The 57671-nt window shown below is 40.4% G+C and carries 54 protein-coding genes (1 of these 54 running past the window's edge); 27 read left to right on the top strand and 27 right to left on the bottom strand.

Features of this window, described 5'->3' with window-relative positions:
• From PHY84_RS04240 to PHY84_RS04230, 3 genes are all read right to left on the bottom strand, one after another.
• Window positions 1-231, bottom strand: partial view of an efflux RND transporter periplasmic adaptor subunit gene (locus PHY84_RS04240; protein WP_299858089.1) — the 5' end (the start) only. 561 nt of this gene lie to the left of the window's left edge; 231 of the gene's 792 nt are visible here — the first part of the coding sequence; the start codon lies at window positions 229-231; its stop codon lies off the left edge, out of view.
• Entirely contained in the window at window positions 228-1598 is a 1371-nt protein-coding gene (locus PHY84_RS04235; RefSeq protein ID WP_299858087.1) for a TolC family protein, read from the bottom strand. The genes PHY84_RS04240 and PHY84_RS04235 overlap by 4 nt, the downstream gene beginning before the upstream one ends.
• 129 nt (window positions 1599-1727) lie before the next feature.
• The gene (locus tag PHY84_RS04230; RefSeq protein WP_299858085.1) at window positions 1728-2684 is read right to left on the bottom strand and encodes an HD domain-containing phosphohydrolase; all 957 of its coding nucleotides are present in this window, start codon (window positions 2682-2684) and stop codon (window positions 1728-1730) included.
• 73 nt (window positions 2685-2757) lie between these two features.
• On the opposite strand from PHY84_RS04230, the gene PHY84_RS04225 reads away from it, so the two are divergent.
• From PHY84_RS04225 to PHY84_RS04205, 5 genes are all read left to right on the top strand, one after another.
• Window positions 2758-3078, top strand: coding sequence for a hypothetical protein (locus tag PHY84_RS04225; protein ID WP_299858083.1), 321 nt, complete (start codon window positions 2758-2760; stop codon window positions 3076-3078).
• Window positions 3078-3695, top strand: a complete 618-nt coding sequence (locus tag PHY84_RS04220; RefSeq protein ID WP_299858081.1) for a type III pantothenate kinase — start codon at window positions 3078-3080, stop codon at window positions 3693-3695. Before PHY84_RS04225 ends, PHY84_RS04220 begins: the two co-directional genes overlap by 1 nt.
• Entirely contained in the window at window positions 3689-4315 is a 627-nt protein-coding gene (gene hisG, locus PHY84_RS04215; RefSeq protein ID WP_299858078.1) for an ATP phosphoribosyltransferase, read from the top strand. Before PHY84_RS04220 ends, hisG begins: the two co-directional genes overlap by 7 nt.
• Window positions 4284-5006: a class I SAM-dependent methyltransferase gene (locus PHY84_RS04210; RefSeq protein WP_299858076.1), complete on the top strand. Its 723-nt coding sequence runs from the start codon at window positions 4284-4286 to the stop codon at window positions 5004-5006. Before hisG ends, PHY84_RS04210 begins: the two co-directional genes overlap by 32 nt.
• Before the next feature lie 169 nt (window positions 5007-5175).
• Window positions 5176-5796 carry a YceI family protein gene (locus tag PHY84_RS04205; protein WP_299858074.1) on the top strand — a complete coding sequence of 207 codons (621 nt, stop codon included), beginning with the start codon at window positions 5176-5178 and terminating at the stop codon, window positions 5794-5796.
• On the opposite strand, the gene pdxA is transcribed toward PHY84_RS04205, so the two are convergent.
• From pdxA to PHY84_RS04180, 5 genes are all read right to left on the bottom strand, one after another.
• Window positions 5789-6721: a 4-hydroxythreonine-4-phosphate dehydrogenase gene (pdxA, locus tag PHY84_RS04200; RefSeq protein WP_299858072.1), complete on the bottom strand. Its 933-nt coding sequence runs from the start codon at window positions 6719-6721 to the stop codon at window positions 5789-5791. The genes PHY84_RS04205 and pdxA overlap by 8 nt on opposite strands.
• A complete protein-coding gene (locus PHY84_RS04195; RefSeq protein WP_299858070.1) occupies window positions 6705-6974 on the bottom strand; it encodes a type II toxin-antitoxin system YafQ family toxin in 270 nt (89 codons plus the stop codon). The genes pdxA and PHY84_RS04195 overlap by 17 nt, the downstream gene beginning before the upstream one ends.
• Window positions 6971-7222 (bottom strand): type II toxin-antitoxin system RelB/DinJ family antitoxin, encoded by a 252-nt coding sequence (locus tag PHY84_RS04190; protein WP_299858068.1) that lies wholly within the window; start codon window positions 7220-7222, stop codon window positions 6971-6973. The genes PHY84_RS04195 and PHY84_RS04190 overlap by 4 nt, the downstream gene beginning before the upstream one ends.
• Window positions 7223-7271: 49 nt before the next feature.
• Window positions 7272-8054 carry a pyridoxine 5'-phosphate synthase gene (locus PHY84_RS04185; protein WP_299858066.1) on the bottom strand — a complete coding sequence of 261 codons (783 nt, stop codon included), beginning with the start codon at window positions 8052-8054 and terminating at the stop codon, window positions 7272-7274.
• A gap of 131 nt (window positions 8055-8185) precedes the next feature.
• Window positions 8186-10093, bottom strand: a complete 1908-nt coding sequence (locus tag PHY84_RS04180; RefSeq protein WP_299858064.1) for a thioredoxin domain-containing protein — start codon at window positions 10091-10093, stop codon at window positions 8186-8188.
• A 137-nt stretch (window positions 10094-10230) separates the two neighbouring features.
• On the opposite strand from PHY84_RS04180, the gene PHY84_RS04175 reads away from it, so the two are divergent.
• Window positions 10231-12546, top strand: a complete 2316-nt coding sequence (locus PHY84_RS04175) for an EAL domain-containing protein (RefSeq protein WP_299858062.1) — start codon at window positions 10231-10233, stop codon at window positions 12544-12546.
• Here the strand turns inward: PHY84_RS04175 and PHY84_RS04170 are convergent.
• Genes PHY84_RS04170 through PHY84_RS04115 form a run of 12 tightly spaced genes read right to left on the bottom strand, consistent with a single transcriptional unit; the run spans window position 12535 to window position 24999 of the window.
• Window positions 12535-13557, bottom strand: a complete 1023-nt coding sequence (locus tag PHY84_RS04170; protein WP_299858060.1) for a chemotaxis response regulator protein-glutamate methylesterase — start codon at window positions 13555-13557, stop codon at window positions 12535-12537. The two genes, PHY84_RS04175 and PHY84_RS04170, sit on opposite strands and share 12 nt — an antisense overlap.
• 23 nt (window positions 13558-13580) lie before the next feature.
• Window positions 13581-14054, bottom strand: a complete 474-nt coding sequence (locus PHY84_RS04165) for a chemotaxis protein CheD (protein ID WP_299858058.1) — start codon at window positions 14052-14054, stop codon at window positions 13581-13583.
• Complete coding sequence (locus PHY84_RS04160; protein WP_299858056.1) at window positions 14054-14878, bottom strand: HAMP domain-containing sensor histidine kinase; 825 nt, start codon at window positions 14876-14878, stop codon at window positions 14054-14056. Before PHY84_RS04160 ends, PHY84_RS04165 begins: the two co-directional genes overlap by 1 nt.
• A 1-nt stretch (window position 14879) precedes the next feature.
• Window positions 14880-16262 (bottom strand): PAS domain-containing protein, encoded by a 1383-nt coding sequence (locus tag PHY84_RS04155; RefSeq protein ID WP_299858053.1) that lies wholly within the window; start codon window positions 16260-16262, stop codon window positions 14880-14882.
• Window positions 16263-16271: 9 nt separating this feature from the next.
• A complete protein-coding gene (locus PHY84_RS04150; protein WP_299858051.1) occupies window positions 16272-17096 on the bottom strand; it encodes a protein-glutamate O-methyltransferase CheR in 825 nt (274 codons plus the stop codon).
• Entirely contained in the window at window positions 17083-19176 is a 2094-nt protein-coding gene (locus PHY84_RS04145; RefSeq protein ID WP_299858048.1) for a chemotaxis protein CheA, read from the bottom strand. The genes PHY84_RS04150 and PHY84_RS04145 overlap by 14 nt, the downstream gene beginning before the upstream one ends.
• On the bottom strand, window positions 19169-19432 hold the full coding sequence (locus PHY84_RS04140) for a hypothetical protein (protein ID WP_299858046.1): 264 nt from the start codon (window positions 19430-19432) through the stop codon (window positions 19169-19171). Before PHY84_RS04140 ends, PHY84_RS04145 begins: the two co-directional genes overlap by 8 nt.
• On the bottom strand, window positions 19433-21091 hold the full coding sequence (locus PHY84_RS04135; RefSeq protein WP_299858044.1) for a methyl-accepting chemotaxis protein: 1659 nt from the start codon (window positions 21089-21091) through the stop codon (window positions 19433-19435).
• Window position 21092: 1 nt separating this feature from the next.
• Entirely contained in the window at window positions 21093-21596 is a 504-nt protein-coding gene (locus PHY84_RS04130) for a chemotaxis protein CheW (RefSeq protein ID WP_299858042.1), read from the bottom strand.
• 2 nt (window positions 21597-21598) lie between these two features.
• A complete protein-coding gene (locus PHY84_RS04125; RefSeq protein ID WP_299858040.1) occupies window positions 21599-21985 on the bottom strand; it encodes a response regulator in 387 nt (128 codons plus the stop codon).
• Window positions 21986-22008: 23 nt separating this feature from the next.
• Complete coding sequence (locus PHY84_RS04120) at window positions 22009-23415, bottom strand: response regulator (protein WP_299858038.1); 1407 nt, start codon at window positions 23413-23415, stop codon at window positions 22009-22011.
• Between the two features lie 9 nt (window positions 23416-23424).
• Window positions 23425-24999, bottom strand: coding sequence for an ATP-binding protein (locus tag PHY84_RS04115; RefSeq protein WP_299858035.1), 1575 nt, complete (start codon window positions 24997-24999; stop codon window positions 23425-23427).
• Window positions 25000-25165: 166 nt separating this feature from the next.
• Here PHY84_RS04115 and dsbD point away from each other — a divergent pair, with 166 nt between their 5' ends.
• From dsbD to metE, 3 genes are all read left to right on the top strand, one after another.
• On the top strand, window positions 25166-26938 hold the full coding sequence (gene dsbD, locus PHY84_RS04110) for a protein-disulfide reductase DsbD (RefSeq protein ID WP_299858033.1): 1773 nt from the start codon (window positions 25166-25168) through the stop codon (window positions 26936-26938).
• Between the two features lie 35 nt (window positions 26939-26973).
• A complete protein-coding gene (locus PHY84_RS04105) occupies window positions 26974-27174 on the top strand; it encodes a hypothetical protein (protein WP_299858031.1) in 201 nt (66 codons plus the stop codon).
• 63 nt (window positions 27175-27237) lie between these two features.
• On the top strand, window positions 27238-29517 hold the full coding sequence (metE, locus tag PHY84_RS04100) for a 5-methyltetrahydropteroyltriglutamate--homocysteine S-methyltransferase (RefSeq protein WP_299858029.1): 2280 nt from the start codon (window positions 27238-27240) through the stop codon (window positions 29515-29517).
• Window positions 29518-29551: 34 nt separating this feature from the next.
• Here metE and PHY84_RS04095 read toward each other — a convergent pair whose 3' ends face one another.
• Genes PHY84_RS04095 through PHY84_RS04075 form a run of 5 tightly spaced genes read right to left on the bottom strand, consistent with a single transcriptional unit; the run spans window position 29552 to window position 33693 of the window.
• Window positions 29552-30286 (bottom strand): acyl-ACP--UDP-N- acetylglucosamine O-acyltransferase, encoded by a 735-nt coding sequence (locus PHY84_RS04095; RefSeq protein ID WP_299858027.1) that lies wholly within the window; start codon window positions 30284-30286, stop codon window positions 29552-29554.
• Window positions 30286-31194, bottom strand: coding sequence for a Gfo/Idh/MocA family oxidoreductase (locus tag PHY84_RS04090; RefSeq protein WP_299858025.1), 909 nt, complete (start codon window positions 31192-31194; stop codon window positions 30286-30288). The genes PHY84_RS04095 and PHY84_RS04090 overlap by 1 nt, the downstream gene beginning before the upstream one ends.
• Before the next feature lie 3 nt (window positions 31195-31197).
• Entirely contained in the window at window positions 31198-32289 is a 1092-nt protein-coding gene (locus PHY84_RS04085) for a DegT/DnrJ/EryC1/StrS family aminotransferase (protein ID WP_299858023.1), read from the bottom strand.
• Window positions 32279-33334 (bottom strand): lipid-A-disaccharide synthase, encoded by a 1056-nt coding sequence (gene lpxB / locus PHY84_RS04080; RefSeq protein ID WP_299858021.1) that lies wholly within the window; start codon window positions 33332-33334, stop codon window positions 32279-32281. Before lpxB ends, PHY84_RS04085 begins: the two co-directional genes overlap by 11 nt.
• On the bottom strand, window positions 33331-33693 hold the full coding sequence (locus PHY84_RS04075; RefSeq protein ID WP_299858019.1) for a cytochrome c: 363 nt from the start codon (window positions 33691-33693) through the stop codon (window positions 33331-33333). The genes lpxB and PHY84_RS04075 overlap by 4 nt, the downstream gene beginning before the upstream one ends.
• A 53-nt stretch (window positions 33694-33746) precedes the next feature.
• Between PHY84_RS04075 and PHY84_RS04070 the strand changes: the two genes are divergently transcribed.
• Both PHY84_RS04070 and PHY84_RS04065 read left to right on the top strand, forming a co-directional pair.
• Entirely contained in the window at window positions 33747-34943 is a 1197-nt protein-coding gene (locus tag PHY84_RS04070; protein WP_299858017.1) for an amidohydrolase family protein, read from the top strand.
• A gap of 36 nt (window positions 34944-34979) precedes the next feature.
• Complete coding sequence (locus PHY84_RS04065) at window positions 34980-35216, top strand: YdcH family protein (RefSeq protein ID WP_299858015.1); 237 nt, start codon at window positions 34980-34982, stop codon at window positions 35214-35216.
• A gap of 37 nt (window positions 35217-35253) precedes the next feature.
• Here PHY84_RS04065 and tgt read toward each other — a convergent pair whose 3' ends face one another.
• The gene (tgt, locus tag PHY84_RS04060) at window positions 35254-36381 is read right to left on the bottom strand and encodes a tRNA guanosine(34) transglycosylase Tgt (protein ID WP_299858013.1); all 1128 of its coding nucleotides are present in this window, start codon (window positions 36379-36381) and stop codon (window positions 35254-35256) included.
• Window positions 36382-36480: 99 nt separating this feature from the next.
• On the opposite strand from tgt, the gene efp reads away from it, so the two are divergent.
• Window positions 36481-37047, top strand: a complete 567-nt coding sequence (gene efp / locus PHY84_RS04055; protein WP_299858011.1) for an elongation factor P — start codon at window positions 36481-36483, stop codon at window positions 37045-37047.
• 126 nt (window positions 37048-37173) lie between these two features.
• Complete coding sequence (locus tag PHY84_RS04050) at window positions 37174-39729, top strand: bifunctional diguanylate cyclase/phosphodiesterase (RefSeq protein WP_299858009.1); 2556 nt, start codon at window positions 37174-37176, stop codon at window positions 39727-39729.
• Between the two features lie 26 nt (window positions 39730-39755).
• Here the strand turns inward: PHY84_RS04050 and PHY84_RS04045 are convergent, their stop codons facing one another.
• Window positions 39756-40775, bottom strand: coding sequence for a cytochrome-c peroxidase (locus PHY84_RS04045; protein WP_299858007.1), 1020 nt, complete (start codon window positions 40773-40775; stop codon window positions 39756-39758).
• A 167-nt stretch (window positions 40776-40942) separates the two neighbouring features.
• Between PHY84_RS04045 and PHY84_RS04040 the strand changes: the two genes are divergently transcribed.
• The 14 genes from PHY84_RS04040 to PHY84_RS03975 all read left to right on the top strand — a co-directional run.
• Window positions 40943-41344 carry a Fur family transcriptional regulator gene (locus tag PHY84_RS04040; protein ID WP_299858005.1) on the top strand — a complete coding sequence of 134 codons (402 nt, stop codon included), beginning with the start codon at window positions 40943-40945 and terminating at the stop codon, window positions 41342-41344.
• 74 nt (window positions 41345-41418) lie between these two features.
• On the top strand, window positions 41419-45024 hold the full coding sequence (gene dnaE / locus PHY84_RS04035; protein ID WP_299858003.1) for a DNA polymerase III subunit alpha: 3606 nt from the start codon (window positions 41419-41421) through the stop codon (window positions 45022-45024).
• A gap of 9 nt (window positions 45025-45033) precedes the next feature.
• Window positions 45034-45345, top strand: a complete 312-nt coding sequence (locus PHY84_RS04030) for a hypothetical protein (RefSeq protein ID WP_299858001.1) — start codon at window positions 45034-45036, stop codon at window positions 45343-45345.
• Complete coding sequence (locus PHY84_RS04025) at window positions 45346-45672, top strand: DUF167 family protein (RefSeq protein WP_299857999.1); 327 nt, start codon at window positions 45346-45348, stop codon at window positions 45670-45672.
• Window positions 45669-46931 carry a M18 family aminopeptidase gene (locus tag PHY84_RS04020; protein WP_299857997.1) on the top strand — a complete coding sequence of 421 codons (1263 nt, stop codon included), beginning with the start codon at window positions 45669-45671 and terminating at the stop codon, window positions 46929-46931. Before PHY84_RS04025 ends, PHY84_RS04020 begins: the two co-directional genes overlap by 4 nt.
• Window positions 46928-47911 (top strand): HAMP domain-containing sensor histidine kinase, encoded by a 984-nt coding sequence (locus tag PHY84_RS04015; RefSeq protein ID WP_299857995.1) that lies wholly within the window; start codon window positions 46928-46930, stop codon window positions 47909-47911. The genes PHY84_RS04020 and PHY84_RS04015 overlap by 4 nt, the downstream gene beginning before the upstream one ends.
• A 55-nt stretch (window positions 47912-47966) precedes the next feature.
• Window positions 47967-48254 (top strand): hypothetical protein, encoded by a 288-nt coding sequence (locus tag PHY84_RS04010; RefSeq protein WP_299857993.1) that lies wholly within the window; start codon window positions 47967-47969, stop codon window positions 48252-48254.
• An 83-nt stretch (window positions 48255-48337) separates the two neighbouring features.
• A complete protein-coding gene (gene ccsA / locus PHY84_RS04005; RefSeq protein WP_299857991.1) occupies window positions 48338-51463 on the top strand; it encodes a cytochrome c biogenesis protein CcsA in 3126 nt (1041 codons plus the stop codon).
• A gap of 10 nt (window positions 51464-51473) precedes the next feature.
• On the top strand, window positions 51474-52181 hold the full coding sequence (locus PHY84_RS04000; RefSeq protein ID WP_299857989.1) for a DUF2461 domain-containing protein: 708 nt from the start codon (window positions 51474-51476) through the stop codon (window positions 52179-52181).
• Window positions 52178-53128, top strand: coding sequence for a ferrochelatase (gene hemH, locus PHY84_RS03995; RefSeq protein ID WP_299857987.1), 951 nt, complete (start codon window positions 52178-52180; stop codon window positions 53126-53128). Before PHY84_RS04000 ends, hemH begins: the two co-directional genes overlap by 4 nt.
• Window position 53129: 1 nt before the next feature.
• Window positions 53130-53759 (top strand): HAD family hydrolase, encoded by a 630-nt coding sequence (locus PHY84_RS03990; RefSeq protein WP_299857985.1) that lies wholly within the window; start codon window positions 53130-53132, stop codon window positions 53757-53759.
• Between the two features lie 44 nt (window positions 53760-53803).
• The gene (locus PHY84_RS03985; protein WP_299857983.1) at window positions 53804-55048 is read left to right on the top strand and encodes a hypothetical protein; all 1245 of its coding nucleotides are present in this window, start codon (window positions 53804-53806) and stop codon (window positions 55046-55048) included.
• A gap of 6 nt (window positions 55049-55054) precedes the next feature.
• A complete protein-coding gene (locus PHY84_RS03980; RefSeq protein ID WP_299857981.1) occupies window positions 55055-55972 on the top strand; it encodes a cation diffusion facilitator family transporter in 918 nt (305 codons plus the stop codon).
• Window positions 55973-56043: 71 nt separating this feature from the next.
• Window positions 56044-57671, top strand: a 1628-nt coding sequence (locus PHY84_RS03975; RefSeq protein ID WP_299857979.1) for a tandem-95 repeat protein, incomplete at its 3' end; no start/stop codon positions are given.

Here is a 57671-nt window from a genome sequence, read left to right as displayed (position 1 = left end):
ACCAAGCTGCACTTGTGCAAGGGCAGAATCAATCTCTTTTGAATCGATAGTGTAGAGCAGTTCGCCTTTTTTGACGCTGTCACCCTCTGCAACTTTTACATCTGTAACAAAGCCCATAAAACGGCTTGTTATCATCTTTCTGTTATCACTGATGACTGTCCCCGAGAGTGTTAAACCCTCAGCACTAAGTAGTGTGCTAAGAGCTACTAAAATTGTTGCGATTTTTCTCATTTTTCTTCTCCGTTTGCTAGTTTTTCAAGTGCGAAAATTCTCTCATTTCGTTTATTTATAGTTTGCTGTAGCTGCAAAATCTTTTGAATCTGCTCTGATTGTTTGATGATAACATCGCTCATAGAGGCTAATTTTTCTCTATATCTTGCTTCATAATTGCTGTAGATGGCATCGGCAAGAGTTAACTCTTTTTTGAGCGACTCTATGTCTTTGCCCAGGCTCTCTATCTCGGTGCGTATTTTTTGGATTTGAAGCTCAATCCCGCTGTTTGCAAGAGCAACCTGCGATTTTGTCTTCATATACTCAAGGCGTGATTTCTCAATATTTGCGCCATCAACCCCGCCGTTAAATATGTTAAAAGTAAGCCGTGCTCCAAGCGTGTAGGATTGGTGATCCTCTGCATGGTTTAAAAACTTGTCATCGGCTGTGGAAACTTCTGCAAATGCCCCAACCATCGGATAGTAAGAGGATTTTGCAACATCAATCATACTTTTTTTTACGGCTAGTCCGTTATTTGCCCTTTGGATGTCGAGGTTGCTTTGGAGTATTTCGCTGTTTGAAAGTGTTGGCATTGTAATCTCAAGTGAAGGCGTCTGGATAGAGGTCACTTTTTGGTTTAGCAAAAAGCTGATGTAGTGGTAAAGCAACTCTTTGTTAAACTCCATTTGAGAGAGAAGTCGCTCTACATTTCCCTTTTTTGCTTGGACTTCAAGCAAATCGACTTTTTTTGCATAACCGACATCTATCATCTCTCTTGTCATCGCTTCTAAAGTTTCTATATTTTTTAGTATGACATTTAAGTTTTTCATAGAGTCTTCAAGAAGTGCCATATCGTAGAAGCTTTTTCTGAGTTCGTAAATTTTTTCGTTTATGACTTGAGACTTTTCAAGTTTTCTGATTTTTATAACAGAATCCATAATATCTTCATAGCTTGATATCTTGAAACCTGTAAAAAGCGGAACTTCATATTTGAGTTTGCTTTGGAAGTAGTTTCTTGCGTCCGGGTAGTTTAGGTCTTTTGGCGGCGTGGTGTAGTCAGGTGTTCCTGCCATAAAGTTGTTCATAAACTCTTGCGCCCCAAAATCTCCAAAATTTGCTTCTCGTGAACTAAGTTTAAATCCAAAGACATTTCCCGCATCATCAGAGTTGGCAAAATCTTGGATAAAGTCAAGTTTTCCGTAGTGGTTGCCGGAAGCAATTTTTGCATCTTGCAATGCACTCTCTATGTCGATGCCGGCAGCTTCGACTTCTAAATTTTGCGCTTTGAGCAGTTCAATACCCTTTTTTAGGTCAATCGTCTCGGATGCACCAACTCCAGATACATCAAAAAAGAAGATTAAAATAAAAAAAACAGATAAATATTTCATAGATATCCCTTTCCTCCAGATTAATTTTAAATTATAACATATATTTTGTTTTATTATAAAATTTGAATTTTATGTATTCTATTATAAGTTGGATAAAAAAGTAATTATTTATCCGATTGGATAGATTTTTTAGAGTAGTTTAAGAGCTATAAGGAGATATTTTTGGTTGAATTGGTTTACCATCTCCGAATCTTTCATCATCATCTTGAGTGCTTCAAAAGATGAGTACTGCTTCCGGTGCGGTCTTACGCTTGTAAGTGCATCAAAAACATCGCATATAGCTAAGATGGAAGCAAAATCGCTTATCTTGGATTTTGTGAGATGGTTTGGATAGCCGCTGCCGTCATAGCGTTCATGATGATGCATGACGGCATCCAAGATATATGGGTCATGAATCTTATTTTGCTCAATAATCTCAACACTGTACTTAGGGTGCTGTTGTACGTTCTTACTCTCTGCTTCGCTTAGCCCGGTTGTTTTTTCAATCACTGAATGGTCTATCTTTTTAAGACCTACATCGTGTAGGATTGCGGCTGTACCAAGTTGTAAGAGTTGCTCATCACTGAAGCGGAGTTTATTGCCAAGAATTAGAGAGTAGATAGCAACATGAAGCGAGTGATTTACTAAGGCGTCATTATTGATAAAGTGAGGCATAGTGCTTCTCGCAAAGTTTGAATCATGTTTTATGAGATATATAATTGACTTGATGATAAGTGTAACGCAATTTGCATGTATTTTATTTTCCGGATGATTCATAAAGATTTCAAAAAGTTGTTCGGTAACGTCATAGAGTAGTTCAATTCGCTTTTTTGGGTTATCTCTGTTGTGGCGAATGTAGTATTTGAGGCTTTCACACGATAGTATCTGTTTTGTCTCGTCTGCCTTAGCTATATAGAGCGCTTCTTGCTTTTGCAGTTTTGCATGGAGCGCCTCAGAGATAAGCGTGCCGGCTTCAATGATGATAATATACTCTTCATTCTTTTTTATGCAGATGTCATACGGAATAATCTCGCCTACCACAATAGAGTTTATATCCAGAAGAGTATAGAGATGCGAATAATCTAATTTTGTTTTTACAATTTTCATGGGCGAAATTATAACAGCCAAATCTTATATGTTTCTTGCTAAAATTTTATTTTCAATCAAAGGCAAAAATGAAATGCAGGTAATAGTCGATTCTCTTCGTAAAAAAGGTAAACTTTATAAAAAAATGCAAGAGATTACTCCAAATGAACTCGGTATAAGAAATAAGATAAAAATATACAAGGCTACGGATGTCGGCGGCTATTTTTGGGCTATTTTTGCCGTGAGTCAAAAGAGCAAACTGCTTATGAAAGATGTACATAGGTTTGAAGAGATTTATGCAAAACTCACGTTATACATGGGACATAACTTTAAACATAAAGTTCTCTTTATCGATGCACCGCTTTGTTCAAAAGCTAAAGATGCATTTTTGCAGCAGGGCTGGAAAATTCACTAATGCTTCTTTGTGATATCGGCAATACAACCTACCATTTTTTGGACGGTGAAAAATCATACAAAGAGGACGCAAAACTCTTTAATCCGTTTCTTGTAAAAGAGAGAGTTTTTTATATCTGCGTCAATGCAGAGGTTAGGGAGCGTATAGAGCCGCTTGAAAACTGGGTTGATTTGTCTCTTTACATAGAGAGAAAAAAGTATTATGAGACGATGGGAATCGACAGGATTATAGCGTGTGAGGCGATTGCACACGGTGTAGTTGTGGATGCGGGAAGTGCTATAACTGTTGATGTGGTAAGAGAGGGTGTGTTTGAGGGCGGTTTTATCTATGCAGGGGTAAAAGCGATGCAGGATTGTTACAAAAATATCTCTGCCGCACTTGAATACTCATTTAACTTTGAGCTTGATTTGGATAGAATGCCGAAAAATTCCCGTGATGCCATCAGCTATGGTTATCTGAAGCCATTTTGCACTGAAGTGCTCTCTTATGGCATGCCGATATATCTAACCGGCGGTGATGCAAAGCTCTTTGACAAGCTTTTTGTGGATGCGTATGTTGATGAGACGTTGCTTTTTAAAGGGATGACAAATATTATGAAAAAGGCTGATTTATGCTAACAGTTGCACTTCCAAAAGGTCGTATCGCAAAAGAGACTTTAGAGATTTTTGAGACTATTTTTGGTGAGGGCTTTGCGTTTGATGATAGAAAGCTCATCCTAGAGACACCAAAGTTTCGTTTTTTGCTTGTGAGAAATCAAGATGTTGCGACTTATGTCTTTCATCAAGCCGCAGATATCGGTGTTGTAGGGCTTGATACACTCGAAGAGCAGGGACTTGATGTTATCAGGCTTCTTGATTTGAAGCGCGGTATCTGCAAGGTGGCTATCGGGATGAAAAAGGGCGAGAAGTTTGACCTTGACAAACCTGAAATCAAAGTGGCGACAAAGATGGTAAACATCACAAAACGCTACTTTGAGGAGCGTGCGGTATCTGTTGACATCATCAAGCTTTACGGCTCTATCGAACTCGCTCCGCTTATCGGTCTTGCCGATATGATAGTAGATGTGGTTGAGACGGGTGCGACTATGAAGCAAAACGGTTTGGAAGTAGTGCAAGATATGATGACATCATCCACTTATCTCATCGCCAACAAAAACAGTTATATTGCTAAAAAAGATGAAGTTTTGGATATCTATGAGAAGATAAATGCAGTCATCAAAGCAGAGCAGCATGACTAACCTTGACCTTTACGCAAAAGCCGAACATCTTCTTGGCATAGAAGAGGCGACGGAAGCGCTTTATGACCTCTATCGTTCTGAGTTGGACGGGTATGCCGTAAAAACGCTCTTAGACATCGGCTGTGGGCGTGGCGGATTTATGCAGCGTATGCAAAGTGACGGTGTTGTCTGCAAAGGAATCGATCTTAGCGCCGTGATGGTGGAAGAGTGCAGAGCGGTTGGTTTGGATGCCGAGTGTGTCGATGTGGCAGACGTTGACGGAAAGTACGATGCAATTGTAGCCATCTTTGATGTGCTTAACTTTTTAAACGAAGAAGAGCTTTTGCTTTTTTTGGATGCAGTTGCGCATAGGCTGAATGATGACGGTGTTTTTATTGCGGATATCAACACGCTTTATGGCTTTAGAGATGTGGCAGAAGGTACGATGAGCAGTGAAAATGAGAACGAATTTCTCGTGGTTGATGCCACATTTGAGGATGAAAAACTCTATACAAAGTTCACTCTTTTTCTCAAAGAGAATGAAGAAAAAGGCGATGATGCAAGATATACAAAATACCAAGATACCATTGTGCAGTATTTTCATAAACTAAAACTCTTTGAGAAACTGCCGACACTTAAGCTCATAGACAAACAGACTTTTTCACTCTACGACACAAAGGACAAAACGCTTCTTATCTTTAAAAAGCGTTAAGGTGCCCTTAAGCCTTTTTTATTTGCCAATTTTAAAAATAGCTCCATTTTTCTCTATCAAGCAAAAATACAGATAAACATAACTTTAAAAACATTCTCTTGTTTTTTCAGAAAGTTCATAAAAAAGAAATAAAGGCTAAAATTTGTCAAAATTATGTCAAGGAATAAAAATGAAAAAAAGTTTAGTAGCTGTTTTGATGGTGTTATCGCTTCTCTCTAGTGCGAATGCGAGTGAAAAAACAGGATGCGTGTTAGCGCAAAGCGGTGATGTTGAGGTGAGTTGGATAGGATATAAAACACCAAAAAAAGTCGGTGTGGGCGGAGTTTTTGATAAAGTTGCTTATACTCCTGCAACAAAAGAGGGAGAGAATTTCCGTACTATTTTGGTAGGTTCTTCTGTTGTTATCGATAGTTCAAGCGTAAACTCCAAACATGCAGACCGTGATGCAAAACTTGCAAAATTTTTCTTCGGCATGATGAAAGAAAAAAACATCAATGCAAAAATCGTTGATATAAAGGCAGACAAAAAAGTCAAAGATGCTCCAAGAACCGGTGTTGTGGATGTGGAGATAGAGATGAACGGTGTTAAAAAAGTTGTTCCGATGACTTATAGTTTTGCAAATGAGATTTTTGAGGCAAAAGGGAGTATCGACATCTTAGATTTTCAAGCAAATAGCGCACTCAAAGGTATCAATGAGGCGTGTTTTGACCTGCATGATGGAAAAACATGGAGTGAAGCGGGGATTGGCTTTAAGATGAAAATCCTAGCGACACTTTGTAATACTAAATAGTAGCAAACTCTATAGCACTCTTTATAGCGTTCATATAGCTAAGAGTGCTTGCTTTGCCCTGATAGGCGATGTCAAATGCTGTTCCGTGATCTACGGAAGTTCTAATGATGGGCAGGTTTAGCGAAACATTGATACTCTCGTCAAAGTATAGCGCTTTGAGCGGAGCCAAACCTTGGTCGTGGTACATAGCGACAAAGTGAGAAAATCTCTCACGAGCGTGAGGTGTAAAAGCGGTGTCGGGAACGAGTGCGCCGACAAATACCTCTTTACCGATACTTTTGTTTGCCTCTTCTATGGCTGCTTCTATAATTTTCTCTTCATCCCCCAAAACGCCGTTGTCTCCCGCATGAGGGTTTAGTCCCAAAACTCCAAATTGTTTGTCGCCAATAGCTCTGTTTAAGTCAAGAAAAAAGTGCAAAAGTCCATTTTTGGTGATATGGCTTGCTACCTCTCTTAGAGGGATATGTTCGGTGTAGAGCGCAACAAAGAGTCTTTCGCACCCAAGCATCATAATGGCGTCTTTTTTAAAGTAGTCACGGAGTAAATCGGTATGCCCTTTGTACTTTAAACCGCAGAGCATCCACGCCTCTTTGTGGATAGGAAGAGTAACAACAGCGTCTGCTTTTTTCGCCTCACACAGTTTGATGGCGCTTAAAAATGAGTCATAGGAGTATCTCCCCGCATCCGCCTCGACACACCCCTCTTTGATGTTAAAGCTGCCATCAACCTTAAATATCTCAAAATCAGACGGCGGAGTGATATCCAAAAGTTCGCAAGCCTGATGGAGCATGTAAGAGTTAATGCAGTAGAGCGGCTTGCATATCTTTGCTACCTCCGCATGCGCTTTGAGTGCTATCTCAATCCCCACACCGTTTAGGTCGCCTATGCTTATGGCTATGGTTTTTTTATCAAAAGAGTTCTGCATGACTTCCTATCTCCACAAGAGCAAGTTCTAGTATATTTTCGTTAATTCTATAGATGAGAAGCAAATCAGGTTTTATATGACACTCTCTACAGTCTTTATAGTTTCCAATGAGCTGATGGTCTTTGTATTTTGGTTCTAAAACTTCTGCATTTGCCAGCTTTTCAATGATAAAGAGTGCATCATCTTGATGCTTTATAGATAGTTTTTTAAAACCTTTCTTAAAAGAGGCGGTTCTGAAAATTTCGTATTTCAAGAGAGTAAATCTCTTTTTAAATCTTCCATACTTTTAAACTTTTCGCCCTTTCTTGCTTCTAGCTCTTCAAGTGCTATTTTCATTCTCTCTTGCGGGACTTTAAGTTCAAAAGGTATGGAGTGTGTTAAGGCAACTTGTTTGCAAAAGAGGTTGATTCCATCACTCAAACTGAGTCCATATTGCTTCAAAACTTCTATTGTTATCGCTTTTGCTTCACTGTCTAAGCGTATGCTTGTGCTAGCTCTCATAAAAATACCTCAATTTTTTTATTTAATTGTACCACATTTGTGGTGCAATTTATCTTGTTGTAAGTCTCTTCATCTCTCTAACCGCTTCTGCCAGACCGCTAAATACGCTTTTTGCTATGATGCTTTGCCCTATGTTTAGCTCCGTGATTTCGGCGATTTTCATCATTTCATGAACATTGTGGTAGTTTAGTCCGTGTCCTGCGGCAACTTCAAGTCCTATCTTTTTGGCATGTTTTGCGGCTTGTGTGATGGCGGTAAGCGACTTTTCAAGTCTTATAGAGAGTTCGTAGCGTGGAAGTTGCAGCTCTTTTACGGAGTGGTTTGAGTGGGAGAGTGAAGAGTTTAGCATTGCGTATATGTTGGCAAAGCTTCCCGTATGAAGTTCTACCATCTCCGCACCAAGCGCTTTTGATTTCTCCACCGCTTCAATGGTCGGGTCGATAAAGAGTGATACGGGGATGATGTAGTCATGCAAGAGTTCGATTGCATAATTTATCTCATCTTCATACCCAAAAACATCAAGTCCGCCCTCTGTGGTAACTTCCTCTCTCTTTTCAGGAACAAGCGTTGCACGGTGCGGTTTGAGGTCTGTGACAATCTCTAAGATGCTTTTGTTGATGGAACACTCCAAGTTTACGGGCAGGGCAGAGTGCTTTATGATTGAGTAGGCATCCGCATCTTGGATATGGCGTCTGTCTTCTCTTAGATGGATGGTTATCTGGTCTGTTCCGCTTTGGCATGCGACAAAAAGTGCATTTAAAATATCGGGGTCATTGACCTTTCTTGCTTCTCGCAAAACTGCTACATGGTCTATGTTTACGCCAAGTTTCATGGTAATTCCTACTTTGAGTTATTTGAACGATGGAGTGGGTGCTGGTAGTCGTTTCGCTCACATCCGCCGAGTATAGTGATGATACTGAGTGCCGCTAAAGTGGTGAGAATGATTTTTTGCATTTTATATCCCTAAAAAGTTTTTAAAATTATAGCATCGATTTCGTCGATACTCTTTATGTGAGCAAAGCAGCTTTTGCTGCCGCAAATCATAAATCCATCATCGTCTGAGGCTTTTTTGAGTACAAACGGGTAGGCGAGCGAAGCAAGGGCGGTGCTGTTTGCTTCAAGGTTGCGTATGTTTGACTTGACAACTCTGTCGCCTAGCACATAGCGCAAAGTTTGACGAAGCATGGCAGGGTAGAGTATGGGGCGTCGTCCCAGTTCATAAGAGTTGTACTCCAGTGTTTTAAAGGCAAAATGGGTGTATTTTTCATCTTCCAGCAGTGTGCCAAGAGAGAGCAAAACATCGACCATTATGGCTACGGAGCTTGTGTAGGTGTTGTCCGAAATCTCCGCTTTTGTTTCAAAATCGCCTCTGCTAAACCTCCACACTCCTTTGTCGTAAAACTTCTCAAGTGCCGTATTTGCGAACTGTTGCGCACTGATAAGGTAGAGTTCATTAGCGGTTGCGTCAAATGCTTCAATGAGTGCCTGAGATAAAAAGGCGTAATCTTCCAAAAATGCCTCTATTTTTGGAATTTTGCGGATAAGCGTGGTGTGATAGAGCGTACCCTCAACAAACATACTCTCCAAAAGCGTATCAAGTGCGGTGATGGCTCTTTGTTTGTAGCGCACATCTACTTTGCCTAAGAGAAACAGTGCTTTTATCATCATGCCAGACCATGAGGTTTGGATTTTTTTGTCGATAAATGGGTATTCTCTTTTGGCTCTTATGGTTTGAAGAGTGCTTTTGATGTCCTCAAAATTCATCGGCGGTGTGCCGTCTAATCTGATGATATTTTTGCCCTCAAAGTTGCCGTTTTGGCTTACACTCAGCTCTTCTAAACTCTCTTTATCCAGTTCGCTAAGTTCTTCATAGCCGTAGGTGTAGTACACTCCCTCTTCGCCCTCGCTGTCTGCATCGCTTGCGCTGTACATCAGAGCATCTTCACTCATGTGGTTGTGCCAAAAGTCGGCAATCTCTTTGGCTATGCGTAAAAAATCCTCATTTTTGTACGTAAGATAGGCGTTTGTGTAGAGCTCGCAAAGCAGGGCGTTGTCGTAGAGCATCTTTTCAAAATGTGGTACTAGCCACTTCTCATCCACGCTGTAGCGGCAAAATCCGCCATCAACCACATCATACATACCGCCTTTTTTCATCTGTTCCAACGTGTTTATAACCATCGCTTTTGCGGCTTTGTCGCCGTAGAGTTTATCTATAACAAGAAGCGTGTTAAGTGTAGAGGCGTGTGGAAACTTTGGAGCAACGGAAAAACCGCCGTAGGTTGTTTCGTAGTTGTTTTTTGCTTGGTGCATGAAGTTTTTGACAAAATCCTCACTCAGAACCGTTGCCTCTTTTGGATGTTCTTGATGTTTTATATACCCCTCAATCTCATCTGCATTTTGAAGCAGTTGCATGTCGTGGGAGGAGATTTTGTCTGCTATAAGTTTACTCAGCTCCACAAAACCCATTGCATTGGAGTTTATATCTTGCGTGTGTGGCGGTATGTAAGTTCCAGCATAGAATGGTTTGTTTTGTGGTGTGCAGAAGATAGAAGTAGGCCATCCGCCGGCTCTACGGTTAAGCAGCATATAGACTTCCTGATAGTGTTTGTCTATGTCGGGACGCTCTTCGCGGTCAACTTTGATGCAGATAAAGTGCTTGTTGAGTATGTCTGCACACTCTTTGTTTGTAAAGACATTTTCCTCCATGACATGACACCAATGGCATGAGGAGTAGCCGATGGAGATAAAAATGGCTTTGTTTTCATCTTTTGCCCTCTCAAACGCCTCGTCGCACCACGGATACCAGTCCACCGGGTTGTCTTTATGTTGTTGTAAGTATGGGGAATCTTCTGATTTTAATCTATTTGACATTTTCGTTCTTTGTTTTTGCAGATTATACCCATCACTATTTTTTTTTGCACTTAAAGCCTCTGTCTTGGGTATTTTTTAATTTTATTATTATAATTTATAAATATAATAGTAACGAGAAATAAAAAAATGATGAGAAGATGCAGCACGGTAAAAAAATAATATTTACTATTTTAGCGGTTCAGACGTTTAGTTTTCTGATTCTTATGTATCTTGGACACTATCAGTATATTACCGTGCTGGATATGACAGTTTCTAAAAAAGAGCGTGATACGGCGCAGCTGATAAATAGTATATTTGAAAATATAAAAGATGAGTATGGCAAATACGCAAGGGAGATAGTATCAAACCCAAATATAGCCGAGGCATTTGCAAAAAAAGACAGAAAAGAGCTTTTGAGATTGACTATGCCTATCTATAAAGAGTTAAAAGGGTATAACGAGTTTTTATCCATTATGCACTTTCATACTGTTGATAACCATAGTTTCTTACGTCTTCAAAAGCCTAATAGCTTTGGAGATTATCTTGGCGATATCCGACCCATTATAGTCAAAACAAATCTCTCAAAAGAGGCAAGCTCTGGCTTGGAAGTCGGAAAACACGGCGTTAGCTATAGGGTTGTATTTCCGGTTTTTTATGATGGCAAATATGCAGGCGCATTTGAGTTGGGTTTGGATATCAAATACCTTATCTCAAAACTTGCAGTCTCAAACGAGTATGTACCGCTTTTTTTAATCGATAAAAAAGCGGCAGAGCCTATTTTTATGTACTCTCAAGGTGTTGATGACTATCTGGCAAAATTTTCTGATGAGTATCTTATCGTAAAGTACAAATCATCGGCTAAAGATGAAGAGAATGTCTTAGATGTTATTGATGAGAGAATTGTTAACGAAGATAACTATTTTGTAAAACAGAACAAAAAAGAGTATCTGGTTTTTAAAAGTTTTGTTTTGGAAGATTACAACGAAAAACCCGTTGGTTACTTTGTTTTCAAAAATGAGATGGATTATTATAAAAATACGATTTTGTTTATCAGGTGGTTTTCTATCATTACCTCTGTTCTTATTATCATCGCCATCGCTCTGCTTGTGAATGTATTGATACGAAAATATACTAAAAAAATCAATGAGCAAAAAGAGATTTTGGATTTTCAGGCACATCATGATGCACTTACGGGGCTTCCAAACAGGATTTTATTTAACGATAGATTGGGACAAGCTATAATCAAAGCGGAGCGTCAAAAAACAGAGTTTGCTCTCTTTTTTATTGATTTGGATAGATTTAAACAGATTAACGACTCTTTGGGACATATATTTGGAGATAAAGTTTTAAAAGTTATAGCAAAAAGGCTGCTTGGAGTTGTTCGCAGGGAGGATTCACTCTCACGTTTAGGCGGTGATGAATTTACGCTTTTAGCAGAAGATTTAAAGCAAGAGATAGATATTTCAGCACTTGCAAAAAAGATTATTGCAGTGCTAGCAGAACCTATTCTCATAGAGGATAATACGCTTTATGTCACCACGAGTATAGGAATAAGCATCTTTCCAAAAGATAATACCAATGCGGATAATCTCTTAAAATATGCAGACGCTGCAATGTACAGAGCCAAAGAAGAGGGCAGAAATAACTTCCAATACTACTCTGCTGAGATGACGGAACTAGCACTCAAAAGAGTTGTTATGGAAGCAAATTTGAGAAAAGCTTTGAAAAATGAGGAATTTTTTGTCTATTATCAGCCTCAGGTTCAGAGTAGAACAGGCAAGATAGTCGGTATGGAAGCACTTGTTAGATGGAGACATCCGACAGAGGGGCTGATTTATCCAAACAGTTTTATACAATTGGCGCAAGATACGGGGCTTATTGTGGCAATTGACCGTTTTGTTATGAAAATAGCTATGAAACAGGTGTCCAAGTGGTACGCACAAGGTCTTAACCCCGGAGTGCTTGCGCTAAATCTTGCTATGAAACAGCTGGCAAAAGAGGATTTTATAGATACCTTAAACGCTATGTTTGAAGAGTGTAAATTTCAACCGCAGTGGCTTGAGTTGGAAGTCACGGAGGGTGAGATTATGAAAAATCCACAAAATGCCATTGAGGTTCTAAGAAAAATTAGCGACATGGGGATAGAGCTTGCGGTGGATGATTTTGGTACTGGCTACTCCTCTCTTTCATACTTAAAGCGTCTTCCGATTGATAAGCTAAAGATTGACAAATCGTTTGTTGACGGGCTTCCCGACAATGAAGAAGATGTCAGTATCGCAAGAGCCATTGTCGCTCTTGCGCATAGTTTGAAACTAAGCGTTATAGCAGAGGGTGTCGAAAATGCGGAGCAAAAGGAGTTTTTGGCGCAAAACGAATGCGATTTTATACAAGGCTACTACTACTCCAAACCAATGCCATCAAACGAGATGCAAGAGTTGCTTAAAAATGGAAGCAACTGTTTTTTAAATAAATGAGATTATCCCATTGGCTACCTTGTTTAAAGGCAACTGCTTCTCAACCGCTCCGATTTCGTAAGCGACTTTTGGCATACCGTAAACTACGCAGCTTGCTTCATCTTGTCCTATTGTTCTTGCCCCTGCGTTTTTCATGGCAAGCAGTCCTTTGGCTCCATCGCCGCCCATTCCGGTTAAGATAACGCCTATAGCATTGGCACCGGCGATTTTGGCAACTGAGTTAAACAAAACATCGGCAGACGGTCTGTGTCCTGAGACTTTTTCTCCGCCGCCAATCTCGACATAGTATCTGGCTCCTGAGCGTCTCACAACCATATGGTAATCTCCGGGAGCGATAAGTGCAACACCCGGAATGATGGAGTCTCCGTTTTTGGCTTCTCTGACCTCTATACTGCACAATGAGTTAAGTCTTTGGGCAAACTGGGCTGTAAAATTTGCGGGCATGTGCTGTACTATTATCATTCCCGGAGCGTTTCTAGGAAGTGCCATAAGTACATCTTTGAGTGCTTCCGTTCCGCCCGTGGAAGCACCGATAGCTACTATTTTGTTTGTAGTTTGGGTCAGTGAAGTTTGGTTTGCCGCCTGTGGAGCGGTGAGTGTTTTTTTGAACACTTTTGCTTTTGCGGCGGCTTTGACTTTAGCGATAAGCTCGTCACGCATCTCATCTTTTCCATCATAGATGTGTGAGTGCGGTTTTGGAACAAAGTCAACCGCACCGGTCTCTAGGGCTTCTAGTGTTGTTTTTGCCCCGCTTTGGGTAAGCGAAGAGACCATGATAACGGGAAGAGGCATGTAGTGCATAAGTTTTTTTAAAAATGTTATCCCGTCCATGCGGGGCATCTCAACATCAAGACATATAACGTCAGGTCTAAGCTCAACTATCTTGTCTCTTGCTACAAAAGCGTCAGAGGCTGTTCCTATAACCTCTATGGACGCATCTGATGTTAAGATATCGCCAAGAACTGCTCTTGCGGTTGCACTGTCATCCACGATTAAAACTCTAATAGCCATCTTTAAGTCCTTATTTATCTATCTCAAAAATCTGATTTTGCGGTATATTTCAACAGCACTTTGCCGTTTTGTACATTAAGCTGGATTTTTCTTCCAAGGGTTCCGCCCAAATCCTCGGCAACTATTTTTATTTTATAGTCGTTTAAAATCTCTTTTGCAACCAAGATATTTTTCTCTCCCACCATTATATTTTGATTGGAATTTAAAAAATATATTGATGCGCCTCCAAATATTTTTGCTTCAATATTGCCGATATTGCTACCTTGCTCTAACATGGCTTCTATAAGTTTTGGAGTAGAGATGTTGCCAAATTTTAAAGATTGCAAACCGTTGCCATTCCAAAATGGGAGCAGATAGTGGTTCATGCCGCCTATGCAAAGCTTTTTGTCATACAGACAAACTGCCACGCAAGAGCCTAAAACAGTGCTTATGCTTGTAGAGCCTCTGTCCACATGTATTTGACCGACATGTATAAAGTTAGTGCATAAGTTTGTCATTATATTTCAATTGCATTATCAAAAGATTCAAATAAAAACTCATCCCAGCCGCAAGCCTCAGAATCTTGAACTGTTTTGTTTAGCGGCAAAAGAACTTTAAAAGTTACAAAATTATTTTCTGCATCATAGTCAACACTTCCGCATAAATTTTCGCAAAGCTCTCTTACAATGCTTAGTCCAACCCCAAGTCCATGTGAGTTGTCTATTTTTTGTGAAAAACGGGTAAAAACTTCGGGCTTAGAGTTTACTTTTGGAAGAGTACCTCTGTTTTTTACGAGGATTTTTAAAGCGGAATTTTCTATGCTAAGTTCTACAAAAAGCGTTGCATCATCGGGAGCGTACATACATCCGTTTGCAATGAGGTTTTTTAAGATTGTATATACCTTTTTTGAATCTATGATGATTCTGCTTTTTAGTAAGTTGTTTATCTCTATTTTGCTTTTTTTTTCATCAATCACATATCTTAGATCTTGGATAATTTCATTGACAATCTTTTGGATATCTGTAAGCGAATATGAATTTTGGCTGTTTCCGCTCTCTATTTCGGCTACAGTTATAAGATTTTGGATTTTAAAGTCTAGACTGAGTGCTTCTTGACGGATAGTTGCAAAGATTTTTTCGTTTTTAGCATCATCTTGGATTTTTAAGTGTGGCAACATACCCAAAATAGCGGTCATCGGGTTATTGAAATTGTTTGCAATAAGAGATAAAAAAAGCGTCTCCGCCTTCTTGCTCTCAATGAGCTTTTTGTTTAAATCCAAAATTTTTTTGCTTAAAAACTTTACTTCGTTTTCTAAAATCTCTTTTTGCTCCTCATTTTGCATTTTAGTACTCCATGTTTTTGATGTTTTTTATCTCTTGTTTCAAATCACTTAACATTGCCGTGATTTCATGTGAATTTTCTATAAGTTTAGCGTTATCGTTATAGAAATTTTTACTCATATCGCTTACAAAAGATATCTCTTGTGAGGTTTGTGTGATTAAATTTTTTAATTGTAAAAATATTTTTCCAAAACCATGCGTATCATCAACATACCGTGCTGATTCGATTATTCCATAAACTTGCACGTAACCCAAGTACATGATTTGCCCCTCAAGCTCCTCAAGGCAGTTGATGGTTTTTTTAATGGAGTTATTCATGGAGATAGGGAGTGTTGTTAGTTTTTTATGATGTATGTTTACAAGCTCAAAGAGAGTTTGGATATTTATATCTAGTTCCGCAGAGTAGGTTTGAGTGCCGTTTTGTGCCTGTTCTTGGATAAAGTAAGTGACCATTTGCATCTGTAAACTTATGGATGAGACAAGAAAAACGGTTTCATTTAAAAATTCCGATAAAATTTGGGATAGCTCATAAATGTTGCCGATAAGTAAATCATTTTCTTTGGAGTTGGTTCTGATGTCGCTTGCTAAAACGCTAAACGTTTCTCCTCCGTCATCTTTTAGTTTGTACGAGGCGATAGAAGCATTGAGAGAGAGGAGTACGATCTCTCTTGCAAGAGAACTGAGTGTAAGGCTCTTTTGTTCAAACATGGATTTGATTTTATTGAAAGTATCGATTTTATCAAACCATTTGTTGTACTGTTCAAGCACAGATTTGCTTTTTGTGAAGATAGAGTTCATGCTTTGTGTAAATTTGTCTTTGCCAAAATCACTCTCTTTATCGTGTGTTTTGTTTAAAGAGAGTATTTTTTCTCTCTCTCGCAGTTCGTTAAGAAGAGCAGTGTTCATAAAATGGGTATAGTCTCTGTAGCCTAAACCTCTAAGAAGTTCTAAAAGCAGCTCCTCGCTTTGAGGCATCCCCATCTTCTCCTCAAGAGAGCGCAACTTATAGTAAATCTCTTTTATGGAGCTAAAGAGCGCACTTGTCGGTTTAAATCTAATAGAGATATAGCTCTCTTGCAGTGGAAAAACAGCAGCGATTACCCAGTAGTATTCGCCGTTTTTTGTTCTGTTTTTGACATAAGCTACGACCGGTTTATCCGCCTTTAGGTAGTCCCAAAAAGCTTTAAACACAACACGAGGCATATCTTTATGCCTTACTATGTTGTGATGCTCTCCGACAAGCTCATTTTTTGCATAGCCGCTGATGCGTACAAAAGTCTCATTTCCCGAGATTATAGTGCTCTCTTTGTCTGTTATGGAGAAAAAGAGTTCATGGATGGCAAATTTCGCCTCTTGATGTTGGGTGTTGTTTATTCTGTTTTCCAACTGCTTTTCCTATATTTTTTTATAAATTGAAGAGCCTAAGAGTTTGAGTGTCTCTTTGTGTGCCATCAAGGATTCTGAACTTCCTAAAAAGAGCGGAGAGCCTTTTGGAAGTAACTTTGCAAATCGCCCAACTACATCTTGCCTTGTTGTTTCGTCAAAATATATCATGACATTCCTACAAAAAATCATATCAAACTTATTTTTGAAGAAAAACGGGTCTGTGACAAGGTTGTAAAGCCTAAAAATTACCATTTCTCTCAGGTGCGGTTTTATCTGATACTTGATTTCGTTGTCGCTGTTTATCTTGTCAAAAGAGGCTAGAGCGATGTTTTTTGGGAGTTGCTCTACATCTTTTTGTGCATAAAAGCCCTCAACGGCATGTGTGAGAACTTTTGTAGAGATATCTGTCGCCAAAATCTTGATATCCCAGTTCTCAAAGTCCGGAAGATTGTTTTGCAAAAACATCAAAATCGTATATGGCTCTTCTCCGCTTGAGCATCCGGCAGACCAGATTCTTATTTTTTTCTCTTTTTTTGTTGCTATTAGCTCAGAGATATATCCCTCAAGCCATCTCCACTGTGCCTCTTCTCGAAAAAATGAGGTAACATTTGTTGAGATAGCGTTTACAAAAAAAAGCAGTTCATCGCCGTTTGCATCATTGGTTAAGTAGTTGTAGTACTCTTTGAAAGATTGCAAATTTAGCTGACGCAACCGCTTGTTAAGGCGACCTTTGACGAGAGTTGTTTTTTCCTTTCCCAAAGAGATGCCGACTTTTTCATAGATATAGGTTTGAAAAAGTTTAAATTCCTCAGGTTTAAGCTCAATCTCGTACATGGGAAGTCTCGCTCTGCGGACGCAGGGCATCTACATTTAGGATAAGTGCGATATCTCCATTGCCGAGGATTGCACCGCCTGAAATTTCTTTGACTTTGGAGAGTGATTTGCCCAATGTTTTGATGACTACCTGCTGTCTTCCCAGAAGTTCATCTATCATAATGGCGATTCTGCCGCTATCGGTCTCAACGCAGACCAAAATGTTCTCCCACGGCTCACTTTTTGCGATATCAAGGTTGAAAACTTCACTTAGTCTTACGATAGGAATACACTCTTTGCGCAGTGTTACAAACTCACCTTTGCCTTTGACTATATGAACAATCTCTTTTTCAGGGCGAAAAGACTCAACGACGCAAAGTGTCGGGATGATGTATGTCTCATTGCCGACTTGCACAAGCATCCCGTCGATGATGGCAAGCGTGAGAGGTAAAATTATGGAAAAAGTAGTACCTTCACCCTCTTTTGACTCTATCTCTATCTTGCCGCGCAGTTTTTCTATGGATGTTTTTACAACGTCCAACCCGACACCGCGTCCTGAAAGGTCGCTGATGGCTTCTGCCGTTGAAAATCCGGGCTGCATAATAAGTGCAAATATCTGTGAGTCCGTTAGGTTTTCGCCCTCGTTTACGATGCCTCTCTCTATGGCTTTTTTGAACACTCTCTCTTTGTTGATGCCTCTGCCGTCATCACTAACGCTTATGACAATATTGCCGCTTTTGTGAAAAGCCCTCAGGGTAAGTGTCCCCTCTGCACTCTTGCCGATACTTACTCTTTCATCTCCACACGACTCCAAGCCGTGGTCTATGGCATTTCGTATGATATGAATAAGCGGGTCGGAGAGAGAGTCTATCATCGTTTTGTCGATTTCCGTATCCTCACCCTGTATGATGAGATGAATCTCTTTTCCTGTTTTTTTGGAGGTGTCACGGACTACACGTTTCATCTTCTCAAAGGTATCTTTTATGGCAACCATGCGAAGGCTCATAACTCTGTCTTGAATCTTTTTTGTGATTTTTGAGAGAACCTCTATAGTGCGGTTAATCGTTTCATTTTCTATGGAACGAATCTCTCTGTTTTGCGCTATAAAATTTTGTGCGATTACCAGCTCACCGACAGAATCAAAGAGTTCATCCACTTTGTATGTATCTATGCGGATAGTCGATTTTGGCGCATTTATGTTTGTGTTTGAAACTATTTCCGTGTTGTTGTTTGAAGCACTCTTAAATAGAGTTTCTGCTTCTTTTTCTGTCTCTTTTTGTGGAGGCGGCGGGGCTTGTATGGGTGTGATTTTGTATTCATGGTCAAACAAAAATTCAAAAATTTCTTCAACCTCTCCATAAACAAGAGGTGTTAAGGCAACAATATCTACTTTGTCGATACTGTTTTGAGTGCTTTGAAAATCTTCTATGGTCTGAACATTTTTCATACTAAAAAAGCTCTCCAGCGACTTCGCCTGTTCGCCGAGTATCTTTAAAAAGATAAAATGGTCAAACCCTCGTTTGTAGCAGTCGCCATCTAGCGTTAAGACGATTTTGTAAAGATTTAATGCCTCTGTCTGCATAGCCTGATGTATTTTGATGCTTTGCTCAAGGGTATCTTCATCCGGAAATAGAGGAAGTTCGTCAAACTCTAGGGCTAGGTTATTTAAGACCTCACGGCTCTCGCTTTGTATGAGGGAAGGGTTTTTGTTCTTTTTGGCATCCAGAAGCTTTTTGATTTTTTCCAAACAGACACTGTAGCTACGCGGGAGTTCTTTGATAGAGTTTAGTTCACACTCCATAACCTCTTTGACGACATCCACGCTCTCCACAAAGAGTTCTAGGTTGTTTGCCTCAATGCGCTCTTTTGTAGAGCGATAATAATCCAGCAAATCTTCAAAATGGTGTACAAACTCACCTAGCCTTGTAAAGCCAAAGGCGTTGGAGTTTCCTTTGAGCGTATGAACGCCGCGAAAGATTTCGTTTAAGAGTTCAAAATCATTTGAGTTTTCTTCAAAACGGATGATATCAACATCAAGTTTTTCAACTATTTCTGTGGCTTCTTCTATAAAAATGGCTCTTAGCTCTTCTTGACTAATCATGATATGTCCAATGCACTGTTCCGTAAGAAAAGGAGATTGTTTGCTCTTTTTCTAAAAACGGTATCTCTATTTGGGGTCGAGTTTTTTTTATGCTGACTAAAAGAGAGAGTAGTGCGCTTGAAGAGAGTACGCTTCCATCCTCTGTTTCAATCCTCTCTATATACTCAATCCTTGGGCGAATAAACTCTTCTAATGTTACGATTTCATCCATAGACAGATTTAAGTCTATGGTGAGTACATCCCCGTCGATTTTCATCTAAAATTCTTTTAAATCGTCTTCGCTAAGTGGAAAAATCTCTTCCGCTTTGTTTGGCAATACTCTTTTTTGAGCGACACTCTCTTTTGCAGGTTTATTTGTTTTATGGAGCATTTGGGAGCTTTTTATATCCGGCTGCTGCACATACTCTCTTTGTGGTTTTACAATCGGAGTATGTACGTCCATTCCAACGATTTTTGCTAAAACAGAAACGGCTTCCATCATTGAGGATGCTTGCGCATTTAGCTCTTCTGCCGCTGCCGCTGCTTCTTCGGAGTTTGCCGCAACCTGTTGTGTTACCTGATCTACCTGACCCATTGCCTGATTTATCTGCACCATTCCCTCAGACTGCTCTTTTCCGGCGATAGAGATTTCGCCGATTAAATCCGAAACTTTTTTAGACTGCTCAACAATCTCTTTAAAAGAGGTATGTGTTGCATGAGCAATCTGGTTTCCTTCTTTTATCTGCAAGAGAACCTCTTCTATGATTAAGGATGTCTCTTTTGCAGCCGACGCCGCTCTTTGCGCAAGGTTTCTAACCTCATCGGCAACAACCGCAAATCCAAGACCATGCTCTCCCGCACGGGCAGCTTCTACCGCCGCATTTAATGCAAGAAGATTTGTTTGAAACGCTATCTGGTCAATTGCTTTGATAATTCCTGAAATCTTTGTAGCCGATTCGGTGATGGCATGCATAGAACCTGCGAGCTGTTCGCCTTTTTCATAGCCAGCCCTTGCAGAGTCGTTTGCGTTTTTCGCCAAGATATCCGCCTGCATTGCGTTGTCGGTGTTGAGTGTGTTTATGGCTGTGCTCTCTTCCAGTGTTGCGCTGACTTGCTCAACACTTGCGGCTTGTTCGCTGGCTCCCTGTGCGAGAGATGAAGAAGAAGCAGCAACTTGAGAACTAGCCGATGTTATCTGCGCTGCACCGTCTCTGATGAAAGTGACGCTTGTTGTGATAGAACGTGTGATTGAGCGGATAATGATTGCAGCAAGAACGATAGATGACAGTATTGAGATGATAACAATCAACATTGAAAGCTCTCTATAGGAAGAAGACTGTTTTTTGGCATTTTCACTTGTTTTTGCCATATTCTCCTTGTTGACCATATATAGCTTTTGCATATTATTTTCCATGCTTATACGCAAAGCGGTAATGTTTTTTAGATGGTCGGCCATTTTGCCAAAGAGTATCTCATTTTGTTCTGCATCACTGCTTTTTATGAGACCGTCTATGACATCTGCTTTGTAAATCTCATTTCTTTTTCGCCACTGCTCATAGTCTGTGACAAACTTTTGCCACGCATCAGCCTCTTCGCCTACAGGCATAACTTTTTTATAGCTGTTTAACCCCTCGTCAATTATGTTAAATCCTTTTTGCATAACCTCGGATACGTTTTGCATCTTTGTTTTCATTTCAGGGTCGCCCTTTAGTCCGGTGGAGCGATTTACCTGAATAGCAAAGAGTAAAACACCATAACGAATAGTGCCTACACTTACAAGCGAATTTGCACGAACCTCTCCAAGTTCTACGACATCCACTTCCCACGCATTAACCGCTTTGTACCCTAAAAATCCAATCACTGCCAACGCAATCATCAAGACCGATGTTAGTAGCATCAACTTGCTCTTAAGCAACATATTTTCTAGCCAACTCATTTCACACCCCCTCTGCTTGTTTGTTTTGTATTTCTGCAAGATTTATGATTTCATCTGCCTCAAAAAGCTTCAAAACATCTAAAATCATTACCACATTCTCTTCTATTTGTGCCACTGCCGAGATAAAATCCGTATCAATCTGACCTCCAAACCTTGGGGGTTCGCTGAGGTTGGAAGCATCAATGGAGACCACCTCTTCAACTCTATCAACGATAAAGCCTATATTTACCTTCTCTACCTCTACGATGATGATAGCCGTGTGCATATCCGCATCCCTAAAAGGCATCTCAAAGCGCAATCTTGTATCTACGATTGGTATGATAGAACCACGCAGATTTATAACTCCTCTCATATAAGAGGGTATTTTAGGAACGCTTGTGATTTTCATCATTGCTATAATCTCTTTAATCCTCTCTATGGCAATCCCGTACTGCTCATCTCCTAGAAAAAAAGTAAGATAACGCTCTTTTTTGGATTGTGGTGTGTTTTGATGATCTATGCTCATACTTATACTCCCAGTACCATTTTAATGGACTTTACAAGTTTTTCATCGCTAAAGGGTTTTACCATCCATCCTGTTACACCTATCTCTTTGCCTGCCATTTTTATCTCATTTGAACTCTCTGTCGTCAAGATGATAATGGGTTTGGTTTTATGTTTATCGCTGGTTTTTATAGCTTTTGCAAGGTCTAGTCCGTTCATCTCAGGCATATTGATATCGCTGATAAGCAGATCAAAATTTTCACTGCCGCTTTGAAGCCCGTCTAAAAGCTTCAAAGGGTTTAGATAAGACTTAAATTCTATAACGCCGCTTTGAATCAATTCGCCAAGTGCCAGCTCCGCCATCGCTACTACCGCTTTTGAATCATCTACTATTATTACTGTTTTTGCCATTTTTTTCTCCGTTATTTAATCTATTAAAAAAATTCCATCTCATCTTCATCACCGCAGCTAATCTCCTTATCGTTAATTATCCCCTCTATCTGCATACATGAGCTAAAAAAAGAGCTGTCAAGATAGTGTATGTCCTGTGTGTCTTGAAGCTCAAATATGTGCTTGCGCCATGAAACCAAGTCGTGCCCGAGATTTTCCAGCAGCATAGCTATCGTTTTAGCTTTTGTGGCATCTTGTGTAATGATGTCAGCTTTCTCTTTCAAAAAAACTCCAAGTGAAGTGAGCGCATAGCTAAGAGCCGTAAACTCCAAAAGAGAGTTGATGGTTTGTGCATAAACCCACAACACACTCTCTGCAAAGTTTTTTAGGTTTTCATCTGTCGGCTTCTCTTCAAAAAAAGAGAGTTTTTCTCTCCACTCTTCATCAACGCTTGCCAAATCAAGAATCTCATCCATAATGTCTCCGCCGATATCGATGATGTAAGCAGCAGCCGTTGTTTTTGTAGTAAAACTTTGTCTTAGAAGCTCTTTATCTTTCTTTGTTATCGTATGAACGTCTTTGAGATTTTTCTCCTCTGTTTTTTCAGTAAGAGGCAACCTCTCCTGTGTATGTTTTTTATCTTCATAAATGACTTCGGCTGTCTCTATCACATCAGATTCAAGGTACTTTTTTATTTTGGCGCATACTATGTTTTTTTGTACAATAAAATCAGATTGAAAAGCCTCAAGTATATCATTCATCCTCGGTTCTAAGATAAGCTCACTTTTTAGTTTCATGGTTATATATATCTCTTCATAACTCTCTTCAATAATTATGCTTGATTTATGACCCTCTTTTATCTCTTGTCGCATCAGTTTATAAAATAGTTCGACTATCAAATCAAGCCTGTTACAGGCAAAAACATCCTTTTTGGCGCACTGGTCAAATACCCACATCCCAAAATCCATCATCGCCTCTGTGTCCACGATATCAAAAATCGTTCTAAAAGAGCGAATATCAGGGTTAAACGGGTTAAGTGCCTCTTTTTTTGAGAGAGCTTTTACTTTGCCTTTTTTAATCAAAAGAGATGTGCTTATGCTCTCCAGCTTAAATAAAACAAGCTCTCTGTCGATAGGCTTGTGAAGGTATGTATCAACCCCGATGGCGTTCATGTTTTTTTGCATATTTGGGTCAGAAACCGCCGTAACTATTATAATGACCATATTCGGATGAAATGCTTTTATGATTTTTGATGCTTCATAACCATCCATATTTGGCATCATGATATCCATAAGGATGATGTCAGGATGCCACTCTTTTGCCATCTCTACGGCGCCAAACCCATCCTCTGCCTCTTTTATCTCAAAGTTTTTAAGTTTTCTACAGATGGCTTTTAAAACTAGGCGGTTATCTTCTATGTCGTCAACTATAAGAAGCTTGATGGTATTCATTTTCACTCTTTAGATTATAAATTTTTTTATTTTTAGTTCAAAGCAACTGCCGCTCTCTTGAGAAGAAGTTACGCTTACCTTGATGTTCATTATATTCGCATACTCTTTGACTATGCTTAATCCTAAGCCGGTTCCTGCATCAGAACTTCTTGCCTGCTCAAACGGCTCAAAAATAGCCGCTAATTTATCCTGCGGTATTCCTACTCCACTATCTTTGACCTCTATGATATAGTTGTCGTTTCTCTGGCTTAAACGTATAATTATAAATCCCTTTTGTGTAAATTTAAAAGCATTGGAGATGAGGTTGATAATCATCTGGTTTAGTTTAAAGTAGTCGCACTGCACAAAACCACTCTCGCAATCAAGTATGAGTTTGTACATCACCCCTTCTTTGATATTTAAACCAGAACAGCTCTCATAGCTTTCGTTGACAATTTCTACAATATCATGAACACCGATATTAAACTGCTCTTTTGCAGATTTAAATTTTGAGAGGTCTAAGAGCGAATTTATAAGGTTTAAAAGATTGTTGGAGTTTTTGTATGCTCTTTGAAGATAGAGCTGCATAAGTTCTCTGCTCTCTTTATCTTCAAAAATCTCATTATATATCTCAAGTGATTGCTCTGTAAAGTTGATGATGGCATTAAGCGGAGTTCTTAGCTCATGGGATACTTTATCAAAAAATCTACTCTTCTCTTCAAGAGCTTGCAGGGCGCTCTCTTTTGCTTTTACCATCTCCGTAATCTCATTTTGGATAAAAAGATACTCAATCGTAACTCTCTCTTGATTTGTAATAGGTACAATGGTTACATTAAAAAAATGTATGCCACCTTCTTTGTCAATATTTTCAATAATACCTTTATAAATATCTCTATTTTTCATAGTTTGTATAATAGAGTTATAATGGGCGTAAGTTGCATTTGGATTACAAAAAATCTTTATATTTTGGCTTGTAAGCTCTTGTTGTGTATATTTTAGAACCTTGCAAAATGCGTCATTAGCGTATGTAATATTGCCGTTCATATCTATTTTTATCACGAGATTTGAGATGTTTATGGCGTTATTGTATTGATTGAGTAAAAATTCAGTTTCCTCTTTATTTTTAGAAATCGAATTTAAGTTAAACTCTAAAGTATCTTTATACCCCATAATCTGCGTGATATCGGTAAGAATAATAACAAATACGTTCTTTGCAAATTCAAATTGTTTGATTACTATATTAAAATCATAAAGCTTGCCTAAACCTATAATCGCAACTCGGTAGTAATCTTTGTTTGCTTGATTGGTAAACTCAAACCATCTTTTGTTGAGATAACCGTCATAAATATAACCGTACTTGTCTATCTTTTGAAAAATCGTCGAAAGAGTAAATGCAGGCTGAAAAACATCAAGTTGTATCGCTTTGAAAAAATCGATAAATGCCTTGTTTGCATCTATAATCGTATCACCGTCTGTGATTGCAACAAGATTTGAAGTGAGATTAAAAAGAGATTTATAGTACCTAAAATCAGGATGGTTCTCTTTTATGCGTTGCTTGAGAAGTGACTTTTGAGAAGGCAGGATATCAGTCTTGTTTTCTTGCATAATCTAATTTTTTCATATTAAGTTAGCTTATACTACTACAAAAAAATTACCTTTGCAGCACACAAAGAGACAAAACTGTTTAAAAAGCAAAATGAGAGTAACTTTAGGTAACTAAGGCGCTTTTTTTGTTATAATTTTGTCACATATAAAAATCGGGATTTGCTAAATGAAAAAACTTTTTTTACTTCTTTTTACTTCTCTCTCTCTTTTTGGGGCGCAGCCAAAATTTTTGATGCCTGATGAAGCCTTTAAACCATCGGCAAAACTAAACGAAAAGATGCAAGTGGAAGCCACAATCGAACTTGGAAAAGAGATATATCTTTATGATAATGCACTTAAAATAGTCCTTAAAAAAGGTGACGGTCTTGAGATAAAAGAGATTGCAAAGCCAAAAAGCGTGAAGCATTATGACGATATGGTCTATCTTGAATCTCCCACTTTTGTGGTTACGCTTCAAAAACTAAGCGGTGTGAGCGGGGTAAAGAGTGTTGATATAGAACTCTCATATCAAGGGTGTTCGGAGCAGGGGCTTTGTTATGAGCCGGAGACGAGAGTGTATAGCTTTGAGGTTGATAGTGCTAAACTCTTGGGCGTGACAAAAGAGCAAAAAAGTGAAGCAGCGCAAGAGCCTCTCAAAAAGATAGAACCTCAAAAACTCTCAGAGAGTGATTCTATAGCAAAAACGATGCAAGACGGCAACATCGCACTTGTCCTTTTGACATTTTTAGGGTTTGGGCTTCTTTTGGCGCTCACTCCTTGTACTTTTCCGATGATTCCCATTATCTCCGGCATCATAATCTCTCAAGGTGAGGGGCTAAGTACAAAAAAAGCTTTTATGCTCTCTCTTGTTTATGTTCTTGCTATGGCGGTTGCCTATACTATAGCAGGGGTTTTGGCAGGGCTTTTTGGCTCTAACCTTCAAGCCGCTCTTCAAGCGCCGTGGGCGATATACTCCTTTTCTGCTATTTTTGTGGCACTTGCCCTTAGTATGTTTGGATTTTATGAGCTTAAACTTCCCGATTCGTTTGTTGCAAAGATAAGCTCAAACCACGGCAGCAGTCGTGGCGGTTACGTCGGCGTGGCTATCATGGGCTTTTTATCCGCACTTATCGTAGGACCTTGCGTTGCGGCTCCGCTTGCGGGCGCTCTTGTCTATATAGGGCAAACAGGCGATGCGGTTCTCGGCGGTGCGGCACTTTTTGCCATGAGCATAGGGATGGGCTTTCCGCTCATTTTGGTTGGCGTGAGTGCAGGAAAGTTTATGCCTCGCCCCGGAGCATGGATGACAATGGTAAGCGCTATCTTTGGCGTTATGATGCTAGGCGTTGCCGTCTGGATGCTAGAGCGGGTAATGGATGAAGCCGTTATCATGCTTCTTTACTCCATTCTTGGTGTAGGTTTTGCGACCTATTTTGGGGCATTTGACAAGGAAGCACACATCTTTAGAAGAACCGTCTCTATAGTTCTTTTTCTCTATGCAGTCGCTCTTTTTATAGGCGTTATGGCAGGTTCTTACAGCATGACAAAACCGCTTGGATTTTTAAAGTCATCTACTGTTATGAGTGCCGCAACACCGGAGCAAAAAGAGTTGGCATTTACAAAAGTAACCTCCATTGCGGAGCTTGACAAGGTTTTAGAGGCAAACAAAGGTAAAAAAATCCTCTTAGATTTTAGTGCCGAGTGGTGTGCGGTGTGTAAGGAGCTTGACAAAAAAACCTTTTCTGACGCAGCAGTAAAAGCAAAGATGAGCGAGTTTGTACTTGTGAGAGCAGATGTGACGCAAAATAGCCAAGAGCAAAAAGAACTCAGTAAAAAATATGGAGTTTTCGGGCCGCCCGTCATCCTCTTTTTTGATGCAAGTTCAACTGTTTTAGAGTCAAAAACTATCGTCGGTTTTATAGATGCGCAGAAGTTTTTGGAGCATTTAAACAGTATCTAATGTATAATTTCGCAAAAAAAAGAGGAGAAGATGAAATGTTGCAGTTTTTTAGTAGCCGTTACGCCGTTATTGCTTCAAAGCTTACACACTTTTTCTCTTCTAAACCATGCCACTGCAACCTCTTTTTTAAGCGCAAAATCCGTCTTGTTCTTTTGCTGAACCATTTTATCCCTAGATGTCCATACTATACTACATATTTTGCATTTAGACGCACCGGCGTACACCCTCCTCTTTAATATCCTTTTTTTACAAAAATCATCACAAAAAAAATAAAAAAAATGACAAACAAGGATATTTTCATGTCAAAAAATTATATAGTCGGTTTCCCGCGTATCGGGGAGCAAAGAGAATTAAAAAAGGTTTTAGAGGAGTTTTGGGCAAAAAAATGCTCATTTGAAGCAGTTGCACAAACGGCACATGAGTTAAAGGCGAGACATTGGAAGTATCAGCGAGATGCGGGAGCGGATTTTATAAGCTCGAACGATTTTTCACTCTATGACAATATGCTTGATACCTCTGTTATGCTCGGTGCGATTCCAAAAAGATTTCGCCATCTAAAGGATGATGAGCTTTACTTTGCGATGGCAAGAGGCAATAAAGAGTGCGTTGCTATGGAGATGACAAAATGGTTTAACACAAACTATCACTATATAGTTCCTGAACTAAGTCTTGAAGACAGTTACTCACTAAATGCTTCTAAAATCATGGATGAGTACCGTGAGGCAAAAAGCTTAGGTATCAAAACAAAGATAAATATCATCGGTCCTATAACTTATCTGGGGCTTGGCAAAAGAGTCGATAGAGGCGATGTTTATGAGCTTTGGGGCAAAGTAGTTCCTCTCTATGAAGAGCTTTTAAAAACCATAAGCACTCTTGACGATGAGGTGGTCGTGCAGATAGATGAGCCGATTTTTGCAAAAGAGCTTGACATAAAAGTTCTTAGCCTTATAAAACCGACTTTTGACAGGCTTTGCAATGTTTCGCCAAATATAAAAATTGCGGTTGTGACATATTTTGAGCATTCAAACGAAGCTACTAAGATTTTGGTGCATACGCCTATTTGGGCTATCGGACTTGATTTTTTACATGGAGATGAAAATCTAAAATCTCTTGATATCATTGCTTTAAGCGGTAAAAAGCTTATAGCAGGAGTGGTTGAGGGCAGAAATATATGGAGATGCGACATAGAAAAAACACTTGAGCTTTTGGAGAGTATCTCAAATTTTGTAAGTAAAGAGAATATTCTGCTCTCCTCGTCTTGTTCGCTTCTTCACACACCTTTTACTCTAAGGTACGAAGATAAAATGGATAAAGAGATAAAAGAGTGGCTAAGTTTTGCGCTTGAGAAGCTAGATGAGATTTCGCTTATATCTAAAATCTTTTTTGACACACAGAGCAGTTTAAACAACGCTCAAAAAGAGGCTCTCTCAAACAATATAAAAGCAAACCAAAGCAGAAAAAATTCTCCTCTTATCCATGATAAAACCGTTCAAGATAGGGTAAATAAGCATACAAAACTCCAAAGAGAGGGCGATGCAAAAGAGAGGCTAAAACTCCAAAGAGAGATTTTGGGTTACAAAGATTTAGTGACTACGACCATAGGTTCGTTTCCGCAAACTCCAGAGTTACGAAAAGCGAGAAGCGATTTCAAAGCCGCTCTTATCTCGCAAGAGAGTTATGAGGCGGAGATAAAAAAGTATATAGACGAGTGCGTGGCATTTCAAGAGGAGTGCGGTTTGGAGATTTTAGTCCACGGCGAGCCTGAGAGAAATGATATGGTGGAGTATTTCGGCGAACAGCTAAAGGGGTATGGATTTAGCCAAAACGGATGGGTGCAGAGCTATGGAAGCAGATGCGTAAAACCGCCATTTATCTACGGAGACATAAGCAGACCAAAGCCCATGACTATTGAATGGATAACCTATGCGCAAAGCAAAACAAGCCGTATCATAAAAGGGATGTTAACGGGTCCCGTGACCATTCTCAACTGGTCATTTGTCAGAGATGATATGCCAAGAAGCGAAGTTTCAAAACAGATAGCCCTGTCTCTCAGTGATGAGATAAACGACTTGCAAAATGCAGGTATAAAGATTATACAAGTCGATGAAGCGGCGTTTAAAGAGGGGTATCCGATAAGAGGTGAGAAGATAAAAGTGTATGAAGCGTGGGCGACGAGAGACTTCAAAATAGCCGTTAGCAGTGCAAAAAAAGAGACGCAGATACACACCCACATGTGCTATAGCGAGTTTAACGATATCATAGAGACCATAGAAGATATGGATGCGGACGTTATCTCTATAGAGACCGCCAGAAGCGGAAACGAACTGCTGAAAATCTTTAAAAAAGTAGGCTACACAAAAGAAGTAGGACCCGGAGTTTACGATATCCATAGCCCGAGGATTCCAAGTGTTGAAGAGATGGTGGCACAGATAGAGCTTCTGCTTGAGGTGCTTCCAAAAGAGCAATTATGGATAAATCCTGACTGCGGATTAAAGACTAGAAAATGGGAAGAGGTAAAACCTTCGCTTAAAAATATGGTAGAGGCGGTAAAAATAGTAAGAGAAAAACTAAAGAGTTAAAAATACAGCATGCGCTTTTGCATGCTGAAAAATGCTAAAGATTGCTAGAAGCGACGAATGATGACAATCTTTGTATAAACTCATTTGGGTTGGTGTCTGCTATCTCTTGAGCCAGGATTTTATCTGCGCCGTCTCCTAGTATTTGTTTGAAAACTGATTTGATTTCCTCTATATCGCCTCTGTTTTCAAGTCTTCTTCTAAGTCCGATAACATTTAGACCTTTGATGGTTGCTTTGTTACCCTCGACCAGCATAAAAGGAGGAATGTCTGAACCCACTACGGATGCTCCGCCTATCATAACTCCCGTTCCTATTTTGTTGTTTGCTTCAACCGTGCTAAGTCCGCCGATGATAACTCTCTCTTCGCATGTAACATTTTCATGAAGTCTGACGGCATTTGTTATGATGCAAAAATCACCAAGTGTTACGCCGTCAAAAATCTGCACATATCCCATAAGAAAATTGTTTGCACCGATAGTGATTTTTCTGCTTTCATTGGTTGTCTCTTGCGTTCCAATCTGAACAAACTCTCTGATATGGGTTTTTGCTCCGATGTGTATCTCGGATTCCTCTGAGCCAATGACTGCAAAGCTGAAAATTTTTACATCTTCGTCTATTTGAAGTTTGCCTTTGAGGATGATGTTTGACTCCAAAGTGCATCCTGCTTGAAGCACAACATCTTTGCCGATAAAACAAAACGGACCGACGGTAACATCAGGTGCGATGGTTGCACCTGCTTCTATGATGGTGGTTGGATGGATTTTTTGCATTATTGACCTGCGATTTCTAGGGTTACGATACTGTCTTGTATGGATGCCAAAGAGCCTCTTTCTCCGCTCTCTAAGTAACGGACAAAGGCTTCAAGTTCATCATGCAGAGCGTTGCTTCTGCCTACAAAGCAGTTGTTTGTGATGTGTGCGTTTGGGTTGATGTTGACACGTTCTGTAAGTGTTTGGGAGAGTAGGTCGGCTTCAAAAAACTTGATTTTGCTCTCTTTGTCTGTCCTACATGCAACGCTTATGCTTCTTTTGCGGTAAGGAGTAAGCCAGTTTGTTGTGATGTCGCCGATGACATTGCCTTCAAGTTCAAACGCTAAGATGGCATTGTCTTCGTGCGTTTTGTGAATCTTTTGAGATTTGAAAACGGCACTTTTTACTATCTCTTTTTGAGTGATAAAGCGAATCAAATCGCTGTCATGCACGGAGAGGTCGGTGAGTATGCCAACATCTGCGATGCGCTCCGGAAATGAGCCGCTGCGAACGATGGAGATGGAGAGAACTTCATGATTTTTTATCTCATTTATCAATGCTTTTACGACAGGGTTAAAACGCTCTATATGTCCGACACAACTCTTAATGCCGCTTCTCTGAACTGCTTCAAGAATCTCTTCTGCATCCGCAACGCTCGAAGCGGCAGGTTTTTCTATAAAGATATCTACACCATGAGCGGCACATTTAAGAGCGGCTTCTTTGTGCAAAAAAGTAGGTGTAACTATGATAAGGGCATCAGGCTTGGCGGTATCAAGCATGGTGTCTAAATTATAAAAAAACGGCTCTTCAAATTCACCGTTTTTGACAACATCACAAAGTGCTACAATTTGTACTCCGGCTACTTTTTTAAGCGTGTTATAATGGTTTTTCCCCATAACACCAAGACCAAGAATGGCGATTTTTTTCAATGCTTACCCTTTGATGGCGTTAACGATAAAATCTTGTTCTGTTTCACTTAAAAAAGCACTCATCGGCAGAGACATAATCTCTTTTGCAACCATCTCGCTTACAGGAAAGTCGCCTTCTGTATAGCCAAGATGTGCAAAAGCTTCTTGCAGATGCAACGGGAGCGGATAATGAACAGCGGTTGGAACACCTGCGGCAGAGAGTTTTGCTACCATAGTTTCTCTATCTTTTACTCTCACGGAGTACTGCGCATAGACGCTTGTGTTGCCCTCTGCGATTTTTGGCGTGATAACATCCGCATCTTCAAGCAAATCGCTATATCTCGCACCTATCTCCTCTCTTGCAGTTGCCTCTGCTTCAAAATGTTTGAGTTTTACATTTAAAACTGCCGCCTGAATAGCGTCAAGTCGTCCGTTAATACCGATATATTTGTGTTTATAACGCTCATTTTGCCCGTGGTTGAGAAGCATACGCATTTTTGCGGCAAGTGCATCATCACTTGTAAATATTGCCCCGCCGTCTCCGTATGCACCAAGCGGTTTTGACGGGAAGAAGCTTGTGCATGCGATTGTTGAGAGGTTGCATGATTTTTTGCCTCTGTAGGTTGCTCCAAAACTCTGGCATGCGTCTTCAATGACAACGATGCCGTGTTTTTTTGCGATTGCATTGATAGCGTCCATATCTGCACACTGTCCGTAAAGAGAGACTGGAATGATAGCTTTTGTTTTGCTTGTGATGGCATCTTCTATCTTTGTGGGGTCTATGTTGTAGCTCTCTTCGTCTATGTCAACAAAAACGCTCTTTGCCCCTAAAAGTGCGACAACTTCGGCAGTGGCAATAAAAGTAAAAGGAGTAGTGATGACCTCATCGCCCACACCGACATCAAGAGCCATAAGTGCGAGCAAAAGAGCGTCCGTGCCGCTGCTGCATCCGATAGCGTGTTTTGCTCCCGTGTAAGCCCCAAGACCTCTCTCCAGCGAGTTAAGCTTCTCTCCGCCTATGAACTGTGCAGAGGACATAACCTCTAAAACTTCACTGTTTATCTCTTTTTCATACTTTTTGTATTGTGCCTGTAAGTCTATAAAATTAATCTTCATTTCTACCCTCTATAATGTCTGCTACTTTTTTGGAACTGCCGTGTTTAAGATACGCTCTAAGTGCCTTTGAATCCTCTAAAAACTTGCTTCTCTCGTATGTTTCATACGCTTTGACAAGATTTGCGGCATTTACCTCTTCTTGTATAAACTCAGGGTGTAAAACTCTGTTTTTAAACTTCGAAAACATGATATTTGCAAGCCCTATATACTCTAGTTTTATAAGCCTGCTTGCGATGAAATAGTCAAACGGTTTGGCAATATAGGTCAAAACAAAGGGAGTCCCGATGAGTGAAGCCTCCAGTGTTGCCGTGCCGCTGCATATAAATGCAAAATCAGCCTCAAGAAGTGTTTTGTGTGCATCATAAGCTATTTTAAAACCTGCAAGGTTACCATAAACTTCTTTTATCTCTTCTTTAGAGAAGTGTTTTGGGATGATGATAGTTGCATCCACGCCAAGTTTTTCTCGAACCTCTTTAAAGACGCTAAGAAGTTTTTTTATCTCTCCCTTTCTGCTTCCGGGCATAAAAACAACACTTTTTATCTCATCGTTTAAATGCTCTTTAAACTCTGTTATCTGGTCAAGCAGCGGATGTCCCACATACTCTATGGGTGCATTTTTGGAGTAGTAGTCACGCTCAAAAGGCAAGATAGAAGCAAGATGGTCGATAGTTTGCTCTAGTACGGGAATCCGCTTTTGCTTCCATGCCCACGCTTGAGGCAAAATATAATAGATAATCTCTTTTTGCGGATACTTTTTTTTGATTTTTTTGGCAAGAGGGAGATTGAAACCAGACGAGTCTATGAGTAGCACCTTATCGGCATCTCTTGCGAGTTCTACCATCTCATTGCCTAGTTTGATAAAAAAAAGAAGTTTTTTGAGTGCATCGACAAACCCCATGATAGCGAGACTTCTAAGGTCAACAATGCTCTCTCCAAGCTCTCTGTCAAAGATACCGATAAACTCTGTCGTCTCGCTCAACTCTTCTTTAAGAGATTTGAGGTGCACATTTGCCGAGTGTTCCAGTGCGCTTACTAAAATTTTCATGAGCCTCCGTCCCCATATGTTTTATAGCTGTCGTCATAACGGTTTTTACTATCCTCAGGAACAAACTCATTCATGTAAATAGTAAGATTTTCTATATCTTTGTCACTTAAACCGACCGCAAAAGGTATCATCATCTCTTGTTGCTGGTTGTCTGAGAGCTTGGATCGAAAACGCTCAAGTTTGTACTTCATGTAGCCTTTTGCACGGTTGGCAAGATATGGGTAGTTGTGCATTCCCTCTAAGTTTCTACCATGGCATCCAAAACAGCCGTGTTGTCCGTATAGCCGTTTGCCGTCTTCATACTCCGGTGAGGCACAAAACAGAGAGAGCGGCACTAAAACTAAAGATATAAAACGCAACTCTAAGCCTTTGTCTAATATAATTTTGCAATTATACCAAAGAGGCGGTGTTTATGATTATCAAAGGTGCGAGAGTATGCGATGCAAATGGCGAGAGAGAAGTTGATGTCAGGGTGGCAGATGGTGTAGTCGCCGAGATAGGGGCAAATCTTCAAGGAGACGGGTTTATAGATGCAAGAGGTCTCTATCTTCTGCCGCTTTTGGTGGACACAAACATAAGAGTTCAGGATGCAGCGCTCAATGCAAAAAATATAAAAGCTCTCTCAGACGAGGCACTTGAAGCAGGCATAGGGCATATCGTCATAAATCCGGAGTGTTCGCCCGCTCTTGATAATGAGATAGTTTTGGAGTTTGCTCAAAATGGGCTTCATGGCTTAGAGGGTGCAAAAGTGGATTTGATGATTAGTGCCTTAAAAGAGGATGCAACTCTTAGCAATATTGCTATTTTGCTAAAACGAGGGGCAGTCGCTCCATACATGAGTACTATTGCAAAGAATGATTTGGCTATTAAGATTGCGCAGTATTGTCAGATGTATGGCGTAACGCTATTTTGCAAGGCTGAAGACAACTCGCTTATCTCTAGCGGTGTGATGCTGGAGGGCGATGTGAGTTCTCAGCTTGGACTTGCAGGGATTGTGGACTTGAGTGAAGTTTTGCATGTCTCTCGTATGATTGAGATTGCAAGACACTTTAAGATAAAAATCCTCTTCAAATCCATCGCCTCCCCACGCTCCATCTACCTTATAAGCAAAGCAAAACAAGATGGCGTTGCGGTAAGCTGTGAAGTCTCCATCCACCATCTTTTAAACTCCGATGAGGCTTGCAAAAACTTCAATACCACCGCAAAACTCAACCCGCCTTTGGCTTCAAGTTCAGATGTCGTGCTTTTGCAAGAGGCACTTAGAGATGCTCAAATCGACATCCTCACAACGCTCCACCAGCCAAGCTCTCCCGTAAACAAAGAGGTGGCATTTTATGATGCCGCGTATGGGTGTGAGGGGCTGAAAAATGCGATGAGCCTCTACTACACCAAGCTTGTTAAGAGCGGTTTGGTTTCAATGAGCCGTCTTGTAGAGCTATGCGTGCTAAACCCTGCAAAAGCTTTAGGCAAAGAGTGTGGTGTTATAAAAGTCGGTGCAAAAGCACAGATGATGCTGTTTGACCCAAATGCTAAAGTGACGATGGATGAAAAACTCTCTCTGTATAATTCAGAAGAACTTTACGGAGAGATTAAAAAGATTTTTGCCTGAAATATGGTAAAATTCCAAAAAAATTAAGGATTGCCCATGTTACATGAATACCGTGATATCATTACTCATATGAAAGAAAACAGTGCTGCAAATGCTCACTTTTTAAAAATTTTCGATAAGCACAACGAGCTTGACGATCAAATCACAAAAGCTGAGAAAGGTGATGTTATTTTGAGTGACCTAGAACTTGAGACACTCAAAAAAGAGAAGTTGATGTTAAAAGATGAGGCTTATGCTGCTATTTTAAAATACAAAAAAGAGAACAACCTCTAATTACAACAGCGTCATGCCGAACTTGATTCGGCATCTCTTAGCTGTTATTTGACCTTTTTGCATAAAACTCCGCTTTAAATTCGCTGTATCTATCTTCCAAAATCGCCTCTCTGGCTTCTCTCATCAGATTTAAGTAGTAATGAAGATTATGAATTGTTGCAAGTCTGAAAAATGTTATCTCTCTTGCACGAAAGAGGTGGTTGAGGTAGGCTCTGGAGTATCTTTTGCAGGTAAGACAATCGCACTCGCTATCTATTGGCGTGTTATCTTCTTTGTACGCCGCACCCTTTATGTTTAGTCTGCCAAATGATGTAAAAAGCGTCCCGTTTCTGGCGTTTCGTGTCGGCATAACGCAGTCAAACATATCTATGCCCCTCTCAATGTTCTCCACCAAATCTTCAGGAGTTCCCACGCCCATAAGATAGCGCGGTTTATCTTTTGGCATATACTGCACCGTATGTTCGACTGTGTCGTACATATCCTGATTTGCTTCTCCCACGCTTAAACCACCGATGGCAAAACCGTCAAAATCAAGCGCGCAAAGCTCCGTCGCACTCTTCGTACGAAACGCCTTGTCCGTGCCGCCTTGTATGATGGCAAAGATATTTTGCTCCAAGCCAACACTCTCTTTTTGTTTTGCTCTAAAATACTCAATACTCTCTTTTGCCCACGCAGTCGTTCTTTCGATGCTTAGCGCAATGCGCTCCTGAGTTGCGGGAAGTGCTACCAAATCATCTAAAATCATCATAATGTCGCTTCCAAGATTATGCTGAATGTCTATAACTTTTTTTGGCGTAAAGAAGTGTTTGCTTCCGTCTATATGGCTTCTAAACTCTATACCGTTTTGTGAAGCTTTGGAGATGTCGCTAAGGCTAAACGCCTGAAAACCGCCGCTGTCTGTTAAAAAGCTTTTAGGGTAGGTTGTAAATCCGTGAAGTTTGCCCATCTTAGCTACCGTCTCATCCCCGGGGCGTAGATACATGTGGTAGGTGTTTGCCAAAATTATCTCTGCGCCAAGAAGATCTAAGACATCTTCCATATCGAGCGCTTTAACACTTCCTAGTGTTCCAACAGGCATAAAAACCGGAGTTTTGATGATGGAATGAGCTGTTTTTATGGTACACGCACGGGCATTTTTTGAGGTTGCTTCTAAAGTAAATTCCATAGATGTCAGTTCCTAAAGCTTATAATTTTTGACATTATAACAAAAGAAATTAAGTCCATTTAGGGTAAAATCCGCAAAAATTTTTCTAAGGCAAATCCAATGGCAACTATAGGAATGGGTGATATCAAAAAAAATGTTCGTCTTATTATCGGCGAAGTACCGTATAAGGTAGTGGAATTTCAACATGTCAAACCGGGCAAGGGTGCGGCATTTGTTCGTATGAAAGTTAAAAGTTTTTTAAACGGCAAAGTTGTTGAAAAAACGGTTCACGCGGGCGACAAATTTGAAGTACCTGAGATTACTTATAAAACTATGCAGTTTTTGTATGATGACGGCGAGCAGTATCAGTTTATGGATAACGATACTTATGAGCAGCTTGGTCTAAGCTACGAACAGTGTGATGATGCTTCCAAATGGTTCAAAGACGGAATTCAAGTAGATATTATCTTTTATAAAGGAAATGCTATCTCTGTATCGGCTCCTGAGGTTATGGAACTTGTTATCACAGACACTCCTCCAAACTTCAAGGGTGACACTTCAAGCGGCAGCAAAAAGCCTGCGACACTGGAGACGGGTGCGGTTGTACAAGTCCCTTACCATGTTTTAGAGGGCGATACTATCAGAGTAAACACTGTTGAGGGTGAATACTTGGAAAAAGTAAAATAACTACTTTTTGATACGAATTTTCTCGTATCAAACCCCTTTCTTTATCTATTCAAAATTCTTATCTTTTAAGCTCAAAAAAATAATTGGGAGATATAATTATTTCTTTTTTGAAAAAAAGGAAAATAGATGCCTAAAATGCCTAAAAAGTTAAAGAATTTCATCTTTTCTATCAATGTGGCTCTTCTCTCAACTCTCTTTGTTGTGGTTTTTGTCTTTACGGCGTATCTTCATACGTTGTTAGCGCAAGAAAATGCCATAAAGCACGCAAATGTAGTCTCAAATCAAATATTTTCTTCAATGTATCAAGTTATGAAAAAAGGCTGGAACAGGGAAGATTTGAATGATTTTATGCACTCCATAAAAGAGAATTTTAACGATAGCGACTATACGGTAAATATCTATCGCAGTGAAAAAATCAAAGAATTTTTTGGTGAAGTCAATGAGAAGCAAAAAGACGATTTGGCAAACTCTGTTTTAGCAAGCGGAGAGAAGATAACGCTTGCCGAAATGGGCAAACTTAGAAATCTTATGCCGCTAAATGCCAAAAAAGAGTGCCTTGGCTGTCATACAAACGCAAATATAGGCGATACGCTGGGTGTCATAGATGTAGAGCAAAACTTTGTTGAAATCATAAAAGAGACATTTTTGGATTATGTTTACTTTTTCTTAATTATCCTTCCGTTGTTTGCATTTATAGCCTTTATAGCCTCAAGATATACAACTTCAAAAATAACAAATTCACTCAAACTATTTAACAAAAAAGTTCAAAATATCAACTCAATGAGAGATTTTAAAGAGTTTGATCCGATGCAGATTGATCTAAAATTTGATGAAGTAAATGAGATTATTGTACATGTAAATGAGCTTGCACAAAAGTTAAAAATTATTGCTGTAGATAGGGATTTGCTTGAGTTTGAGGTGCAGCTGCTCGATAAGTTTATTATTACATCAGAGGTTGTTCAGGATTGGCGTGATTTTATAAACGAACTTTTGGTGGACATCAACAAAGTAATGCAGACATATACGCTTATGACTATCTTTAGGATTGGCGATGACCAGTTTGAGGTAGATATCTTTTGGTTTGGTGTTCCAAAAGAGGACGTGAAACTTCTTTTTGAGATTTACGTGCGAGAAGCCATCAAAATAAGCAACCATTTTTTGGGATATGCAGACTATTCTATCCGTCACAATATCGCAGATTATAACAATCTCATTACCGTCACAGAGTATAAAAACTTTGCCCACAGAACTAAATCTCTATTTTTGGATAGCCCAAAAATAGGCGGTATCGTCGGGCTTAGTGTTCAGTCGGATATGGCAACCGACCCTATTAAACATATCGTTATAGACAGTATCTTAACCACGATGGCAAACCTTGTAGGCTCCGTAAAAGCCATCAACAAATATACAAATGACTTAGAGTACTATGCGGCACATGACCCGCTCACCGGGCTTTTTAACCAAAGAGTTTTTGTGGACTTTTTGGAGTATGAGATAAAACGCTCAGAACCTCATGGCTATGAGTTTGCGCTTATGGTGATAGACTGTGATAATTTCAAACCTATCAATGACAGATACGGACACGCTTTTGGAGACCTCTTTTTACAAGAGTTTTCAAGAGTATTGTCAGAATCAAAAAGAGGCGAGGATATCCTTTCACGTTATGGCGGCGATGAGTTTACACTTATCTTGCCGGAGTGCGGTCTTGAGGGTGCTATGGCTGTTGCCCATGCTATCGCTAAAGCAGTAGAGGAGTTTAAAATCCTAACAACAGACGGAAACTATGCAGGCGTTACGGTCTCCATAGGAATATCGGTCTATCCGCAGCATGCAACAACACAAAAAGAGCTTTTTGTGATAGCAGACGGCATGATGTATAAGGCGAAAGAGGATGGTAAAAACAGTGTAAGAGTGCCATCCGGCGATGATATCGTGACTATGATAAAAGAGCAAAAAGCCAAATCTGCACTTCTTGTGGATGCAGTTGCAAATAACCGTATCGTTCCATATTTTCAGCCTATCCAAACCGCACTTAGCGGTAAAAACGAGATTCATGAACTTCTTATGCGTATTGAAGTGGATGGCAAAATCGTTCCGGCGTATGAGTTTATCGAAGTTGCAGAGAGCATGAGTATCATTAACCGTATGGATTTAATGGTTATAGAAAATGCGTTTAAAAAGATAAAAGCTGAGAGTTACAACGGGATTTTATTTATAAACCTCTCTCCAAAATCTCTTGTTGTCGGTAACTATGCAGAGTCAATAGCAGAGCTTATCAAACAGTATGAGATATCTAAAGACCACATAGTTTTTGAGATAACAGAGAGAGAAACGGTCAAGAACTTCTCTGTCTTGGAAAAATTTGTTATTAACCTTAAGATAGCCGGATACAAGTTTGCCATAGATGACTTTGGCTCAGGCTTCTCGTCGTTTCACTATATCAAAAAATTCCCGATTGACTATCTGAAAATTGACGGCGAGTTTATCATCAATATCAACAAAGATAAAAAGGACAAAGCTTTTGTACACAGTATCTTAACGCTTGCAAAAGAGCTGAATGTCAAAACGGTTGCAGAGTATGTGGAAGATGAGGAGATAGTTCAAACACTAAGAGAGATGGGTGTGGACTACTTGCAAGGGTTTCACATAGGAAGACCGCAAAACCATTTTACGGTGTCATGACGGCTTAAGTGCCGTCATTTTAAAGACTAAAGCGCATCAGGCTTTGGGGTGGTGTTTGTGCTTGGCGGTAGGATAGGGTAGGTTATGGCAGGTTTTGTGCCTGTTAAACTCTTTAAAAATGTCTCGATAGATGCGGCATCTTTGTCGTTTATGGTTATGCCCAGCTGAACGCTTCCCATCTCTTTGATAGCATCTTGAAGTGACCAGATTTGACCGTTATGGAAGTATGGCGCAGTCTCTTCTATGTTTCTAAGCGTAGGAGCTTTTACCATTCCGTTTGCATCGCCTTTAAAGTCGCCAGTGCTTGCAAATTTGTACTTATTTGCGATTTGGAAAGGCTGCATAGTTCCGCCGATACCGATACCGTCATGACAGGTTGCACACCCTTTGTCTATAAAAGTTTTTAGACCATCTTTTTCGGCTTTAGACAAAGCGGCATCTTTTCCATTCATAAACTCGTCAAATCTTGAAGGAGTTACAAGCGTTCTCTCAAAAACTCCGATTGTCGTAGCGATTTTTTCAAAGTCGATTTTCACATCTCTGCCGTATGCTTTTTTAAACTCTTCAACATAAGCAGGTATAGAAGTTACTCTCTCAACTACCAACTCTTTAGGAGCCGCCATCTCAGGTCCTGCTTGGATAGGTCCTTGAGCCTGATCTTCTAAGTGAGGGCTTCTTCCGTCCCAAAACTGAACAGCATTTAAAACCGAGTTGTAAACGGTAGGAGAGTTCAGGTGATGAGGATTTGCAGTCCACTTATGACCGATAGCCGCACTTACGCCGTCAGCTCCGCCCATGCCTAAGTTGTGACATGTGTTACAGCTGATTAGCGAGCTTTTTGATAGTCTAGGGTCAAAATAGAGCTTTTTACCCAACTCTACTTTTGCTGCTGTCATAGGATTTTTTGGGTCGTCTATGAGTTTGTTTAGCTCTTTTTTATCTTTAGGAATAGGCTTCATACCTGCATTTTTGGCATCTTCTAAAAGTGTCGCACCAAATGCTATAGTTGAGATTGCGCCGATGGCTGCTATGCTTATGAGTTTCATGTTGTACTCTCCTTTTGAATGTTTGGAATGCGAAATTATAGAGTATGTAAGCTTAATCTTAATAATAATTTTTATCCTTTAGTAAAATTTCTTATTAAATTATTAAAATTATCTATAGAAGAGAAAATTTATAAAAACTTATCTTTTTTAATGCTAATATTTCGATTATGAATGATTATATACACAAACTTAAAGAGCATAATTTAAAAGTAACTCCTCAACGTTTAGGCATCCTCTCTATCATACAAAAGAGCGGACATATAAGTATAGAAGAGCTTTATGTCGCCGTGCGCAGGGATTTTAGTACTATATCTTTGGCAACACTTTATAAAAATATAAATTTTATGGTAGAAGTAAATCTGCTAAAAGAGGTAAAAATACCCAACGGTAAATCTAAGTACGAGATAGTAAAAGAGGAGCATTCTCACATGATTTGCAAAAAATGCTCAAAACTTGAGGATTTGGAACTGTCTCTACAGAGTGTTGTGCAAACTGCCTCAAAAAAAAGCGGTTATCTCTTTGACGATAACGCACTTGTCCTATCCGGCATATGCCCACAGTGTCAGTGAACCGTACTCTCAACTCCTGCTAAAGTAATTTTAAATATAATAAATATTTCAAACATAACCAAAGTAGAAACCAAATGAGCGCACAACCATTTACCCACCTGCATCTCCATACCGAATACTCCCTGCTTGACGGTGCAAACAAACTCTCAAATCTTGTAAAACAGGCAAAACAGCTCGGTATGAACTCTATCGCTATGACGGATCACGGCAATATGTTTGGTGCTATCGACTTTTACAAACAGATGAGGGAAGCTGGTATAAAGCCCATTATCGGAATGGAGGGGTACCTTCATAACGGCGAAGCGATTGATGACAAAAGTACAAAACAGCGGTTTCATATCTGCCTTTTTGCCAAAAACCAAAAGGGGTATGAAAACCTTATGTATCTCTCTTCCAAAGCTTTTATTGACGGCTTTTACTACTATCCCCGCATCAACAAAAAAGAGCTTCGTGAGCATAGCGAGGGGCTTGTTTGTACCTCTGCTTGTTTGCAGGGTGAGGTTAGCTGGCACTTAAATACCGCAAATGAGAGAAACAAAAAAAACGGTGCGCTTGGGTATGAGGGTGCAAAAGCCGTTGCATTGGAGTACAAAGAGATTTTCGGAGATGATTTTTATCTTGAAATCATGCGTCACGGCATAGGCGATCAGCTCTTTATAGACGACTGGCTCTTGCGCCTTGCAAAAGAGCTGGACATCAAAGTAGTCGCTACAAACGACACGCATTACACCTTCCATGACGATGCGCAGTACCATGAAGCGTTTATGTGTATCGGGATGAACAAACTTTATGACGACCCAAAACGCATGCGCCACTCCGTACACGAGTTTTACCTAAAAAGCCCCGAGCAGATGGCAAAACTCTTTGCCGATATCCCTGAAGCCATAGCGCATACGCAAGAGATAGTTGAGAAGTGCAACTTAGAGCTTAAACTCGGAGACCCCATCCCTCCAAATTTCAAGTTTACAAGAGAGTATGCCTCGGCGGACGGGCTTACTATAAACAACGCTGATGATGCACTGCTTGATGCAGATGCCACAAAAGAACAAAAAAGAGGATGGAAGAGTGCGGCGGATAAAAACGATGCAGAGTATTTTATCCATCGTTGTCGCTTAGGGCTGCAAAAGCGCCTTGTGCATGTACCACAAGAGCGACACGAAGAGTATAAAGAGCGACTGGAGTTTGAGATGAATGTCATAAACTCCATGAAGTTCCCCGGCTACATGCTTATCGTTTGGGATTTTGTCAAAGTTGCTAAAGAGATGGGCATAGCGGTAGGTCCGGGGCGAGGAAGTGCGGCGGGGAGTTTGGTTGCATATTCGCTTGAGATTACAGATATAGACCCGATGAAGTATGATCTTCTTTTTGAGCGATTTTTAAATCCTGAGCGTGTAAGCATGCCCGATATAGATATGGACTTTATGCAGGCTCGCCGTGGGGAAGTTATAGACTATGTCGTCAAGAAGTACGGGCGAAATCAAGTAGCCCAAATCATCACTTTTGGCTCGCTTCTTGCCAAAGGAGTTATCCGTGATGTTGCCCGTGTTCTTGATATGCCGCTCTCTCAGGCCGACAAAATGGCAAAATTAGTTCCAGATGAGTTGGGTATCACGCTTAACGGCAAGACAAAAAACGGTGAATTTATAGCAGGAGCTTTTCAAAAAGAGCCAAAACTAAAAGAGCTTATAGAGAGTGATGCAAATGCAGCAAGGGTTTGGGAGTTTGCAAAAAGACTTGAGGGGCTTAAACGAAACTCCGGTATCCATGCGGCGGGGGTTGTTATCTCAAACGAGGAGCTTTGGAAGAAAACTCCCATCTACAAACCCGCAGGCGAAGATGTCTTTGTAACGCAGTATTCGCTCAACTATCTTGAAGATGTGGATCTTATAAAATTCGACTTTTTGGGGCTTAAAACGCTTGATGTTATCGACAACGCCATCAAGCTTATCAAGGCACGATACGGCAGAGACGTCGTGTGGCATGAGATAGACGAGAACGACCCAAAAGTTTATGACGTTATCCGCAGCGGCGACACGGTGGGGATGTTTCAGATAGAGAGTTCGGGTATGCAAGATTTGAACAAACGTCTAAAACCCGATAGTTTCGAGGACTTGATTGCGGTTTTGGCACTCTACCGTCCGGGACCTATGGAATCGGGAATGCTTGATAGTTTTATCGAGAGAAAGCACGGCAGAGAGAAGATAGAATACACTTTTGATGCCATGGAGCCGATTCTCAAAAACACCTACGGGGTCATCGTATATCAAGAACAGGTTATGCAGATAGTTCAGACCATCGGCGGTTTTTCTCTAGGCTACTCAGACATCATCCGCCGCTCTATGGGTAAGAAAAAAGATATGTCTGTTTATAACGACGAGTTTGCAAGCGGAGCGCAAAAACAGGGGCTTGACTACAAAGAGGCTTCCAAGCTTTTTGACCTTATCGAGAAGTTTGCGGGATACGGTTTTAACAAATCACACTCCGCAGCCTATGCGATGGTTACGTTTCAAACGGCGTGGCTTAAAACCTACTATCCAAACGAGTTTATGGCAGCACTCTTGACGTCCGACAAAGACAACACGGACAAAGTCGTGCGCTACATAGATGAAACCAAAAGAATGGGCATAGAACTCTCTCCGCCTGACATTTGCGATTCACAGCTTGAGTTCTCCGCCATAACAAAAGATGCCAAAGAGGTAGTTCTTTTTGGTTTGGGTGCAATAAAAGGAGTGGGAGAAGCGGCGGTTTACTCCATTTTGGAGACGAGAAAAGAGGGCGGCGATTTTAAATCTGTGGAGGATTTTGTTAACAGAATCGAGCCGTCAAAAGTAAACAAAAGAGTTATCGAGTCCATCATAAAAGCGGGCGGATTTGACAGATACGGCTTTTCAAGAAAGGCACTTTTAGAGCAGATAGAGAAGATCGTTGAAGCTGCAAAAGATGCTTCAAATGCGAAAAAAAATGCGCTTGGAAGTCTTTTTGGAGATGACAGCGAGATAACGAGTGTGGAACTAAAACTTGTAAATTGCGCCGAATACGAGCTTAAAGAGATTTTGGAGTTTGAGAAAGAGACCATAGGTTTTTACATCTCAGGGCATCCGCTTGATGAGTACAGAGAAAAGCTTGATGAGCTGGACTATACACTTTCATCGGAGATAGAGAGCATAAAAGACGGCTCGTACGCCATCTTTATAGGAAAAGTGGAAGAGATAACCAAAAAAACTTCCAAAAAAGGGAGTCAGTTTGGCATAGTAAACCTCATGGACTTTCACGGAAACATAGAAGTAATGCTCTTTTCCGACAAACTAGAAGAACTCACCCAAATGAACCTAGACGAGCCAATCGCCATCAAAGCAAAAATCACTCATACAGATATGTTCACAAGAATGAGCGTGAGCAAGATTATGACGCTAAAAGAGGCAAAAAAAGAGACGCAAAAGACTAAAAAAGAGATTCAAGAGAAGCCACAAGAACCGATAGTTCTTTGTATAAAACTAGACAGCGATATGCGAGTACTAGAAGAGCTATATAAAACTGTGCGACAAAACCCCGGTAACAGAGAACTTAAGCTCACCATCGTTTCAAAACTACAAAATGTCCTTATAGACTCCGCCATCAGGGTAAGCAGCAAACTCCTAGAAGCACTGGACGGGAATGAGTTTGTGGATATATTGGCTTAGGGGTGTAAGATGAGACACAAAATAAAAGCAAAAGCAAAAGCCATAGCGCAAAATCCAAACACTCAAAAGGTGCTTCAGGATATGAAGCCGCAGAAAAATTTTTGGGGCATAAGCGGGGTTGTACTCTTCTTTTTTGTTCCTGAAATCATCGCCTTTTTTTGGGGTGCGGACATCACGGCGTATGCAAAAGGCGAACTTTTAACACCGCATGACTTTTTAGAAACACAGTACTATGAACTTTTGATAATGCTCTTTGAAGAGGGAGTAAGTTACTTCAACCTTGCTATCGGCATTGCGCTTCTTGTTTGGTTGTTTTTTTAGATGAGGGCAAAAGATTTAAAACATATTTTTTATGAGTGGGATGGGGATATTTTGGTTTTAAACATACTTGGAACACCATCAGCCAAGCAAGATGTTATCTTGAAACCAAAAGGCAATCAGCTCAAAGTGAGCGTCAAAGCGCAGCCGCAAAACGGTAAGGCGACGGACTATATGGTGGATTTTTTGGCAAAAGAGTTTGGGGTGAGTGCGTCTGCCATAGAGGTTGTTTACGGAAGAGAGAGCATCCATAAGCAGCTTCGTATAAAAGCACCTAAAAAGCTTCCAAATGGGGTGGAATTTGAGTTAAACAGAGGAGATAAAAAGTGAACAAACAAGATTTTAACGAAGGGCTTTTAGGTTTTTTAGATGCTTCGCCAACACCCTTTCATGCAACCGAGAATATGGTGGGAATGTTCATCAATGCAGGTTTTGTCAGGCTTTATGAGGAGCAGAAATGGGTGTTGGAGCAGGGTAAAAAGTACTTTGTTGTACGCAATAACTCTTCTATCATCGCTTTTACATATCCAAAAGAAAAAAACTATGTGATGGTCGGAGCGCATACCGATTCGCCAAACTTAAAACTAAAGCCAAATCCGGTTATCAAAGAGCATGGCATGGTGAAGTTCGGGGTCGAGACTTACGGCGGACTTTTGCTCAACTCTTGGTTTGATAGAGACCTCTCTTTGGCGGGGCGTGTCTCTTATCTGGATTCAGACAACATCATAAAAGATGCGCTTGTAGATGCCAAAAGAGCTATCGCCATTATTCCATCCTTAGCAATTCATCTTGACAGAAGCGCAAACGAAAACAGAAGTATCAATGCGCAGACCGACATCTGCCCCATCTCAACAACAGATATGGATTTTTCATGGGATACGTTTTTAAGAGAACTTTTAGCTCAAAGCGGCATAGAAGAGGCACAAGAGATTTATGCGCACGAACTCGCATTTTACGACACGCAAAAAGCCTCTTTTGTGGGGCTAAACGAGGAGTTTATCGCAAGTGCAAGGATAGACAACCTGCTTAGCTGCTATGTCGGGATGCTTGCACTTTGTAGTATTGATGAGGCAAAACCCATGCTTTTTGTTGCCAATGACCATGAAGAGATTGGCAGTCAGAGTGCAGTCGGCGCAGAGGGGTCGTTTTTGCATAGCGTGCTAAGAAGAGTTTTTCGTGAGCATGAAGAGTTTGAGCAGATGATTCGTGCCTCTCTTTTTGTAAGTGCGGACAATGCCCACGCCATCCATCCGAATTTCCCTGCAAAACATGATGCCGCCCATGCGCCACGCATCAACGGTGGGACAGTTATAAAAGTAAATGCCAACCAAAGGTACGCCTCAAATGCAAAAACCATTGCACGATTTTGCAATGTCGCCGCTTCTTTGGGTGAGCCGACACAAAACTTTGTGATGCGAAGCGATATGGCATGCGGCTCAACCATCGGTCCCATCACCGCTGCAAAACTTGGCATAGATACACTGGATGTCGGTGTGCCGACATTTGCGATGCACTCTATCAGAGAGCTTTGCGGGAGTGATGACGCACATAGTCTTTACAAGATTTTAGTAGGACTATGTGAACGATGAGCAGCATTTCTGCAGAGGAACTCGCTCTTCTCATCGAGCAGACTTACAAGGTAGAAAAAGAGTTTAGCGAACTAAAAGCTTCTTATACTCATCTGCAAGAGACAGTGGAAGAGGTTGTGGAGTTTTTGCCGAATGCTATCTGGATTTTGGATAAAGGCGGGAATGTCTTTTTGCAAAACTCTCAGGCAAAATCTCTTTATGAACTTTTTGAGTTGCTAGAATCCAAGAAAAATGATTATGAGGTCTCATTTGACTCAAAATCCTACCTTATCAAAAGCTCCTCTTACAAAGATAAAATTATGCTCAGCGCAACAGATATCACAGAGCAAAAAAGAAAAGAAAACTTAGCCACGATGGGACAGATGGCGGCACATCTCTCACATGAGATACGCAACCCAATCGGCTCCATCTCGCTTCTAAGTTCAACACTTAAAAAAAGAGTTCTTCCTGAAAATGTGGCAATTGTAGAGGAGATACAAAAGTCCGTTGCACGCATAGAGCGCATTATCAAAGCTACACTTATGTTTAGTAAAGGTGTGAATGCCAACAAGTCACCGTTTTTGTGGAGTGAGCTTCAAGAAGCACTTACTATGGCGGTTGGGTACTATGGATACACAAAAGATATTACGTTTATTTTCCCCGAACAAAAATTCAGTATGCATGCAGATAAAGACCTCTTAGAGATGCTTTTTTCCAACTTTTTAACCAACGCTATTGATGCTATCGAACTTGATGAGAGTGAAGACGGCGTAGTAGAGATAGTTTATGAAAACAATGCAAAGTTTCATAAATTTACTATCTATGACAGCGGTATCAAAATCGAGAACGAAGAAGAACTTTTTGAGGCATTTAAGAGTACAAAAGTCAAAGGAAACGGACTAGGGCTTGTACTATCCAGACAGATAGCAGAGGCGCATGGCGGAAGTGTAGAACTGCTGGGCGGTGAGAGAAAAGGGTTTGAGATAAAACTTGCTATTTGACAATGATTTTTTTGTAGCAAAAAGATAAAATTACAAAAATAGCAGGAGCAAAAAAATGCAAAAAGAGAAGATAGAACTTCCAAGAGCAACACTTGATTTTTATAAGTATGAGGATGATGGTTTAACCATCTATGAGTATGATGCGACAAAATGTCAGCCGCCTGAGCCTATGGTAAACACGATAGTAGGGCTTTCACTGCTAAAGAGCAAAAACGACAGACTTGTGGGAATCTTTTTTCATGAGCCGTTTCCGCTTTACGACAGAATCCCTTTGACAATCGCACATGAAGCAAAACAGCTGGAAAACGGGGATTTTAGAATCACGTTTAAGCTTGCTGATTAGCTATTTTTCTATTTCATTATCTAATTTTTACTAGAATATCCTTTTTTATTCAACCCGAATAAAATTCGGGTTTAAGGATGTTCATGAAACAACTTCTCTCGGTTTTACACTCTATGAAAAGTACGATTGTTATGTTGCTTATCTTTGCAGCAGCGATTGGTTATGCTACTTTTATAGAGAACGATTATGGAACAATGACCGCAAAAGCAGAGGTTTACAACGCTTTGTGGTTTGAGATACTTATGGCTCTTCTAGGTCTTAATCTTGCATTAAACATTTATAGATTTAAAATGTTTAGCGTAAAAAAAGCCCCTATTTTTATCTTTCATCTCTCTTTCTTAATTATCCTCTTTGGCGCTGCCGTTACAAGATACATCGGATTTGAAGGCTCTATGCATATTCGTGAGGGTGACACGGCAACAACAATGATTAGTATGGAAAACTACTTTAGCGTAAGTGCAAAAGCCGGTGAAGACAGCGTCTCTACTTCAAAACCTGTCTATCTCTCCAAAAAAAGTCAAAATTCTCTTTTTGCATCACTTAATGCAGGCTGTAAAAATGTGGAGGTAAAGCTCTCTCAGTATATCCCTGATGCGATTGAGACGCTTGTAGAGGGGAGTGACGGCGGAGAAGAGATTTTAGAGATGATGGTCGCAAGCAACGATGCGAGCCAGCCTATCAGGCTTAAAAAAGGCGAATTTTACGAAAACAGCGAGTTCGCTTTAGATTTTGGTTCAGGCAAAATGTTTTTAGTGCCGACAATCTCCATCTTTTCCCAAAACGGCGAGCTTTTTATGAAGCACGATATACCGCTGCTCTACCTCAATATGGACACTAAAGAGCAGGGCGAGATAGCTTCAAGCCAAGAGAGCAAACTCCGTACGAGAACACTTTTTGGCACACAAGGGAGCAATTTTGTTGTACGCAGCCACTTCAAACATGCAACGCCAAAAATCATCTCAGATCCAAATGCTTCTCCGATGCGCCCAGGAAATGATGCGTTTGTCTTTAATGTCAAAGTCGCAGATATGACAAAAGAAGTTATGGTGTTTGGACAAGCAGGCAGAATCGCAAAAGAGAGCCACGATATCATCAACGGCGTGGATGTTCATATTTCGTACGGTGCAAAGAGATTGGAGCTTCCTTTTGGAATCAAACTCATCGACTTTCAGCTGGACAGATACCCCGGCTCCATGTCTCCTGCATCGTATGCTAGTGAAGTTGAGCTTGTTGATAACGAAAAAAATATCCGCATGCCTTATAGGATTTATATGAACAACATTTTAGAACATCGTGGCTATAGATTTTTCCAATCATCTTATGACCAAGATGAGATGGGAACTATACTATCAGTCAACAACGACCCAGGAACGCTTCCGTCGTATATAGGCTACTTTCTTTTAGGTTTGGGAATGTTTTGGTCGCTCTTCTCAAGAAGCAACCGTTTTGCGCAGCTCTCTGAGAGAGCAAAAAAAGCAAGTGCGCAGCAGATGGCAACTGCTCTGCTTGGCTTAGGAGTGCTCTTTGGCACTGTGCCGTCTTACGCGCAAGAGCTAAATCCCGCACTTAAAACCATTCTCTCTTTTGACAAAGAGCATGCCGCACAGTTTGGCGAGCTTATCATTCAAGATAGCGGCGGAAGGATGAAACCGCTTGATACCCTCTCAAGAGAGATTGTTGCAAAGATTCATAAAAAAGCATCTGTTGCCATCGGAGAGGAGAAACTCAACAACAATCAAGTTGTGCTTGGGATGATGCTAAAACCTGAGATTTATAGAGATTTGAAAATCATTGCAACCAAAAATGAAGAGGTAAATAAAAGAATCGGTGTACCATCAGATACAAAACATGCCTCTTTTTCGCAGTTTTTTGAAGCTCCGGAGAGGCTTGAAGGGTACAAACTTGCCGAAGCTGTAAATGAGGCTATAAGAAAAGAGCCAAAGCATAGAGACCTTTTTGACAAGGCGGTTTTAGAAGTAGATGAGCGTGTAAACATCTCTTATGCAGTTTACTCCGGTGCGCTTATCAAAATCTGGCCAAAACCAAACGATGTGAACAATAAATGGTTTGAAACAGTAGAAGCGCTTCAGACATTTGAGTCTGAAACTGCTCAGAAGATTCGAAATATAGCATTTGAGTACTTTTCTGCATTGGACGCCGCACTTAAGAGCGGCAACTGGAGTGAAGCAAATAGCGCTGTAGCAAAAATAGCGAGTTATCAGGCATTTTACGGTGCAGCGGTGCTTCCATCGGAAGAGCGTATCCAAGCAGAGATGTTCTATAACCATGCAAATATCTTTGAGAGGCTCTATCCGCTTTATCTTTTAGTAGGTTTTATACTGCTTATAGCAAGTTTTACCAAGATACTTAAGCCGACTCTGAACATCAGCATCCTCTCAAAGCTCTCTTTGGGGATTTTGGCACTCTTCTTCTTGATTCATACTTTTGGACTGGGGCTTAGATGGTACGTTGCAGGGCATGCGCCGTGGTCTGATGGATATGAGTCTATGATTTACATCAGCTGGGCAACCATCTTGGCAGGGATGTTATTCTCAAAACGTTCTTCTATGACGATGGCTTCTACCGCTGTTTTGACAGGACTTATCCTTTTTGTCGCACATTTAAACTGGATGAACCCGCAAGTAACCAACCTTGTACCGGTACTTAACTCCTACTGGCTAAGTATCCACGTTGCCGTCATTACCGCAAGTTACGGCTTTTTGGGGCTTGGTGCGCTTTTGGGATTTGTAACGATTCTTCTGTTTGTCTTTAAAACTAAAAACAATGAAAAACACATCTCTCTCTCCATCAAAGAGCTTAACTCCATCAACGAAATGGGGCTTATGATTGGTCTTGCGTTTTTAACGCTTGGAAACTTTATCGGCGGTGTCTGGGCAAACGAGAGCTGGGGACGCTACTGGGGATGGGATCCAAAAGAGACGTGGGCTTTGGTGACGATTTTGGTTTATGCCGCTGTAGTTCACTTGCGGTTTGTTAAGTCCATTTACAGTGAGTTTAGCTTTAGCGTTATCTCGCTGCTTGCTTATACATCCGTTATCATGACATACTTTGGAGTAAACTACTACTTAGCCGGCATGCACTCCTACGCAAAAGGAGACCCGGTACCGATTCCCGATTTTGTACCTGTAACTTATGCGATACTCTTTGTGGTGATTGCTGTGGCGTTTAGAAATAGAAAGCTGGCGTAAAAGGGAATAGATGGAGTTTCAAGGCTTTAAAGGCGCACTTTCTTTTTTAAAAGAGATTCGCAAAAACAACAACAAAGAGTGGTTTGAGGCGCATAGAGATGAGTACGAAAAAACCATTCTAAACCCATCCAAAGCCTTTGTCGTTGAGATGGGGGAGCATCTTTTGGCGTTGGAGCCGAGTGTTGAAGCGGAGCCAAAAATCAACAAATCTCTCTTTAAGATGTACCGAGATGTCAGACGAATGGGCGAAAACAAAGAGCCGCTAAAGTCCAAAATCGGCGTCATTTTTCCTCAGGGCGGCTGGAGTGGATGCAGACTGCAAAAATCCTCATTTTATATGCACTTTTCTCCGGATGAACTCTTTGTAGCTGTTGGCGTGAGATGGTTTAACAAGCCTATGCTTGATGCTTACCGTGAGTACATTAAAGATGACAAAAGAAGAGCCTCTCTTGACGGCATTTTGGAAAAACTGAACTCTTTGGGTTATAGCACGATGGGCAGGGAGTACAAAAAGTATCCAAAAGGCTTTAGCGCAGATATGCAAAGTGTGGAATTAAGTTTGCATAAGGGTATGGCAACATACAAAGTTTTAGAGCCTGAACTTATAGAAAGTGGCGAAAAACTTATCAATACACTATATAAAATCTATGAAGAGATGTTACCTTTGCAACAGATGATGTATGAAGTGAGCCAAAGAGCAAAAGGAGAAGGAAAATGAAAAAAGAAGCTATTGTTCTGCTTAACATGGGCGGACCAAACAACCTTGAAGAGGTTGAAGTTTTTCTAACCAATATGTTCAATGATAAAAATATCATCACAGTCGGAAGCTCACTGCTTAGAAGTTTTATCGCAAAGATGATTACTTTTACAAGAACGGAAAAATCTCAAGAGATTTATAGGCAAATCGGCGGCAAATCCCCCATTGTAGGGCATACCAAAAATCTTGTTGCAAAGCTTCAAGCAAGGGTTGGAGAAAACATTATTGTAGATTTTGCGATGCGCTACACACCGCCCTTTGCTTCTGAGGTTATAGAGAAGCTTAAAGGGCAAGATATTGAGAAGATTTATCTAATCCCGCTTTATCCCCAGTACTCTACCACCACGACCAAATCCTCTTTGGAAGATTTTGAAGAGCAGTATCACTTAAACGGCGATGATGCCATTTTGGTAGAGATAAAACACTTTTTTGAGAACCAAAACTACAACAAAGCGATTTTGGAGCGTATAAAAGAGAAGGTGAAGCATGAGGAGGCTTCTAGGTTTGACATCATTTTTTCCGCACATGGACTTCCCCTTAAAGTGATAGAAAAAGGAGACCCTTACCAAAGACATATAGAAAAGCATGTCGCTCTTTTGACAAAGATGTTGGAAGATGATGGAATGAAGTTTGCGCATGTGCATCTTGCATATCAGTCCAAAGTAGGACCGATGGAGTGGTTAAAACCATCCTTGGAAGAGAAACTTCAAGAGATGAAAAATAAAAGAGTGGTTATTTTTCCCATAGCCTTTACGATTGATAACTCCGAGACAGACTTTGAGCTTGAGATAGAGTACCGTGAAGCCTCACATGAGTTAGGATTTAAAGAGTACAGAGTTTGCAGATGTCCAAATGACAGTGACTACTTTGTAGAGGCGCTTGTAGAGCTTTATGCAAAGATGAGATAAGATGAAAATCGTTATCTTTGATATGGACGGCACGCTGCTTGACTCCAAAAAAGATATTACGATTTCTATCAACCATGTACGAGAAAAAAACCACAACCTCCCGCCTGTAAGCGAAGAGTATGTTGTTGCAGCCATCAATGCGGAGGTACGCAACCTCTCTAAGCTTTTTTATGAGACAGAAATCTATCTTGAACGTGACAGAGAGCTTTTCGAGAGCCATTATGATGCCCAATGTGTGCAAAATGTCACACTTTACGAGGGGATTGAGGAGGTACTCAAAACGCTTGTCGCAAAAAGTGTGAAAATCTCCGTTGCTACCAACGCACCCACGCAGTTTGCCCTAAGAATGCTTGAACATTTGGGCGTGAAACACCTTTTTGATGTCATCATAGGTGCAGATAGAGTTGCAAACTCAAAGCCTAGTCCGGAGATGCTTCACCACATTCTCAATCACTACCGATACGAGAGTAAAAACCACAAAGCGTGGATGGTCGGGGATAACTCAAAAGATGTTTTAAGCGCACGCTCGGCGGGCATCGAACCCATTTTTGTTACGTGGGGATTTACACCTTCGAGTAACGAAAAAACGGTTGCAAAAAAACCAAAAGAGCTGCTAGACATCGTTTTATAAATTTTTATGATACAATAATTGCACTCCATTTTAAGGATGTAAAGATGTTTGATATTGATTTGCTCATTGCGTTTGCTTTGATGGGTGCGCTTTTTTTAAGACAGATTTCCATTTATAAAGAGCCAAATAAGATAAACTATGCACCTTTGATGATAGGGATAGGCGCTATCAGTGCAACGTTACACTTCATTACTCATCCAGAAGCCACTCAAACTCTTCTTGTTCTCAAAGAGAGTCTTTTCCCCGTTTTGGTCTCTTTGATTCTATTTTTTATTATCAACATCTTACATCAAACCCAGATTTCAGATGACGCAAAGATGGAAAAAGAGTTCACAAAAGCACTTATAGAAGAGCTTCGAGAGCTCAAAGCCTTTAGTGCGGAGCTAGAGAAAAAGATGATTTTGAGCCAACAAGAGGATAGAGAATCACAAGAGCAGCAGCGAGAGAAGTTTCGCCATGATATAAAGAGCCTTGATGCGATTTTGGAAAACCAAAACAGGTTTTTAGAGGAGTTTCAAAAGCTTCAGATATGGCATGAAGATGTCAGCAGATCGTTTGAAAACTTTACCGAGGTACAGCTTCCATCACTTGACAATGTCGTGCATAAACATATAGATATCTTCCGTGTCGCCGAACAAGACCACTTTAACAAGGTAAAAGCAACACTAGAGAGAACACTGCATACAAAAGAGGGTATCGCAAAAGAGATAGGCGAGCTAAAAAACGATATTCAAGAAATCGGCATAATGGCGCAAACTATAGCAAAAACTATCACGAAGCAGACACTTGAACAGCTTGTAGATGTTTTGAGACCTTTTGAAAAAGAGCTATTAGCATTAAAATCACATACGGAGGGTGTCGGTACCTCGCTTTATGAGAGTGAAAACAAGCTTAGTGGCATACGAGAACAGAGCGAGATGATTATGAAGCAGATGCTTTTATCTTCTAAAAAAATGAGTGAGCTTCAAGCACAAAACAGCTCTTTGCACGATGTTTTTGCAATGATGAGAGAACTTGTCAAAGAGGTAGAGTCTATCCGCTTTGATTATATAAAAGCGCAGTCGCAACTAAGCATAATTGTCTCAGAGCTGCAAAATGCACAAGCAGACCAAGTACAGAAAAATAAAGAGCAGATGGATGCATTTTTGGCTACACTCAAGAGCGATATAGATGCATCATTGGAGAAGATGAGCATGCATGGCGGTGAGGCGGACGCTATCTCTTCAAATCTAAAATTTTTATCCAAACAGGCACAACTTAAAAATAGATATACAGAGCTGGAAAGTTAGTTTTAAATGCAGGAAAATGAAAAACAAAAGATACTCAAGCAGGTTATTTTTTTAAATATTTCACTTGTCGTTGCTGAGATAAGTGCCGGTGTTTATAGTGGTTCGATGGCACTTTTGGCGGATGCGCTTCATAACCTCGGCGATGTCTTAGCGCTCGTTATTTCCCTTGTCGCACTCATTTATGGAGCCAAAAAAGCAACAGATTCGATGACGTTTGGGTATATAAAAGCCGAGATGATGGCAGCTTTTTTAAATGCACTCTTTTTGGTTGTGACTATGCTTTTTATCTTGGCAGAATCACTTCATCGTCTCTTTATACCAAATGAGATAAATGCTCCAATCGTTATAGCTGCATCTCTTATAGCACTTTTAGTCAATGCACTCAGCACGTGGCTTTTGAGTCAAAAAAACCTAGAGCATCACCACCACCATGAACATAACGACCATCATCATGAAGATATAAATATAAAATCAGCCTATCTCCATATGTTAGGTGATGCGGCACTCTCACTAAGCGTTGTTGTAGGCGGTGTGGTTATTTACCTCTTTGGTATCGTTGTTATCGACACTCTTTTATCGCTTCTCTTTAGTATCTATATCATCAAAGAGACACTGCCGCTTCTTAGGAAATCATTTTTTTCACTTATGGATGCAAATGAAGATGATATCAAAGAGATAGAACAGCTTATTCTTGTTTCAAACGAAGTCGCCTCTGTTCACGACCTGCATCTTTACCGTCCAAACTCAAGAGAGTGTTACGGATCTGCCCATATAGTGCTGAGAGAAGATTTATGCCTAAGCCAAATCGAGATAATTTTAGAGGACATAAGAGAGAGGCTGCATAAAGCGGGAATTACACATTTCGTCCTTCAGCCTGAGAGCATTAAATACAACCTAAAAACAGGATGCTGTTCTATGCACTAATACCAAAGTACTATTTACTTCAAAAATTGCCTATGTTAGAATTTACGCATAATTAAATTCGGAGGTGTGACATGGCAGCTGGAAAAGTAATAGGACAAATACAAGTATCAGAAGGTAATATCAAGATTGTTGGTGTGGATGGAACTGTTCGTGAACCGGGTTATGAGGGCTATGTTTATGAAAATGAGCAAGTTGTCAGCACCGATGCGAATGCACTCTTTCAGATTAAGTTTTTGGCGCTTCCTGAAGCAGTAGCGTATGACGGCATCTTTAAGATTTTGGCGGATGGCTCTGTCATATATGGCAGAGACGCGATGGAGAGCGTGGCTAGTGATGAGAGCTTGGGTAGTGCTTTAAAAACAGCCTCTAGCGATGCTCAAGACTTAAAGACAGCCTCTGGCGATACTGAGGATTTAGAAACTGCAGCCGGTGAAGAGGGAGCAGAGGGAAGTTCTTCATTTACTGAGACAGATATAGTGGCAAGCTCCAGCGTTCTTGGTTTTTTCAGAGGCACAAACGGTGAGCTTGGTTTTGGCATAACTGATTTTGGAAGCGTGCCAAACTATGATGCAGGGCAGATACCACAGCCTGTTATCACGTCTCCAAATGTTGTTATCTATGATGAGAATGATACCATCCCTGTCATTCAGGTTACGGCAACGGCGGAGGGCAGTGTTACGTACAGTATAGCCGGTTTGGATAGTGAACACTTCAATATTGATGCAAACACCGGTCTAGTTACCTTTAAAGAGTCTCCCGATTTTGAAAATCCAAAAGATGCAGAGAATGATAACGAGTACAACATGTATGTAACGGTAACGGATACATACGGAAACTACACAACACAGTTGCTTTCTGTCTCTGTAAATAATGTTAATGAGCCTGTTACTGCTTATGATGACAACGCACAAACGGATGAAGATAGTGCAATCACTTTCACTGCTGCAGATATTTTAGGCAATGATAAAGATATAGATGAAGGTGATGAGTTAACTATCAGCGGGGTGAGTAACGCAGTAAACGGAACTGTTGTGCTTAATGAAGACGGAACAGTAACGTTTACACCAAATAGTAATTACAATGGTGATGCTGCATCGTTTGAATATACTGTTACAGATGGGGAGTTTAGTGATACTGGTGTGGTAAATATTGATGTAACTCCGGTAAACGACTTGCCTACCGGTACGGATAATACAGTAACAACAGCTGAAGACACGGCACATACATTTACTGCAGGTGAGTTTGGATTTATTGATGCGGCAGATTCGTCTGATACATTGGCGAGTGTAAAAATAACTTCTCTTGAAACAGTTGGAACATTAAAACTTGACGGTGAGGATGTAACACTGAACCAAGTAATTTCAGTAGCGGATATAAATGACGGATTGTTAACATTTACACCGGCAGCAAACCAGAGCGGTACAGGATATGATTCGTTTGAATTTGCAGTTGTTGATAACAACGGCGGTGTAGATGAAACTCCTCAGACAATGACGATTGATGTAACTCCGGTAAACGACTTGCCTACCGGTACGGATAATACAGTAACAACAGCTGAAGACACGGCACATGCATTTACTGCAGGTGAGTTTGGATTTATTGATGCGGCAGATTCGTCTGATACATTGGCGAGTGTAAAAATAACTTCTCTTGAAACAGTTGGAACATTAAAACTTGACGGTGAGGATGTAACACTGAA

It is taken from the genome of Sulfurimonas sp. (assembly GCF_028694605.1).
GTDB lineage: Bacteria > Campylobacterota > Campylobacteria > Campylobacterales > Sulfurimonadaceae > Sulfurimonas.
This window is presented reverse-complemented; position numbering and strand designations above follow the sequence as displayed.

Excerpts from the sequence above, each read along its gene's own strand:
- hemH (WP_299857987.1), top strand. The coding sequence starts at position 52,178 with ATGAAAAAAGAAGCTATTGTTCTGCTTAACATGGGCGGACCAAACAAC.
- PHY84_RS04145 (WP_299858048.1), bottom strand. The coding sequence starts at position 19,176 with ATGATTAGTCAAGAAGAGCTAAGAGCCATTTTTATAGAAGAAGCCACA.
- PHY84_RS04185 (WP_299858066.1), bottom strand. The coding sequence starts at position 8,054 with ATGAAACTTGGCGTAAACATAGACCATGTAGCAGTTTTGCGAGAAGCA.
- metE (WP_299858029.1), top strand. The coding sequence starts at position 27,238 with ATGTCAAAAAATTATATAGTCGGTTTCCCGCGTATCGGGGAGCAAAGA.
- PHY84_RS04000 (WP_299857989.1), top strand. The coding sequence starts at position 51,474 with ATGGAGTTTCAAGGCTTTAAAGGCGCACTTTCTTTTTTAAAAGAGATT.
- PHY84_RS04180 (WP_299858064.1), bottom strand. The coding sequence starts at position 10,093 with ATGTCAAATAGATTAAAATCAGAAGATTCCCCATACTTACAACAACAT.
- PHY84_RS04085 (WP_299858023.1), bottom strand. The coding sequence starts at position 32,289 with ATGAAGATTAATTTTATAGACTTACAGGCACAATACAAAAAGTATGAA.
- efp (WP_299858011.1), top strand. The coding sequence starts at position 36,481 with ATGGCAACTATAGGAATGGGTGATATCAAAAAAAATGTTCGTCTTATT.
- PHY84_RS04025 (WP_299857999.1), top strand. The coding sequence starts at position 45,346 with ATGAGGGCAAAAGATTTAAAACATATTTTTTATGAGTGGGATGGGGAT.
- PHY84_RS04070 (WP_299858017.1), top strand. The coding sequence starts at position 33,747 with ATGATTATCAAAGGTGCGAGAGTATGCGATGCAAATGGCGAGAGAGAA.
- PHY84_RS04135 (WP_299858044.1), bottom strand. The coding sequence starts at position 21,091 with ATGAGTTGGCTAGAAAATATGTTGCTTAAGAGCAAGTTGATGCTACTA.
- PHY84_RS04220 (WP_299858081.1), top strand. The coding sequence starts at position 3,078 with ATGCTTCTTTGTGATATCGGCAATACAACCTACCATTTTTTGGACGGT.
- PHY84_RS04175 (WP_299858062.1), top strand. The coding sequence starts at position 10,231 with ATGCAGCACGGTAAAAAAATAATATTTACTATTTTAGCGGTTCAGACG.
- PHY84_RS04205 (WP_299858074.1), top strand. The coding sequence starts at position 5,176 with ATGAAAAAAAGTTTAGTAGCTGTTTTGATGGTGTTATCGCTTCTCTCT.
- PHY84_RS04105 (WP_299858031.1), top strand. The coding sequence starts at position 26,974 with ATGTTGCAGTTTTTTAGTAGCCGTTACGCCGTTATTGCTTCAAAGCTT.
- dsbD (WP_299858033.1), top strand. The coding sequence starts at position 25,166 with ATGAAAAAACTTTTTTTACTTCTTTTTACTTCTCTCTCTCTTTTTGGG.
- PHY84_RS04235 (WP_299858087.1), bottom strand. The coding sequence starts at position 1,598 with ATGAAATATTTATCTGTTTTTTTTATTTTAATCTTCTTTTTTGATGTA.
- PHY84_RS04225 (WP_299858083.1), top strand. The coding sequence starts at position 2,758 with ATGCAGGTAATAGTCGATTCTCTTCGTAAAAAAGGTAAACTTTATAAA.
- PHY84_RS03980 (WP_299857981.1), top strand. The coding sequence starts at position 55,055 with ATGCAGGAAAATGAAAAACAAAAGATACTCAAGCAGGTTATTTTTTTA.
- PHY84_RS04170 (WP_299858060.1), bottom strand. The coding sequence starts at position 13,557 with ATGGCTATTAGAGTTTTAATCGTGGATGACAGTGCAACCGCAAGAGCA.
- PHY84_RS04125 (WP_299858040.1), bottom strand. The coding sequence starts at position 21,985 with ATGGCAAAAACAGTAATAATAGTAGATGATTCAAAAGCGGTAGTAGCG.
- PHY84_RS03985 (WP_299857983.1), top strand. The coding sequence starts at position 53,804 with ATGTTTGATATTGATTTGCTCATTGCGTTTGCTTTGATGGGTGCGCTT.
- PHY84_RS04130 (WP_299858042.1), bottom strand. The coding sequence starts at position 21,596 with ATGAGCATAGATCATCAAAACACACCACAATCCAAAAAAGAGCGTTAT.
- PHY84_RS04150 (WP_299858051.1), bottom strand. The coding sequence starts at position 17,096 with ATGTACGAGATTGAGCTTAAACCTGAGGAATTTAAACTTTTTCAAACC.
- PHY84_RS04050 (WP_299858009.1), top strand. The coding sequence starts at position 37,174 with ATGCCTAAAATGCCTAAAAAGTTAAAGAATTTCATCTTTTCTATCAAT.
- PHY84_RS04065 (WP_299858015.1), top strand. The coding sequence starts at position 34,980 with ATGTTACATGAATACCGTGATATCATTACTCATATGAAAGAAAACAGT.
- PHY84_RS04030 (WP_299858001.1), top strand. The coding sequence starts at position 45,034 with ATGAGACACAAAATAAAAGCAAAAGCAAAAGCCATAGCGCAAAATCCA.
- PHY84_RS04230 (WP_299858085.1), bottom strand. The coding sequence starts at position 2,684 with ATGAAAATTGTAAAAACAAAATTAGATTATTCGCATCTCTATACTCTT.
- PHY84_RS04160 (WP_299858056.1), bottom strand. The coding sequence starts at position 14,878 with ATGCAAAATGAGGAGCAAAAAGAGATTTTAGAAAACGAAGTAAAGTTT.
- PHY84_RS04095 (WP_299858027.1), bottom strand. The coding sequence starts at position 30,286 with ATGCAAAAAATCCATCCAACCACCATCATAGAAGCAGGTGCAACCATC.
- PHY84_RS03990 (WP_299857985.1), top strand. The coding sequence starts at position 53,130 with ATGAAAATCGTTATCTTTGATATGGACGGCACGCTGCTTGACTCCAAA.
- PHY84_RS04010 (WP_299857993.1), top strand. The coding sequence starts at position 47,967 with ATGCAAAAAGAGAAGATAGAACTTCCAAGAGCAACACTTGATTTTTAT.
- hisG (WP_299858078.1), top strand. The coding sequence starts at position 3,689 with ATGCTAACAGTTGCACTTCCAAAAGGTCGTATCGCAAAAGAGACTTTA.
- dnaE (WP_299858003.1), top strand. The coding sequence starts at position 41,419 with ATGAGCGCACAACCATTTACCCACCTGCATCTCCATACCGAATACTCC.
- PHY84_RS04045 (WP_299858007.1), bottom strand. The coding sequence starts at position 40,775 with ATGAAACTCATAAGCATAGCAGCCATCGGCGCAATCTCAACTATAGCA.
- PHY84_RS04165 (WP_299858058.1), bottom strand. The coding sequence starts at position 14,054 with ATGACAAACTTATGCACTAACTTTATACATGTCGGTCAAATACATGTG.
- PHY84_RS04190 (WP_299858068.1), bottom strand. The coding sequence starts at position 7,222 with ATGAGAGCTAGCACAAGCATACGCTTAGACAGTGAAGCAAAAGCGATA.
- PHY84_RS04115 (WP_299858035.1), bottom strand. The coding sequence starts at position 24,999 with ATGCAAGAAAACAAGACTGATATCCTGCCTTCTCAAAAGTCACTTCTC.
- pdxA (WP_299858072.1), bottom strand. The coding sequence starts at position 6,721 with ATGCAGAACTCTTTTGATAAAAAAACCATAGCCATAAGCATAGGCGAC.
- lpxB (WP_299858021.1), bottom strand. The coding sequence starts at position 33,334 with ATGAAAATTTTAGTAAGCGCACTGGAACACTCGGCAAATGTGCACCTC.
- PHY84_RS04210 (WP_299858076.1), top strand. The coding sequence starts at position 4,284 with ATGCAGTCATCAAAGCAGAGCAGCATGACTAACCTTGACCTTTACGCA.
- PHY84_RS04040 (WP_299858005.1), top strand. The coding sequence starts at position 40,943 with ATGAATGATTATATACACAAACTTAAAGAGCATAATTTAAAAGTAACT.
- ccsA (WP_299857991.1), top strand. The coding sequence starts at position 48,338 with ATGAAACAACTTCTCTCGGTTTTACACTCTATGAAAAGTACGATTGTT.
- PHY84_RS04140 (WP_299858046.1), bottom strand. The coding sequence starts at position 19,432 with ATGAAAATCGACGGGGATGTACTCACCATAGACTTAAATCTGTCTATG.
- PHY84_RS04015 (WP_299857995.1), top strand. The coding sequence starts at position 46,928 with ATGAGCAGCATTTCTGCAGAGGAACTCGCTCTTCTCATCGAGCAGACT.
- PHY84_RS04120 (WP_299858038.1), bottom strand. The coding sequence starts at position 23,415 with ATGAATACCATCAAGCTTCTTATAGTTGACGACATAGAAGATAACCGC.
- tgt (WP_299858013.1), bottom strand. The coding sequence starts at position 36,381 with ATGGAATTTACTTTAGAAGCAACCTCAAAAAATGCCCGTGCGTGTACC.